This window comes from Stenotrophomonas mori (genome assembly GCF_023556335.1).
Classification (GTDB): Bacteria; Pseudomonadota; Gammaproteobacteria; order Xanthomonadales; family Xanthomonadaceae; genus Stenotrophomonas; species Stenotrophomonas mori.
This window is the reverse complement of the sequence record NZ_JAIKTS010000003.1, coordinates 287,040-344,710: the sequence shown is the minus strand read 5'-3', so window position 1 is coordinate 344,710 and position 57,671 is coordinate 287,040. Positions and strand designations below refer to the sequence as shown.

At 69.3% G+C, this 57,671-nt stretch carries 49 protein-coding genes and 1 riboswitch (1 of these 50 only partly in view); of the genes, 37 read left to right on the top strand and 12 right to left on the bottom strand.

Going from position 1 to position 57,671, the window contains the following annotated elements; all coding sequences use genetic code 11:
• Positions 1-274: 274 nt before the first annotated feature.
• From K5L01_RS11015 to thiC, 4 genes are all read right to left on the bottom strand, one after another.
• Positions 275-3,130: a TonB-dependent receptor gene (locus K5L01_RS11015; protein WP_250064538.1), complete on the bottom strand. Its 2,856-nt coding sequence runs from the start codon at positions 3,128-3,130 to the stop codon at positions 275-277.
• 75 nt (positions 3,131-3,205) lie between these two features.
• On the bottom strand, positions 3,206-4,081 hold the full coding sequence (locus K5L01_RS11010; protein ID WP_250064536.1) for a helix-turn-helix transcriptional regulator: 876 nt from the start codon (positions 4,079-4,081) through the stop codon (positions 3,206-3,208).
• Between the two features lie 114 nt (positions 4,082-4,195).
• Entirely contained in the window at positions 4,196-6,493 is a 2,298-nt protein-coding gene (locus tag K5L01_RS11005; protein WP_250064534.1) for a winged helix-turn-helix domain-containing protein, read from the bottom strand.
• A 476-nt stretch (positions 6,494-6,969) separates the two neighbouring features.
• Positions 6,970-8,847: a phosphomethylpyrimidine synthase ThiC gene (thiC, locus tag K5L01_RS11000; RefSeq protein ID WP_250064532.1), complete on the bottom strand. Its 1,878-nt coding sequence runs from the start codon at positions 8,845-8,847 to the stop codon at positions 6,970-6,972.
• 100 nt (positions 8,848-8,947) lie between these two features.
• A riboswitch (TPP riboswitch) is annotated at positions 8,948-9,048 on the bottom strand.
• 215 nt (positions 9,049-9,263) lie between these two features.
• Here thiC and K5L01_RS10995 point away from each other — a divergent pair.
• The 16 genes from K5L01_RS10995 to K5L01_RS10920 all read left to right on the top strand — a co-directional run bounded on the left by K5L01_RS10995 (position 9,264) and on the right by K5L01_RS10920 (position 29,300).
• Entirely contained in the window at positions 9,264-10,841 is a 1,578-nt protein-coding gene (locus K5L01_RS10995) for a BCCT family transporter (RefSeq protein ID WP_250064530.1), read from the top strand.
• 366 nt (positions 10,842-11,207) lie between these two features.
• Entirely contained in the window at positions 11,208-12,032 is an 825-nt protein-coding gene (locus K5L01_RS10990; protein WP_250064528.1) for a prepilin-type N-terminal cleavage/methylation domain-containing protein, read from the top strand.
• Between the two features lie 4 nt (positions 12,033-12,036).
• Positions 12,037-12,579 (top strand): hypothetical protein, encoded by a 543-nt coding sequence (locus K5L01_RS10985; protein ID WP_250064526.1) that lies wholly within the window; start codon positions 12,037-12,039, stop codon positions 12,577-12,579.
• On the top strand, positions 12,576-13,967 hold the full coding sequence (locus tag K5L01_RS10980) for a hypothetical protein (RefSeq protein ID WP_250064524.1): 1,392 nt from the start codon (positions 12,576-12,578) through the stop codon (positions 13,965-13,967). The genes K5L01_RS10985 and K5L01_RS10980 overlap by 4 nt, the downstream gene beginning before the upstream one ends.
• On the top strand, positions 13,964-14,482 hold the full coding sequence (locus tag K5L01_RS10975; RefSeq protein WP_250064522.1) for a hypothetical protein: 519 nt from the start codon (positions 13,964-13,966) through the stop codon (positions 14,480-14,482). The genes K5L01_RS10980 and K5L01_RS10975 overlap by 4 nt, the downstream gene beginning before the upstream one ends.
• A complete protein-coding gene (locus K5L01_RS10970; RefSeq protein WP_250064520.1) occupies positions 14,479-15,090 on the top strand; it encodes a hypothetical protein in 612 nt (203 codons plus the stop codon). Before K5L01_RS10975 ends, K5L01_RS10970 begins: the two co-directional genes overlap by 4 nt.
• Before the next feature lies 1 nt (position 15,091).
• A complete protein-coding gene (locus K5L01_RS10965) occupies positions 15,092-15,862 on the top strand; it encodes a prepilin-type N-terminal cleavage/methylation domain-containing protein (RefSeq protein ID WP_250064518.1) in 771 nt (256 codons plus the stop codon).
• 47 nt (positions 15,863-15,909) lie between these two features.
• A complete protein-coding gene (gene mshL, locus K5L01_RS10960; protein ID WP_250064516.1) occupies positions 15,910-17,640 on the top strand; it encodes a pilus (MSHA type) biogenesis protein MshL in 1,731 nt (576 codons plus the stop codon).
• Complete coding sequence (locus K5L01_RS10955) at positions 17,637-18,542, top strand: tetratricopeptide repeat protein (RefSeq protein WP_250064514.1); 906 nt, start codon at positions 17,637-17,639, stop codon at positions 18,540-18,542. Before mshL ends, K5L01_RS10955 begins: the two co-directional genes overlap by 4 nt.
• Positions 18,539-19,942, top strand: a complete 1,404-nt coding sequence (locus K5L01_RS10950; protein ID WP_250064512.1) for an ExeA family protein — start codon at positions 18,539-18,541, stop codon at positions 19,940-19,942. The genes K5L01_RS10955 and K5L01_RS10950 overlap by 4 nt, the downstream gene beginning before the upstream one ends.
• Positions 19,929-21,635 (top strand): GspE/PulE family protein, encoded by a 1,707-nt coding sequence (locus K5L01_RS10945; RefSeq protein WP_250064511.1) that lies wholly within the window; start codon positions 19,929-19,931, stop codon positions 21,633-21,635. The genes K5L01_RS10950 and K5L01_RS10945 overlap by 14 nt, the downstream gene beginning before the upstream one ends.
• A complete protein-coding gene (locus K5L01_RS10940) occupies positions 21,632-22,888 on the top strand; it encodes a type II secretion system F family protein (RefSeq protein WP_250064510.1) in 1,257 nt (418 codons plus the stop codon). Before K5L01_RS10945 ends, K5L01_RS10940 begins: the two co-directional genes overlap by 4 nt.
• Before the next feature lie 10 nt (positions 22,889-22,898).
• Entirely contained in the window at positions 22,899-23,609 is a 711-nt protein-coding gene (locus tag K5L01_RS10935; protein WP_250064508.1) for a type II secretion system protein, read from the top strand.
• A 38-nt stretch (positions 23,610-23,647) separates the two neighbouring features.
• Positions 23,648-26,899, top strand: a complete 3,252-nt coding sequence (locus K5L01_RS10930; RefSeq protein ID WP_250064507.1) for a phage tail tape measure protein — start codon at positions 23,648-23,650, stop codon at positions 26,897-26,899.
• A complete protein-coding gene (locus K5L01_RS10925) occupies positions 26,896-27,984 on the top strand; it encodes a prepilin-type N-terminal cleavage/methylation domain-containing protein (RefSeq protein WP_250064503.1) in 1,089 nt (362 codons plus the stop codon). Before K5L01_RS10930 ends, K5L01_RS10925 begins: the two co-directional genes overlap by 4 nt.
• On the top strand, positions 27,981-29,300 hold the full coding sequence (locus K5L01_RS10920; RefSeq protein ID WP_250064501.1) for a type II secretion system protein: 1,320 nt from the start codon (positions 27,981-27,983) through the stop codon (positions 29,298-29,300). The genes K5L01_RS10925 and K5L01_RS10920 overlap by 4 nt, the downstream gene beginning before the upstream one ends.
• Before the next feature lie 94 nt (positions 29,301-29,394).
• On the opposite strand, the gene K5L01_RS10915 is transcribed toward K5L01_RS10920, so the two are convergent.
• Positions 29,395-30,273, bottom strand: coding sequence for an AfsR/SARP family transcriptional regulator (locus tag K5L01_RS10915; protein ID WP_250064496.1), 879 nt, complete (start codon positions 30,271-30,273; stop codon positions 29,395-29,397).
• A 768-nt stretch (positions 30,274-31,041) separates the two neighbouring features.
• Between K5L01_RS10915 and ilvC the strand changes: the two genes are divergently transcribed.
• From ilvC to K5L01_RS10855, 12 genes are all read left to right on the top strand, one after another.
• Positions 31,042-32,016, top strand: coding sequence for a ketol-acid reductoisomerase (ilvC, locus tag K5L01_RS10910; RefSeq protein ID WP_250064491.1), 975 nt, complete (start codon positions 31,042-31,044; stop codon positions 32,014-32,016).
• Between the two features lie 177 nt (positions 32,017-32,193).
• Positions 32,194-33,921 carry an acetolactate synthase 2 catalytic subunit gene (ilvG, locus tag K5L01_RS10905; RefSeq protein ID WP_250064486.1) on the top strand — a complete coding sequence of 576 codons (1,728 nt, stop codon included), beginning with the start codon at positions 32,194-32,196 and terminating at the stop codon, positions 33,919-33,921.
• Complete coding sequence (locus tag K5L01_RS10900) at positions 33,905-34,156, top strand: ACT domain-containing protein (RefSeq protein ID WP_250064476.1); 252 nt, start codon at positions 33,905-33,907, stop codon at positions 34,154-34,156. Before ilvG ends, K5L01_RS10900 begins: the two co-directional genes overlap by 17 nt.
• 159 nt (positions 34,157-34,315) lie before the next feature.
• A complete protein-coding gene (locus tag K5L01_RS10895) occupies positions 34,316-35,413 on the top strand; it encodes a threonine dehydratase (protein ID WP_272494172.1) in 1,098 nt (365 codons plus the stop codon).
• Entirely contained in the window at positions 35,410-36,990 is a 1,581-nt protein-coding gene (locus K5L01_RS10890) for a 2-isopropylmalate synthase (protein WP_425603881.1), read from the top strand. The genes K5L01_RS10895 and K5L01_RS10890 overlap by 4 nt, the downstream gene beginning before the upstream one ends.
• On the top strand, positions 36,987-37,748 hold the full coding sequence (locus K5L01_RS10885) for a class I SAM-dependent methyltransferase (RefSeq protein WP_250064472.1): 762 nt from the start codon (positions 36,987-36,989) through the stop codon (positions 37,746-37,748). Before K5L01_RS10890 ends, K5L01_RS10885 begins: the two co-directional genes overlap by 4 nt.
• Positions 37,749-37,789: 41 nt before the next feature.
• The gene (gene leuC / locus K5L01_RS10880; protein ID WP_250064463.1) at positions 37,790-39,208 is read left to right on the top strand and encodes a 3-isopropylmalate dehydratase large subunit; all 1,419 of its coding nucleotides are present in this window, start codon (positions 37,790-37,792) and stop codon (positions 39,206-39,208) included.
• A complete protein-coding gene (gene leuD, locus K5L01_RS10875; RefSeq protein ID WP_250064459.1) occupies positions 39,208-39,786 on the top strand; it encodes a 3-isopropylmalate dehydratase small subunit in 579 nt (192 codons plus the stop codon). The genes leuC and leuD overlap by 1 nt, the downstream gene beginning before the upstream one ends.
• Positions 39,787-40,023: 237 nt before the next feature.
• Entirely contained in the window at positions 40,024-41,085 is a 1,062-nt protein-coding gene (leuB, locus tag K5L01_RS10870; RefSeq protein WP_250064457.1) for a 3-isopropylmalate dehydrogenase, read from the top strand.
• 81 nt (positions 41,086-41,166) lie between these two features.
• Positions 41,167-42,510 carry an NADP-specific glutamate dehydrogenase gene (gene gdhA, locus K5L01_RS10865; RefSeq protein ID WP_250064454.1) on the top strand — a complete coding sequence of 448 codons (1,344 nt, stop codon included), beginning with the start codon at positions 41,167-41,169 and terminating at the stop codon, positions 42,508-42,510.
• A 631-nt stretch (positions 42,511-43,141) separates the two neighbouring features.
• A complete protein-coding gene (locus K5L01_RS10860; RefSeq protein ID WP_250064448.1) occupies positions 43,142-43,510 on the top strand; it encodes a hypothetical protein in 369 nt (122 codons plus the stop codon).
• A 131-nt stretch (positions 43,511-43,641) separates the two neighbouring features.
• Positions 43,642-44,229 carry an invasion associated locus B family protein gene (locus K5L01_RS10855; protein ID WP_250064445.1) on the top strand — a complete coding sequence of 196 codons (588 nt, stop codon included), beginning with the start codon at positions 43,642-43,644 and terminating at the stop codon, positions 44,227-44,229.
• A 125-nt stretch (positions 44,230-44,354) separates the two neighbouring features.
• Here K5L01_RS10855 and K5L01_RS14950 read toward each other — a convergent pair whose 3' ends face one another.
• Complete coding sequence (locus K5L01_RS14950) at positions 44,355-44,453, bottom strand: SymE family type I addiction module toxin (protein ID WP_425603884.1); 99 nt, start codon at positions 44,451-44,453, stop codon at positions 44,355-44,357.
• Between the two features lie 498 nt (positions 44,454-44,951).
• On the opposite strand from K5L01_RS14950, the gene K5L01_RS10850 reads away from it, so the two are divergent.
• Complete coding sequence (locus K5L01_RS10850) at positions 44,952-45,401, top strand: hypothetical protein (RefSeq protein WP_250064442.1); 450 nt, start codon at positions 44,952-44,954, stop codon at positions 45,399-45,401.
• 455 nt (positions 45,402-45,856) lie between these two features.
• Positions 45,857-46,291 (top strand): gamma-glutamylcyclotransferase, encoded by a 435-nt coding sequence (locus tag K5L01_RS10845; protein ID WP_250064435.1) that lies wholly within the window; start codon positions 45,857-45,859, stop codon positions 46,289-46,291.
• 132 nt (positions 46,292-46,423) lie between these two features.
• On the opposite strand, the gene K5L01_RS10840 is transcribed toward K5L01_RS10845, so the two are convergent.
• Positions 46,424-46,504, bottom strand: a complete 81-nt coding sequence (locus tag K5L01_RS10840; RefSeq protein WP_250064611.1) for a hypothetical protein — start codon at positions 46,502-46,504, stop codon at positions 46,424-46,426.
• Positions 46,505-46,742: 238 nt separating this feature from the next.
• Positions 46,743-47,591, bottom strand: a complete 849-nt coding sequence (gene prmC, locus K5L01_RS10835) for a peptide chain release factor N(5)-glutamine methyltransferase (protein WP_250064434.1) — start codon at positions 47,589-47,591, stop codon at positions 46,743-46,745.
• A 293-nt stretch (positions 47,592-47,884) separates the two neighbouring features.
• On the opposite strand from prmC, the gene ahpC reads away from it, so the two are divergent.
• From ahpC to K5L01_RS10810, 5 genes are all read left to right on the top strand, one after another.
• A complete protein-coding gene (ahpC, locus tag K5L01_RS10830) occupies positions 47,885-48,448 on the top strand; it encodes an alkyl hydroperoxide reductase subunit C (protein ID WP_250064430.1) in 564 nt (187 codons plus the stop codon).
• A 255-nt stretch (positions 48,449-48,703) separates the two neighbouring features.
• Positions 48,704-50,296: an alkyl hydroperoxide reductase subunit F gene (ahpF, locus tag K5L01_RS10825; protein ID WP_250064425.1), complete on the top strand. Its 1,593-nt coding sequence runs from the start codon at positions 48,704-48,706 to the stop codon at positions 50,294-50,296.
• A 352-nt stretch (positions 50,297-50,648) separates the two neighbouring features.
• Positions 50,649-51,554 carry a LysR substrate-binding domain-containing protein gene (locus tag K5L01_RS10820; protein ID WP_250064422.1) on the top strand — a complete coding sequence of 302 codons (906 nt, stop codon included), beginning with the start codon at positions 50,649-50,651 and terminating at the stop codon, positions 51,552-51,554.
• Positions 51,555-52,027: 473 nt separating this feature from the next.
• Positions 52,028-52,453 carry a nucleoside diphosphate kinase regulator gene (gene rnk / locus K5L01_RS10815; protein ID WP_250064417.1) on the top strand — a complete coding sequence of 142 codons (426 nt, stop codon included), beginning with the start codon at positions 52,028-52,030 and terminating at the stop codon, positions 52,451-52,453.
• A gap of 36 nt (positions 52,454-52,489) precedes the next feature.
• Positions 52,490-53,452, top strand: coding sequence for a transaldolase (locus K5L01_RS10810; protein ID WP_250064411.1), 963 nt, complete (start codon positions 52,490-52,492; stop codon positions 53,450-53,452).
• A 387-nt stretch (positions 53,453-53,839) separates the two neighbouring features.
• Here K5L01_RS10810 and K5L01_RS10805 read toward each other — a convergent pair whose 3' ends face one another.
• Genes K5L01_RS10805 through K5L01_RS10790 form a run of 4 tightly spaced genes read right to left on the bottom strand, consistent with a single transcriptional unit; the run spans position 53,840 to position 55,611 of the window.
• Complete coding sequence (locus K5L01_RS10805) at positions 53,840-54,361, bottom strand: flavodoxin family protein (protein WP_250064404.1); 522 nt, start codon at positions 54,359-54,361, stop codon at positions 53,840-53,842.
• The gene (gene msrA, locus K5L01_RS10800; protein WP_250064610.1) at positions 54,354-55,004 is read right to left on the bottom strand and encodes a peptide-methionine (S)-S-oxide reductase MsrA; all 651 of its coding nucleotides are present in this window, start codon (positions 55,002-55,004) and stop codon (positions 54,354-54,356) included. Before msrA ends, K5L01_RS10805 begins: the two co-directional genes overlap by 8 nt.
• 31 nt (positions 55,005-55,035) lie before the next feature.
• Entirely contained in the window at positions 55,036-55,302 is a 267-nt protein-coding gene (locus K5L01_RS10795) for a putative signal transducing protein (RefSeq protein WP_250064399.1), read from the bottom strand.
• 27 nt (positions 55,303-55,329) lie between these two features.
• A complete protein-coding gene (locus K5L01_RS10790) occupies positions 55,330-55,611 on the bottom strand; it encodes a thioredoxin domain-containing protein (protein WP_250064398.1) in 282 nt (93 codons plus the stop codon).
• 66 nt (positions 55,612-55,677) lie between these two features.
• Between K5L01_RS10790 and K5L01_RS10785 the strand changes: the two genes are divergently transcribed.
• A complete protein-coding gene (locus K5L01_RS10785) occupies positions 55,678-57,432 on the top strand; it encodes a glutamine--tRNA ligase/YqeY domain fusion protein (RefSeq protein WP_250064397.1) in 1,755 nt (584 codons plus the stop codon).
• A gap of 42 nt (positions 57,433-57,474) precedes the next feature.
• Positions 57,475-57,671, top strand: partial view of a nucleoside deaminase gene (locus K5L01_RS10780; protein WP_250064396.1) — the 5' end (the start) only. It continues 364 nt past the right edge of the window; the window shows 197 of its 561 coding nt (coding positions 1-197); the start codon lies at positions 57,475-57,477; the stop codon falls past the right edge of the window.

Genomic DNA, 57,671 nt, shown 5'->3' with positions numbered 1-57,671 from the left:
ATCACCGCACTGGCGGCCTGCACTCCGGCACTGTCCGCCCCCGAGCACGGCGCCGGGGCCGCGTCCCACTCCGTCGGGCCCACTGGCCCCCAGCTCGCCCGCTTGCCGCGGGCTGCGCGGGCCACGGACACCTGCCCCGCGGCCGGCGCCCGCGCCTTCCGATGGGTGTCGTGACGCCGGACACCGCATGCCTCAACGCCGGGAAACGCGGCGCAAAGAAAAGGGGTGGGCCTTGCGGCCCACCCCTCGTCATGCAGCACAGTGCTTCGATGGATCAGAAGCGCTGGGTGTACTTCAGGTACACGTAGCGACCGATGTCGAACCCGCCGTAGTAGGCGAAGCTGCTGTTCGGTGCCGAGTACTGCAGTGCGCCGCGGTGGTTGAACACGTTGTTCGCGCCGATGGCGACGGTCGCGTTCCACGGAGCCTTGTAGCTGACCTGCAGGTCGTGGAAGGTGTTCGAACCGGTGCTGCGCAGCGGCGCCCACTCGCCATTGGCGTAGCGGTCGGGCAGGTCGCACCAGCCGTCGCCCAGGGCGACGCAGTCTTCCTTCATCCCCGAGTAGTAGCGGGCGGTGTAGTTCACACCCCACTCGCCCTTCTCCCAGTTCAGGCCCAGGTTGGAGCGCACGCGGAAGATGCCCGGGCTGCCGACGTAGCCGATGGTGATGTTCTCACCCTTGGCGTTCTGGCCCTGCTCGTCGTACTTGGCGGTGTAGGTGGTCTGCCAATCGAGGCTGAACTGGCCGATGGCCAACTCCGGCAGGCGGTACTTCACCCCCAGGTCGTAGCCTTCGGTCTCCATCTCGCCGAGGTTGGCCAGGCCGTAGAACAGCTGGCTGATGTGGCCGTCCGCCGCACGCACGATGCCTTCGCAGCGCGCGCTGTTGCCGAGCACGTAGCAGTCGCGCAGGATGCGGTCGACGCTGTCCTCGATGATCATGTCCTTGATCTTGTAGTTGAACCAGTCCAGCGAGATGTCCAGGCCCTGGACCCAGCGCGGGCTCCAGACCAGGCCGATGGTCGTGCTCTTCGAGGTTTCCGGGAGCAGTTCGGCGTTGGAGCCGGAGATGAACTGGTCCGGGGTCGCGCACGGCCAGGTGCCGCACGGGGTCAGGCCCTGGCCCAGCTGCACGTAGCTCGGGGACACCCCGGCCGCGGTGCAGGCGGCATTGCCGGCGACGCTGCCGGACACGCCGACCGAGCACGGATCGGTGTACTTCTCGAAGCTCGAGCCCAGGCCGCCGTACAGGTTGTCCACCGACGGAGCGCGGAAGCCCTCGGCGTAGGTGCCGCGGACCAGCAGCTCGTCCAGCGGACGCCAGGTGATGCCGAACTTGCCGTTCACGGTATCGCCGAAGTTGCTGTAGTCGGAGTAGCGGCCGGCCATGTTGACCGTCAGCTCCTTGGCGAAGGCCATGTCGGCCAGCACCGGGATGTTCAGCTCGAGGTAGACCTCGTCCAGCTTGTACTTGCCGTTGGTCGTGGTCTGCGCCAGGCCGGTGTACTCGCCCGACTGCATGAACGCGTCCGGCACGTAGCGGCCTTCCTCTTCACGGTGCTCCACACCGATGGCGAAGCCCAGGTCACCCGCCGGCAGGGTCACGATCGAACCCGCCAGGTCGGCGTTGAACGAGGTGGTCTTGGTCACGCCGGTGGTGGTGAAGGTCGGGAACAGGAAGTTCTGCAGGTCCTTGTCCGCGAGCGAGCCCGGGCCGTTGACGCCGGCCGGCAGCAGCGGGTTCCATGCGTAGCAGCCGTCGATCGGGCTGGCGGCGGTGCCGCAACGGGCAACGCCGTTGGCGTCGATGAACGACGGGCCGAGCGCCTGGCGCGCGGCGATCAGGCTCATGTCACCGTAGTTGCTCTTGGTCGACTCGTTGCGGTTGAACAGCGCACCGACGCTCCAGTCGAAGGACTTGTCGGCGAACTCGAAGAAGCCGCTGATGGTCGGCGCGAAGCGCAGGGTCTTCAGCTTGCTCTCGGTGGCGCGCGGCACTTCCCACAGACGGCGGCGGAACTCGACGTCCTGGCCGATCGGGTTGAAGGCGCTGTCGGCCGACAGCGGGGTGCCGAAGGCCTGCGACTGGTACGGGTAGCCGGCGATCAGCTGATCGGTGGTGCGCTCGTTGTAGAGGATGTCGGCATTGAACGTCACGCGATCGGTGAAGTCGTAGTTGCCGTTGACATACAGCGACTTACGCTCGACGCCGGTCTGCAGCATCATCTGCTGGTTGGCGTTGGCGAACTCGTCCGGGGTCAGCTCGTGGTAGTCGTTCGGGTTGGTCGGATCGCCACCCTGGTTCACGGTCTGCCAGATCGGATCCGGCTTGCCCTTGGCCGGCAGGCAGTCGCCGAACACGCGCGGATCGCACCACACGCCGTTCGGGCCGATCGGGCTCATGTCATCGACCGTGGAGTTCGGGCCCTTGGCGCCGTCCCGCGAGAACCAGCGGTTCTTGGCCATCACCGGGTCCTGCTTGGAATACTCCGCGGACAGGGTGATGCCGCCGCGCTCGCCTTCCGTGCCCAGGGTGAAGGAGTACTGCTTGGTCTCGCCGTCGCCTTCGCCGTACTGGCCGAGGTAGACCTGCGCCTCGGCGCCGTCGAAGCGCTTGCGGGTGATCACGTTGACCACGCCGGCGATGGCGTCGGAGCCGTAGATCGCCGATGCGCCGTCCTTCAGCACCTCGATGCGCTCGATCGCCGACATCGGGATCTGGCTCAGGTCCTGGTAGCCGCCGGAGGTGGCGCCCAGACGCTTGCCGTTGAGCAGCACCAGGGTGCGGGTGGCGCCCAGGTTGCGGATGTCGATGTAGTAGCCGCCGACGTTCTCGCCGGAGGACAGGGCATCGGCACGGGAAATCGCCGGCGAACCGGCCGAGGTCATGTTCTGCAGCACGTCGGCGACCGAGGTGAAGCCCTGCTTTTCCAGGTTCTCACGGCTCAGGGTCAGGATCGGCTGCTGGGTTTCCATGTTGGCGCCGCGGATGCGCGAACCGGTCACTTCCAGGCGGTCCAGCGTGGTGGCGCCAGCGGTGTCCTGGGCGGAAGCAAAAGCGGGCGTCAACGCGACCGCGATGCCGGCCGGGAGCAGGCCCAGCCGCATTGCGGGAGTACGAAATTTCATCAATCTCTCCGATTACGTTAGTGGCGTGTTAAACACCCCTGAACGTTACGTTTGTACCGAACCGATGGGTTTGCACTAACCCATCGCAGGCTTTGCCGATTCTGGCGGAAGGTGTGCGGACGCTTCGCGGTAGCGGGTGGCCGACTGGCCGAAACGCGCGCGGAACGCACGCGCGAAGCTGCAACAGTTGTCGAAGCCGCTGGCCTCGGCGACCTCGCCGATCATCATGTCGGTGTCGCGCAGCAGCGTCGCCGCCCGCTCCAGCCGCAACCGTGCGGAGAGCGACTGCGGGCTCTCCTGGTAGAGACTGTGGAAGGTCTTGGACAGGTACCAGCTGGAGAAGTTGGTCAGTTCGGCCAGCTCGCCGATGCGCACCACCCGGTGGCTGTTGCCCTCCAGGAACATCCGCGCGCGCTGCATGCGCCCGAACACCTGGCGCTTGCGCTGGCGCGAACGCCCCGGGCAGCGCTGCACGCCCTCGGCGAACCCGCGCTGCAGCGCGGCCACGTGCAGCAGCAGCGGACGCAGCGCCAGCGGATTGTCGGCACCGCTGGCCTGCGCTTCGCGCCACAGGCGCAGGGCCATCCGCGCCTCGGTCCAGCTCATCCGCCCGTGGCCGCTGTAGAGCCCGGCGTCGGCCAGCATGCCCAGCATGCGCAGGGCCTGGGCGTCCACCGCCACGCCGACGCACAGGCCGTCGCGGCTGGCCTGCACCATGGGCCGCGACTCCTTTTCGAACGCCAGCCACTCCCGCGGGCGCAGCCGGAACTGGCCCTCCTTGGACTCGACCCAGGCGCTGCCGCGCATCTGCATCCACACCGTGAACACGCTGCCCGAGGTCTGCAGGCTGCCCAGCCGCGATACCCCGATGCAGTCCGGGCGCGCCTCGTCCTCGGCGAGCTTCTCGAACGTGACCGACTGACCGCGGTCGACCCAGGCCAATTGCTGCATGACATGCCACCGTTTTGCCTTGACTGGCCGATGGTTTTGCCAATCCTGTCCGCAGCTGTCAGGAAGTTATTCCTATAAGTGTCCGAATTCCCCCGGAAAGCCCGGACGAAAGAATCACGAACGCACTTTTCCCAGCCATGGCAACCACTTGGAGGCGCCGAGCAGGGGGCGCGAGGCGGGTTCCGGGACCGGCATGACGCCGATGTCGTTGCCCTCGTTCAGCATCAACGCCACATAGACGGCGGTGCCGTCGGGCGCGATGCTGAATCCGTTGGTGGTGCTGGCGGCGGTGGCGTCCAGGCACCGCGAGGCGCTGGGACGGTCGAGCCGGCTCAGCTGCACCGGGCAGTCGGGCCGCTGGTGCAGGTAGCCCACCGCGCCGTCGCCGCCCACGGCCCAGGCACGGAAGCGCCAGCGGCTGGGCACGTCACCGCGGAGTTCGGCGATGCTCGCGGGCGACAAGGCGGCATCGGCCGACCAAAGCCCGCCTTCGGCCAGGCGTGTGAACAGCACCCGCGCGGAGTGCCGTTCGTAGCGCACCTGCGAGACCCCGTGCACCTGCCCTTGCCGCCGCCATCGTCCGCCCGAACGGTCGAACAGCACCAGCTCGACGGTGCCGCCGCGGTCCTGGGCGATGACGAACAGCGTGTCCCGCGACGGGCCATAGACCGCCTGCAGCGGTTCATCCACCGGAATCGGCAGCCGCTTCCACTGGCCCTGCTCGGGCGTCACTTCGTAGATGCCCGGACGCCCGCTCGGGTCGCGCCCGCTGACCAGCACCTGCTGGCTGTCCGCCGACCAGTCCGGCGACTGCCGGGTCTCCGGACGCAACCCCTCCACCGGGTGCAGCGAATCGGGGTGTTCCGGCCGCCCCCACCACAGGGCGGAGGCCCCGGACCGGTTGGAGGTGAAGACCACCTGCCGGCCATCGGGCGCGATCATCGGCTGCGCATCGCGGCCGGACGACGCGAACAGCTGCTCCCGGCGCCCGGGATCGTCCAGCGGCACCCGGAACAGGCCGAACTGCGGCGTGCTGTGGACGAAGACCAGCACCTTGCCAAGCCGGGCCACGCTGGGGCTCTGCGCATCGTCCACGCCCAGGTCGCTGAGCCGGCCCGAGCGCAGGTCCACGCGGTACAGGCGCGATTCGCTGTCCACCCGCCGGCCGAACACGATGCCGTCGTCATCGAGCCAGCCCCACCCGCGCATCTCCGCGCTGCCGGCGGTGATCCGCCGCACCCGCCCGCCCGCGGCCGGCATCGCCCATAGCGCGCCCATCTGCGGGTTGCGCACGAAAGCGAGCTGGTGGCCATCGGGCGAATACCGCGGCGCGTAGTCGAAATCGTCGTCGGCGCGGGCGTAGTCCAGCGTCCGCCAGTGGCCGGTCGCCAGGTCCAGGGTGCGGATCCCGGCGGCCCCCAGGGCCCCGGTCATCGAGCCGAACACCAGACCGCGGCCGTCCGGCATCCAGCTGAAGCTGAGCATGTCGGCACCGTCGCAGCGGGTGGCGCGGCGGGCGCTGCCGCCGGTGGCGCCGATCACCAGCACCTCGCAGCCACCGTCCGGGTGGAAGCGTGCGAAGGCGATCTCGCGGCCGTCCGGCGACCAGGCCGGGAACCGGTCCAGTGCGCCCTGCGGCGTGTCCAGCAACGGGGCCGAGGTGGTGCTGCCGGTGCTCTGCACCCGCAGGGTCGAGCCGCCCTCGCTCTCGTCGGCATAGACCACCAGCGCGCCGTCGGGCGACAGCGCCGGGAACGCGGCCATTCCCCGGGTCGCGGTGATCAGCCGATAGGGCCGCTCGGGGCTGCCCACCACGTCGACACCGTCGGCGGTCGCCGCCTCCAGCGCGTTGCCGGCCGGCGCGGCCCGCCACAGCATCATCGCCAGCAGTCCCGCGCTGCACAGCAGCAGCGCCGCCGAGGCCAGCACCGCCAGCGTCCACCGGCCACGGCCGCGCGTGCCGCCGGCCACCGGCGGCGGGTCCCCCGCTCCGGACACGGCCGGCGCCCCGCTGGCGTCCGCCGCGTGACCCGTGGCGGTGGCGACCGGCTCCGCCTCCCAGGCGACCGGCACCACCAGGCGGTAGCCGCTCTTGGCGATCGTCTCGATGTAGTCCTGCCCCTGGCGCACGCCGGTACCGGCCGAGAGTGCCTTGCGCAGCAGGGTGACCGCCTGGGTCAGCACATCGTTGGTCGGCAGCGTGTCCGGCCAGACCTGGGCGAACAGCTCGTCGCGGGTCACCACCTCGCCGGCCCGCCGCGCCAGCACCTGCAGCACGCCACTGGCCTTGGGCGTCAACCGGGATGCACGACGGGCGCCAGGCGCATGCACTTCGCGCGAGGACAGGATCACCAGGCAATCGCCGATGCGCAGGCGATCAGAGGGCGGCAGGCCGCTTTCGATGGGTTCCATGACGGTGGGGGAGATCGATCGTTGGAGGCCGCTCCTGTGCCCGTCCGCTGCCGGCACCGCCGCCAGTGAACCGCCAGAATCCGCAAATGGCGCCAACGTAAAGAGCAAATGATTCGAGGCCGGCGGATCTTAGCCTATGGCGGTTGCCCGTGTACCTGCATGGGTCGACATCAGGCTCTCTCTCTCGCCGACGTACTCCATAAACCGCTTCAAGATTCGCGCCCCAGGGCGCGTTTTTTTTTGCCTGCGGCCGCCCCGCGTGCGCCACCCGGGAGGCGCTGCGGCCCCGGAAAACAAGGGGTGCCATGCCTTCCGCCGACGGCGTCCCGCGGCGTGCCGCGCGACACCTGCCGCCTCCGTCTTCAGCAAACTGAAGACAACCTAAAGCGCAGGTGCCGGCCTACCGCGTCCATCGACGGCGACGGCACGGAACGGCGATCCTGCCGCCGCCCCGTGCCGCCCGCGCCACGCCACACCTACTCGGCGCGGTAGACCTCGGCGCCCTGCGCACGGAACTGCGCCGACTTCTCAGCCATGCCCGCCTCCAGCGCCGCGCCCGTATCCACGCCATGTTCGGCGGCGTAGTCGCGCACATCCTGGGTGATCTTCATCGAGCAGAAGTGCGGGCCGCACATCGAGCAGAAGTGCGCGAGCTTGTGCGCGTCCTTGGGCAGGGTCTCGTCATGGAACTCGCGGGCCTTCTCCGGATCCAGCCCGAGGTGGAACTGGTCCTCCCAGCGGAACTCGAAGCGCGCCTTGGACAGCGCGTTGTCGCGCAGCTGCGCGCCGGGATGGCCCTTGGCCAGGTCGGCGGCGTGCGCGGCGATCTTGTAGGCCATGATGCCGTCGCGCACGTCCTGGCGGTTGGGCAGGCCCAGGTGCTCCTTGGGCGTCACGTAGCAGAGCATGGCGGTGCCGTACCAGCCGATCATCGCCGCACCGATCGCGCTGGTGATGTGGTCGTAGCCCGGCGCGATGTCGGTGGTCAGCGGCCCGAGCGTATAGAACGGCGCCTCCCCGCATTCGCGCAGCTGCTTGTCCATGTTCTCCTTGATCAGCTGCATCGGCACGTGGCCCGGCCCCTCGATCATCGCCTGGACGTCGTGCTTCCACGCGATCCGGGTCAGCTCGCCCAGCGCCTCCAGCTCGCCGAACTGGGCCGCGTCGTTGGCGTCGGCGATGCAGCCCGGGCGCAGGCCGTCGCCCAGGCTGAAGGCCACGTCGTAGGCCTTCATGATGTCGCAGATGTCCTCGAAATGCGTGTAGAGGAAATTCTCCTTGTGATGCGCCAGGCACCACTTGGCCATGATGCTGCCGCCGCGCGAGACGATGCCGGTCACGCGCCGCGCGGTCAGCGGCACATGCCGCAGCAGGACCCCGGCGTGGATGGTGAAGTAGTCCACGCCCTGCTCGGCCTGCTCGACCAGGGTGTCGCGGAAGATCTCCCAGGTCAGCTCCTCGGCGCGGCCGTCGACCTTCTCCAGCGCCTGGTAGATCGGCACCGTGCCGATCGGCACCGGCGAGTTGCGCACGATCCATTCGCGGGTCTCGTGGATGTGCTTGCCGGTGGACAGGTCCATCACCGTGTCGCCGCCCCAGCGGATCGCCCACACCAGCTTCTCCACTTCCTCGGCGATGCCCGAGGACACCGCGCTGTTGCCGATGTTGGCGTTGACCTTGGTGAGGAAGTTGCGGCCGATGATCATCGGCTCGCTTTCGGGATGGTTGATGTTGCAGGGCAGGATCGCGCGCCCGCGCGCGATCTCCTCGCGCACGAACTCCGGGGTGATGACCCGCTGGATGCTGGCGCCGAAGTCCTGCCCGGGGTGCTGCGCCAGCAGGTGCGCCTCGCGTACCGCCTCCAGCCGCTGGTTCTCGCGGATGGCCACGTATTCCATCTCCGGCGTGACGATGCCGCGCCGCGCATAGTGCATCTGGGTCACGTTGGCGCCGGCCACGGCGCGGCGCGGCAGCGTGCGGCCCGGGAACCGCACCGCATCGAGGCGGCCATCGTCCTGGCGCGTGCGGCCGAAGGCCGAGCTCAGCGCATCCAGCCGCTCGGTGTCGCCCCGCTCCTCGATCCAGCGCGCACGCAGGGCCGGCAGCCCGGCGGACAGGTCGATGCATGCCTGCGGGTCGGTGTAGGGGCCGGACGTGTCGTAGACGGTGACCGGGGGGTTGTCCTCGCCGCCGAACAGGGTCGGCGTGCGGGTCAGCGCGATCTCGCGCATCGGCACCTGCAGGTCCGGCCGCGAACCGGGCACGTGGATCTTGCGCGAACCGGGAATCGGCTCGGTGACCGAAGCGGAAAGTTGCTGGGCCTGCTGCTGCAGGGAGGAAGGCAGTGCATTCATCGGGCGTCGTCCTGTTGGCGTCCGCACGGGGGTGCGGGCTGAACGAAGCGAAGGCGCACTGACGCATGCGCCGGGCCGCCCCTCGGACGGGGCCTCTGCGCGCGCGTACTGCAAAGCTTCCCTACGCCGGTATCAACCGGATCAGGTTCCAAGGGACTGTCTCAACCGTGGCCGATGGCCGCGGTACCCCCGCTTCGGGCCGCATTAGACCACAAACCTTCCGCCGCGGCCGCCCTGCGGCGAGCGCCGCGTTTCTAACACAATCGTGACGCGGCGACCGCTAGCATGCCCCGCAGCGATCTCCATGCCGTCCTTTCCGCGCTGTTCGCTCCTTCTTTTGCCGTGCCGTTCGTTGCCGGATCCGCCGCACGCCCTGGCGCGCTGCCCTCATGTTTCCAGATCGGAGAAAACCCTCCATGGTGTTCCGTGTTTCCGTCGCCCTGGTCGCCGCCCTCGTGCTGCTGGCCGGCATTGCCCCCGGCCCCTTCAACGACGTCGTGCAGGGCGTGCTGGTCGAGGTGGTCCGCAATGTCGGCTGGCTGTACCTGCTGGTCGTGTTCCTGACCCTGACCTTCCTGCTGTACCTGGCCATCGGCCGCTTCGGCAACCTGCGCCTCGGCGGCGAGGATGCCGAGCCGGACTTCTCCCGCGCCAGCTGGCTCGCGATGCTGTTCGCCACCGGCATGGGCATCGGCCTGGTGTTCTGGGGCGCGGCCGAGCCGATATCGCATTTCACCAAGCCGCCGGAGGGCCTGGACCCGGAAAGCGCGGGCGCGGCCCGCGCGGCCATGCGCTACGCCTTCTTCCACTGGGGCCTGCACCCCTGGGCCATCTACGCACTGATCGGCCTGGCGATGGCCTGGTTCCAGTACAACCGCAACGGCCGCGGCCTGATCAGCGACATGCTGCAGCCGCTGATCGGACCGCATCACCGCGGCGTGCTCGGCCATGTGGTGAACATCGCCGCGGTGGTGGCCACCGCGATCGGCGTGGCCACCACGCTGGGCTTCGGCACCATCCAGATCGGCGCCGGCCTGCAGCGCGTGTTCGGCATCCCCGCGTCGGTGCCGATCCAGCTGACCATCATCGCCGTGGCCTTCGTGCTGTACATGGCCTCGACCATCAGCGGCGTGGACCGCGGCATCAAGTGGCTGTCCAACTTCAACCTGCTGCTGGCGGCCCTGCTGCTGGCCGCCTTGCTGGTGCTGGGGCCGACCGGTTTCATCTTCGACACCTTCACCACCACGCTCGGCACCTACCTCAACCAGCTGGTGACCATGAGCCTGCGCATGTCGCCCTTCTCCGGCAGCACCTGGGTGGCGGACTGGACGATCTTCTACTGGGCCTGGTGGATCGCCTGGGCGCCGTTCGTCGGCGCCTTCATCGCGCGGGTGTCGCGCGGCCGCAGCGTGCGCGAATTCGTGGTCGGCGTGGTGCTGGCCCCCACCCTGCTCGGCTTCCTGTGGTTCTCGGTATTCGGCGGCACCGCCCTGTGGGCGCAGATCAGCGGCCATGTCGACCTGCTGCAGGCGCTGTCCAACGGCTATGAAACCGTGCTGTTCGCGCTGTTCGACAGCCTGCCCGGCTCGCTGCTGCTGTCCATCGTCGCGCTGGTACTGCTGATCATCTTCTTCGTGACCTCGGCCGATTCGGCGGTGCTGGTCCTGGCCAGCATGTCCACCGACGAATCCGGCGACCCGCCGCTGTCGCGCAAGGTGGTCTGGGGCGTGGCGGTGGCACTGATCGCCGCGACCCTGCTGCTGGCCGGCGGCCTGGAGGCGCTGCAGGGCATGATCACCATCGCCGCACTGCCCTTCGCCCTGCTGATGGTGCTGGTGATGTTCTGCCTGTACCGGGTGCTGGACGCCGAGTACAACCGCCAGCGGCGCATGGCACAGCGCGCACGGCACATGGTCGAAGCCTGGATCGAACGCGAGATGGCCTCGCAGGAGGCCGCCGACGCCGCCGCGCAGCGGCCGGCGACCGATGCCTGACCCGAGCTGACCCGCGCCGCCGCGGTCCTGCGCCGGGAGGGGCGCAGCCGCGGCGCGCTCCGGCCCCGCGGCCCGTGCCGCGACGGCCCCGTGCACCCTCCCTCCGGGCGCCGCATGGCGCCCGGCCGCCGGCGGACCCCGCCCCGCGCTCCTTCCCATGGCCACGGCGGCTGCCCGCCGCCGGCGCCCCCGGCATGCCCCGTCCCCGCCCGCGCCGGCACCCGTCCATACGCAGGTCCCTGCGCGGCGCTTCTTACGCTCCTCTTACGCCCGCCCCTTATCAAGGCACCCCAGACGACAACACGCGCTTGGCGGAGCCTCCATGCCCCGCCGGGCGGTGCCGGTTTCCACCAAAGGGGCAACTCCATGCAAATCCGTTCCCAGCGCCGCCAGGGCGGCTTCACCCTTGTCGAGATGGCCGTGGTCCTGGTCATCATCGGCGTGATCATCGGCGCCGTGATGATCGGCCGCGACGTGCAGCGCAACGCCGAATACACCCGGATCAAGCAGAAGTTCATCGACCAGTGGGTGGTCACCTACAACAGCTACCACCAGCGCTATGGCGCTCCGATCGGCGACAACCAGTCGGCACCGCAGCTGATGGTCAATGGCGCGCATTTCGACGGCGGCTTCTCCGGCGGCGACATGAGCAATGCCCAGGAACCCGCGCTGATCTGCTCGGGCAACGACGACCTGCCGAGCAACAGCGGCCTGAGCCGCACCCGTGAAACCGCCAACAACTACGACCTGCGCGACCTGGTGCGCAAGGCCGGCATCACCCTGCCTCCGGGCCGCGGCGAGGGCAAGGAAGACCGCTACGCCTACCTGGACACCAACGGCAATCCGCAGGAGATCCGCGTCTGCTTCGGCTGGAACAAGCCCGGCAGCGCCCACGGTTCGGGCAACGCGATGATCATCACCGGCCTGACCCCGGACCTGGCCCGTGCCCTGGACCAGATGATCGACGGCAAGCCGGACGCCGGCAACGGCGCGTTCCGCCAGTACGTCGACGGTCTCGTGCGCCAGGCCACCAATGCCGGCGGCGCCACCGACGCCACCACCATCGGCACCGAATGGGGCGGCAACAACACCGGCTCCATGAGTTCCACCACCGATGGCAGCCAGTTCGGCACCGCCACCGACGACGACCAGGTGATGACGGTCGTCGCCAACTACAAGATGAACCAGTAAGCCGATGCGCCCCTCGCTCCTGCTCGCGCGCCTGCGCGACTCCCGACGGGTCTCGCTGCTGCTGTTCGCCGCGACCCTGGCGACCCTGGTGATCGCGGCGGTCTGGTTCGTCAACGCCCGTTCGTCCCTGGCCAACGCCTACCAACGGCTGGGCGACCGCAACCAGACGCTGTCCGACGCCCGGGTGCGCGAGCAGGAGACACGGCTGCGCGTGGACTACGCCGATTCGGCGCGGCAGCTGCTGGAAGCGGCGCATGCCCACGGCCTGGCGCCGGACGCCTGGGGCGAACGCCTGATCAACCTCCGCCAGGGCCAGATGAGCCGCGAGGAAGCGCTGCCGCTGCTGGCCACCGTGCAGCGCGCCCCCGAGCGCCTGTTCGGCGCCGAGGCCTTCGAACTGTCGGTCTCGCACCCCGACGAGGGCCTGTTCGATCCGCCCGAAAGCCTCGACCGCAAGCCCGCGCCGCTGTCACTGACGCTGCGCGGCAGCCTGCTGTTCCAGACCGCCGGCGACGCCAGCCCCCACCAGGAACCCCTCTTGCCATGAGCCAGCTCCATCTCATCCAGCAGCAGGGCCGCTGGCTGCTGTTCGACGGCTCCACCGTCACCCGCAGCGACAGCCGGCCCCGCCTGCCGCGCGCGGCGGTGGTGGTCAGCGACTTCGAGAACGCGGTCAGCAACGTGATCTCGCTGGAAGGCAGCCCCGCCCATGCCGTGGCGCTGATCGAAAAGCGGCTGCGCTCGGACGGCCTGATCGACAGCGAAAGCAAGATCCTGATCCACAAGACCCGCAACGTCGGCGCCGGCTACCAGACCCTGTTCACCGCGGTCCCGCTGGACCTGTGGCAGCAGACCTATGCCTGGGCCGAGGCGCAGCCGGACCACTGCCTGCTGATCCCCTTCACCTCGCTGCTGTTCAAGTCGCTGCGGCCCGGCCTGGGCCTGGTGCTGCAGTCCGGGCGCCAGGTCAGCGTGCTGGCGATGCTCAAGCACGACATGGTCTACCGCACGGCGCTGGCCTACAGCGACGACCCCTCGGACCTGGCGATGACCGTCGGCGCGCTGGCCGAGCAGTTCGCCGAGGACCTCGGCAACGGCGAGGACAGTCTGGAACCGCTGTCGATCCAGTGGTGCCCGGTGCTGGTGCCGCAGCCGGACGAGGGCCGCAACTGGGCCGACGACGACCTGCGCGAGATCTTCTCGCTGCGCAGCGGCCTGCCGGTGACCAGCGTCCCGCTGCGCCACGTGAGCGACGAGCAGGGCGCCACCTACCGCACCGGCATCGACTGGATCCGTTCGATGGCCAGCGCGACGATCGCGGTCAACCCGCTGTCCAGCCGCGTCGCCTGGGCCGCGGAATGGGCGCTGCCGCTGGCCAGCGCCGCATCGCTGGTGTTCGCCATCATCCTCGGCGCGCTGGGCGCGCGCTGGGCCCTCGGCGCACGCGAGGCCAATGCCCGCGCCGCGCAGCTGGGCAGCGAGATCGCCGCCATCGAGCAGCGCATCGGCGACCTGCAGGCCCGCGAGACGGTGCCCGACGCCTTCGCCGCGACCCAGGCCTTCATCGAGCGCGCGGCCCACCTGCAGGCCGGCGCCGACCCCAGCGCCAGCCTGGCGCTGGTGCGCGATGCCGCATCCGGCCAGGTGCGCATCCTGCGGGTCCGCCTGGAAGAACCGGCGCAGGCCCCGCGCACCGCGCCCGGCCCGACGCCGCCGGTGGACGGCTACACCCTGCGCGTGGATGGCGTCGCCGATGCCTGGCGCGGCACCCCGGGCATGCAGGTGCCGACCTTCGTCGAGCGCCTGCGCCGGGCCGGCTTCGATCCCCAGCCGGTCGACCCCCAGGGCGGCGGTCTCAACACCCGCGCGGCCGGTGGGTTCTTCTCCTACCTGCTCAAGAGCCCGCAGCCCTCGTCGACGGAGTCGCGCTCATGAAAATGAAGTTCACCGCGGCCTTCGCGCTGGCGATCTGGCTGGCGGTCACCGCCTGGCTGGCGACCATGGTCATCGTCAAGCCGGCCGTCCTGCACCTGGGCAACAACGCCGAGGAAACCGCGGCGATGGCGCAGCTGCGCGGCGCCATCGGCCACAACCACCAGCTGCAGGCGCGCCTGGCCGAGCTGCGGCGCCCCGATGCGCTCGGCGACGGCCAGCCGCTGCTGGCGCTGCCGTCGACCCCGGCGTCCGGCGCCACCGGCCCCGGCCTGCGCGTGGACAGCACCGCCGCCCCGGCCGCGCACTCGGTCTCGATCGTGCTGGACACCGGCGGGCGCCGCAGCGCCGTCATCGACGGCCACCACGTGCGTGCCGGCACCCGCCTCGGCGACGGTGCGCGGGTGGCCGCCATCGGCGCCGACTGGGTCCGCATCGAGAACAGCGACGGCACCCGCAAGGTGCACACCGTGGCCTCGCCCTTCCATCCGGCCGCCGCCAGCGGAGACGAACGATGAGCAGGCTCCGGAACCCCCTGGCCTGGGGAATCGCCGTCATCGCCATCGGTGCGGTGGCCGTGGTCGGGATGCGCTGGCTCGGCGGCGGTGCGACCGGTGCCGCACCGGAGACACCGCCGGACACGGTCGCCACACCCCCGTCCGCGGCGGCTCCGGCCCGTGCCGCCGGCGGCGAGGACACCCCGCCCTGGATGCGCGGCGCCGCCGAAACCGGCACCGCCGCCGGCGCCCTCGCCGCACGTGCGCCGGCACCCGCCGAGGCGACCCCGACCCAAGTCGACATCGACCGCTCGCTGGCCGAGATCCGCCAGAAGTCCGACCACAACATCCGCGCCGCCGACGACATGCTGCTGCAGCTCGATGCGCTGGAGAAAGCGGGCAAGACGCCGCCGGACGTCCACCTGGACGCACTCCGCAACAACCTGGTGATCGCCAAGCGCGCGCAGCTGCTGGCCCGTGAACTGGCCGAGTCGACGCAGCATCCCGACAGCCCGCAGCGCCGCCAGCGCAATGCCGAGATCATCGCCGAGCTGCAGCAGCTGCAGGGCCAGCTGCGCTACGACGTGGGCACCGTGCTGCCGCCGGCGGCCCCGGGGAGGGCGCAATGACATGCGCAGGCTTCCCGCCCGTCCGTCCCGGTCCGCGGCTGGCCCCCAGGCCGGCTTCTCGCTGCTCGAGCTGGCCGTGGTCGTCGCCGTCCTGGGCGTACTGGCCGTGAGTGCGCTGTCCGCGTTCGACAACCTCGGCCAGGCGCGCCAGCACACCGCGGCGCGCGCCCACGCCGAGGCCGCGCGCCAGGCGCTGCACGCCTTCGCCCTGCGCAACAAGCGCCTGCCGTGTCCGGACGGCTCGGCCACCGGCGACTACGGCCGCGAGGCCGCCGGCGGCACCTGCGCCGCCGGCGCCAATGTCGGCTGGCTGCCCTACGAAAGCCTGGGCCTTGCCACGCCGGTGCGCGGCGAGCGCCTGCGCTACGGCGTGCACCGCGGCACCGGCGCCGACCTGGTCGCGCCGCCGCGCGCGTCCGCCGACCAGCCCGACCTGGAGGGCAGCGGCGGATTCGCGGCCGCGCTCGCCCGCGCCGCCACCGCCGCCCCCTCCACCACCCAGCCCCACTACCGGATGGGCGGCAGCCCGGACTGCAGTGCCACCGCCACCGGCAGCGTCGTCAACCCGGCCTTCGTGCTGGTCGCGCCGGTCAGCGCGCGCGACGGCGACAGCGCCGGTGGCTTCGACGGCAGCGCGAACCGCGCTTTCGCCACGGGCAGCGGCACCTGCGTGACGCCGCCGGACTATCCGGGCGAGGCGCGCTACGACGACGTGGTCGTGGCCGAGAGCGCCGCGAGCCTGCTCGGCTGGCTGACGGCCGCGACCCGCTGATGCCGCGTCCCCTTCCTTCAACGCATCCTCTTCAAGGCACAGAACCGATGAACTCCAACGCCACCACCGTCCGCCCGCCCACCGGCCGCCCCGCGGCACGCGTGCTCGCCAGCGCGATGGGCGCCTTGGTCCTGGGCGCCTGCAGCAACATGCCGCCACGCAGCGCCCAGGAACTCCCGCCCACCGAATACACGGCGCTGGAACGCACCGGCGGGGCGATCGCCGAGGAATCGGCCAAGCTCGCCAGCGAGCAGGACCGCCTGCGCGAGAAGGTCGAGCGCTCGCTGCAGCGCGCCGCCGAGGCCGCACCGCCGGTCGCCCCGGCCTACGATCCGCTGGAAAACACCGTGGTCAGCATCAGCATGTTCAACGCCGACGTCGGCCAGCTGCTGTGGGCGCTGGCCGACGAGCTGAAGATGAACCTGATCGTCGACCCGCGGGTGCTCGAACAGCGCCAGCACACCAGCCTGCACCTGCGCAACGTCAGCGCGCGCGAGGTGTACAACCACATCCTCGACGCCTTCGACCTGCATGGCGAGATCCGCGGCGGTGCGCTGGTGGTCGGGCAGATGCGCGAGCGCATCTTCAACGTCGACCTGCTCAACTCCAACACCTCCTTCGACCTGTCCACCGGCGGCGACGTGTTCGGCGCCGGGATCCAGAGCGCCGGCGGCGGCGGCCAGTCGCTGCGCGGCACCCTGACCATGACCGGCACGGTCGGCAAGGACAACGATCCCTACAAGCAGCTCGACGCCGCGATCAAGGTCATCCTCGGCGGCGAGCAGGCCGCGGCGGCGGCCGGCCCGGACGCCCCGCCACCACCGGAAGCGGGACGCTACAGCCTCGACCCCGGCACCGGCACGCTGTTCGTGCGCGCACGGCCCTCGCAGATCCGTGCCGTGGAGGAGCTGATCGCCGCCACCACCCAGAAGATGCGCCGCCAGGTGCTGGTGGAGGCGCAGATCCTGGACGTGTCGCTCAACGACGACTTCCAGTACGGCGTGGACTGGAACCTGCTGCGCAACCGCGTGGCCGGCATCTACGGCGACAGCCCGGCGACCATCGCCCCGGTCGCCGGCACCGACACCCAGCCCAACCTGCTGCCCTACCAGCGCTACGGCCGCTATGGCGACCAGGCGCGCAACATCGTGTTCCCCAACCAGACCCTGGGCTCGGTCGCCGGCCGCGGCTTCGGCATCAGCTACCTGTCCGACACGTTCTCGGCCGCGCTGAACGCGCTGCGCACCTTCGGCAACGTCAAGGTGCTGTCCAACCCCAGCGTGCGCGTGCGCAACGGCAGCCCCGCCTACCTCAGCGTCGGCTCCAACATCCGCTACGTCACCAAGTCCACCAGCAACTTCTCCAACACCGGCGGTGGCAGCGCCTACAACCAGTCCACCGACATCCAGACCGATTCGCTGTTCTCCGGCGTGGTCATCGGCGTCGCCCCGATCATCCACGAGAACGGCAGCGTCGAACTGCTGGTGCACCCGATGCAGACCGAAGTGGAGCCGGGCAGCCTGACCCTGCGCGAGTTCCCCAACGGCAACGCGGTCACCCTGCCGGTGATCAACGTCAAGGGCATCACCACCACCCTCAACCTGCGCGACGGCGACACCGTGCTGCTGGGCGGCCTGATCGACCAGAAGGCCAGCCTCAACGACAGCGGCATTCCCGGCCTGTCCGACGTGCCCGCGTTCGGGCGCCTGTTCGGCTCCCGCGGCAAGCAGAACACCACCCGCGAGCTGGTGCTGGTGCTCAGGGTCAAGGTGATATGAGCCTGATCTACGACGCGCTCAAGGAACCGGCCGGCCCTGCCGCGCCGGCGCCGGCGCGTTCCCCGGCGTCCTGGTGGCGGCAGCGCTCCCAGCGCGCCCGCACCGGCATCGTGCTGGGCACGGCGGCACTCGCGGTGGCCGGCGCGCTGGCCTATGCCACCGCGCCGCGCGCGGACCGCGCCGCGCCCGTGCCTGCAGCTGCAGCTGCGCCCTCCGTGCCCCTGCCCGACGCCCCCGCTCCGGCGGCACCGGCCCTGCTGGCCCCGGTCCCCGAGGCCGCGCCTGAGGCTGCGGCCGTGATGCAGCCGTCCCCTTCCGCGGACGTCATGCCCGCCGCTCCAGCCGCCCCGGCGCCGCTGCAGGCCGAGGCAGGCCCGGCACCGGCCGTGACGATGCCGCCACCGGCGGTGGCCTCCACGGAGGCGCCGGACACGGCGCCGCCGGCCGTCGCCGCACCGGCCCCCGCCCAGGCCGCGGCACCGATCAGCATCAAGGTGGAGCGCCATGGCGGCGGCCCCGCGCCCACCGCCGGCGACGACCGTGCGGTGACCCTGGCCGTGGGCGAGATCGAGGCGGCGATGGCCGCCGAGGACCTGGCCGGTGCCCGCCAGTCGCTGGCGCGGCTGCAGGCGCTGCTGCCCGACGAAAGCCTCACCCTGCTGCGCATGCAGGCCTGGATCGCCCACGCCGGCAACGAGACGGCCAGCGCCGAGCGGCTCTACCGCGCCATCGCCGAGCGCGTCCCCGACGACGCCACCGCCGGCGTGAACATCGCCCTGCTCGATGCCCGCCGCGGTGACCTGGAAGCGGCCCGCCGGCGGCTGACGCAGCTGTCCGGCCGCCACCCGCGCTCGTCGCAGATCGCCCACGCCCTGGCCGAACTGGACCGCCAGCCGCAATGAACGCCACCCTGGCCCGTCACCTGCGGACCCTCGGGCTGGAGCGCTCGCCGTTCCCGCCCACTCCCGATGCGGTCGCCTGGTTCCAGACCGCGCAGCGGGATGCCGAGCTGGTCGAGGCCGCGCACGCGCTGCGCACCCGCGCCGGCTTCGTCCTGCTGACCGGCGAGATCGGTACCGGCAAGAGCACCTTCCTGCGCCGCCTGCTGCTCGCGCTGGAAGGCGAGGACGTGGTCACCTCGATGGTGTTCAACACCTTCCTGCAGGGCCCGGACCTGCTGGCCGCGGTACTGCGCGACTTCGGGCTGGAGGCGCAGGGCAGTCCCGCCGCCGACCTCGAAACGCTCAACCGCTTCCTGGTGCGGCAGTGGCGTGCCCAGGTCACCTGCGTGCTGATGATCGACGACGCCCAGAACCTGTCCATCGCCAGCCTGGAGCTGCTGCGCCTGCTGACCAACCTGGAGACCGGCCAGGAAAAGCTGCTGCAGATCGTCCTCGCCGGCCAGCCGGAGCTGCGCCGCAACCTCGAGCAACCCGGCATACGCCAGCTCACCAGCCGCATCTGCACGCACGTCCAGCTCGATGCACTGGCCGCCGACGAAGTGCAGCGCTATGTGCACTACCGGCTGGCCGCGGCCGGCAACCCCGGCACCGGCATCCACCTGCCGGCCGCCGCCGCCCGCACCCTGCACCGTGCCAGCGGCGGCAACCCGCGCCGGATCCACCAGATCATGGACCGCTGCCTGTACGGCCTCTACCGGCAGCCCGCCGGCGACCGCCGGATCGGCCCGTCGCTGGTGCGCACCGCCGCCGCCCAGGCCGGAGCACGACCGCTGCGGCGGCGTTGGCCGCTGGCGCTGACCGCCGCGCTGCTGGGCGTGTCGAGCATCGCCGGCGCGGCCCTGCTGCTGGTGCGCCCCGGTGGCGACGTCGCGGCCCGCGTCCCGGCGGCCGCGACGGCACCGGCCGCGCCGCAGGCCGGGCCCTCCGACTGGGAGCGCTGCCTGCGCGCCCTGGGCACCGCCTCGCCGGCACTGCAGCCGGTCGATCCGGCCTGGCTGGAACGCCTGCCCTCGCGCGACGGCGTGTGCCTGCGGCAGCAGACCGATGGCTGGCAGGCCGCGTGGCGGCCGCAGCTGCGGGCCGCGGACTTCCTCACCGTCGGCGGCGACCGCGCGCGGCTCGCGGCGGTCCAGGCGCTGCTCCAGGCACAGGGCCACTACCACGGCGCGCTCGATGGCCTGTACGGCGCACGCACCCGTGCGGCGCTCGCCGGGTTCCAGCAGGCCCATGCCCTGGCCGCCAGCGGCGCGCCCGACCCGGCCACCCTGCTGCTGCTGGACCAGCTGCTGGCGGCGCACACCCCCTCTTCCCCGGAAACGCACCACCATGGCAACGGTTGATCCCTCCACCTCCCGCTCCGCTCCGCAGTCGTCCGTGCAGAAGGACGCCGCGCGGCTGGGCGAACGCCTGCTCGAGCGCGGCCTGATCGATGCCACCCAGCTGCAGTACGCGCTGCAGAAGAACGAAGTCGAGAAGCAGCGCCTTGGCCGGGTGCTGATCCGCCACGGCCTGGCCAACGAATCGGACATCGTGCGCGCGCTGGCCGAGATGAACGGCATCGAGTACGTGCAGGTCGACACCCTGCCGCATGCCGAGCCGCAGGTGCTGGCGATGTTCAACCGCGAACTGTGCCAGCTGCGCCAGTTCCTGCCGCTGCGGCGTGTCGGCGATGCGCTGGAGGTGCTGCTCGGCGACGCCGACACCGCCGCGGTCGAACAGCTGGTGCTGCAGCGCTGCGGCCTGCGCTGCCGGTTCCTGCAGGGCGAGTACGGCAAGGTCGCGCGGCTGATCCGGCATACCTACTACTTCGCGCAGAACCCGGTGGAAAGCCTGCTGGAGCGCGAGATCAAGCGCCTGTCGGCGGACAACGACCACGCCTACAGCCCGGAGAAGCTGCTCGACTACCTGCTGCACTACGCGGTGCGCGAGCGCACCACCGACATCCACCTGTCGCCGTCGGACGGCAGCCTGCACGTACTGTTCCGCGTCGACGGCGTGCTGCGCCCGATGTTCGCGATGCCGACCACGCTCAACCGCCTGCTCGGCTACATCAAGCTCGCCGCGGACATGGACATCTCCGAACAGCGGCGGCCGCAGGACGGCAGCTTCCGCGCCACGGTGCTGGACTCGGCCCTGACCGTGCGCGTGTCGACCATCATCACCGACGCCGGCGAGCGCACGGTGATGCGCCTGCTGCCCGAGCACAGCGACCTGGCCGGGCTGGAGGAGCTGGGCTTCTTCGCCGAGGACGTGGCGGTGCTCGAGCGGCTGTTCGCGCGCCCCGCCGGGCTGGTGCTGATCACCGGGCCGACCGGTTCCGGCAAGAGCTCCTCGCTGCATGCGGCCCTGCGCATGCAGTCGCTGATCGAGCGCAACGTGCTCACCGTCGAGGACCCGATCGAGTACCGCGTGCCCGGCGCCGGCCAGACCGAGGTCAACCGCCGTGCCGGCTACGAGTTCGGTTCGGCGCTGCGCCACTTCCTGCGCCATGACCCGGACGTCATCCTGCTGGGCGAGATGCGCGATGCGGAAACCGCGCAGGCGGCCCTGGAGGCCGCCGCCACCGGCCACCTGGTGCTGTCCACCCTGCACGTGACCACGGTGTTCGGCGTGGTCCCGCGGCTGCGTCCGCTGGGCCTGGAGGCGCAGGTCATCGCCGACAACCTGCTGGCCGTCGTCAACCAGCGCCTGGTGCGGCAGAACTGCCCGTTCTGCACCCAGGAAGCCGCCTTCAGCGACCGCGAGCGCGAATGGCTGGGGCTGCCGCCGGGCACTACCGGACAGCGCGGCAGCGGCTGCGAGCGCTGCCGCGGCAGCGGTTTCTACGGGCGCCTGCCGATCTACGACATCATGCTGGTGGACGAGGCGCTGGCCAACGGCATCGCCGACGACGTCGGCCGCGAGGCCCTGCGCAACCTGGCCATGGGTGCCGGCTTCCGCGGCATCGAGGACGTGGCGCGGGCCCGGGTGATCGCCGGCCAGACCACCAGCGAGGAGGTCATGCGCGTGGCCGGCGTGGGGCCGGCGCCATGAACGTCTACTACTACCGGCTGCTGCTCTCCAGCGGCCGCGTGCGCACCGGCGTCACCCAGCTGGCGGTGGAGCACGACGCATCGGCGCGCATGTGGCTGGAGAAGAACTTCGACGCGGTGGTGCTGACGCTCTACCGCTTCCCCGGCTGGCTGGCCGAGACCCAGCGTTCGGTCTCGCAGCTGATCAAGCCCAGCATCCGCCCGGTCGAGCTGGCCGGCATGCTGCGCGACCTCGGGGTGATGACCTCCAGCGGCATCCCGATCATGGAGGCCCTGCGCGCGGTGGCCAACGAGGTCGGCGGCGGGCGCACCTCCAACCCGGCCAAGCTCGCGCGCCGGCTGCTGGACGAGCTCGACGCCGGCGCCTCGCTCAGCGACGCGGTGGCGCGCTATCCCGACGCCTTCCCCGAGACCGTCCGCAACCTGGTGATGATCGGCGACGAGACCGGCACCATGGACCGGATGCTGATGGAGTCGGCCGACCACGTCGAGCGCATCGCCAAGATGACCGCCGACACCCGCCAGGCGCTGATCTACCCGGCCTTCGTGTTCTCGGCGATCTTCGCCGCCGGCGGGTTCTGGATCTATTACGTGATCCCCAACCTAGCCGACCTGTTCAAGCAGATGAACGCCAAGCTGCCGCCGCTGACCATCGCGGTGATGAAGGGCTCGGAATGGCTGATCGGGCACTTCGGGCTGATCCTCGGCATCCTCGCGCTGTCCGCCTTCGTGCTGTGGGTGGCGTGGCGCTACAGCCGAGCCTTCCGCCGGACCGCGCACTACACCCTGCACCGGCTGCCGATCGCCCGGACCATCATGTATTCGTCCGGCCTGGCCTTCTTCACCGAATACATGTCGCTGCTGATCCGCGCCGGCGTGGACATGGTCAGCAGCCTGCAGGTGATGGAGCGGGCGATGCGCGACGAGTACTACCGCGACCGCATCATCGCCATCCGCCAGGTGCTCGAGCGCGGCGACCGCGTGTCCGCGGCGATGCGCCAGGTCGGCGGCTTCCCCTCGATGATGGTGCGCATGATCGGCGTGGGCGAGGAGACCGGCACCCTGGACTCGCAGTTCGCACGCCTGTCCGCCGAATACAGCCTGCGCCTGCAGCGGCTGATCACCAACCTGTCCGAGGTCATCAAGCCGGTGGTGGTGCTGCTCGGCGGCGGCCTGTTCGTGTTCCTGATCGTCGCGCTGCTGTTGCCGGTCTACGACCTGGTGCGGCAGGCGATCGCATCCCCGCAGTTCTGAGGAGTCCGCAATGCCTTCCTACTACCGTTCCCCTGCGCGGACCACCGGCTTCACCCTCCTGGAGATGTCGGTGGTGCTGGTGGTGATCGCGCTGATCATCGGCGCGGTCAGCGTCGGCCGCGACGTCTACCGCAGCGCCGAGGCCGAGCGCATCGGCAGCGAGTTCGTGCAGGGCTGGATGATCGCCTACGATCGCTACGTGCAGGGCAGCGGCGTGGTCCCCGGCGACGACCCCGCCAACCCCAGCGGACGGGTCTACAACCAGGCCGAGCGCGAGCTGTGCCGCGACGAGCTGCGCAACGAGATGCTCCGCCGCGGGGTCGCGCTGCCGCAGGGCCGCGCGGAGGGCGCTGAGAGCCGCTACGTCTACCGCGACAGCCAGGGCAACCCGCAGGAGCTGGAGGTGTGCTTCCTCAACCTCAACAACTGGGCCGAACCCTCCACCGGGCTCGGCTACACGACCCGCAGCCGCAACGTCATGCGCCTCACCGGGCTGACCCCGGAGCTGGCCAACCAGCTCGATGCGCGCATCGACGGCCGCGTCGACGCCCGCTTCGGGCGCATGCGCGAGATCAACGCGCACAGCCGCACCGATGCCATCAGCAGCACCAATCCCGTCACCAACCCCTGGAGCCGCGACGACCGCCACGACTACAACGGCGGCTACCGGCCCGATGCCCAGGTCGCGGTGATGACCGGCTACGTGCGGATGAACCAGTGATGCACCGTTCCCCTTCACGACACGTCAGGACGAGGGTCATGAATCTGTCCACCTTTCCGCGTTCCCTTCCCGCCCGCCGCCGTGCGCTCCAGTCCGGCATCGGCCTGCTCCAGGTCATGCTGGTCCTGCTGCTGGTCGCCACCGCGCTGGCCGCCGCTGCGGTGCTCGTGCAGTCCAAGCGGGCACCGTCCCAGGCCGTCACCCAGGAACGGACCCTGCGCTGGGCCGACGAGGCCATCGCCGCGTTCGCCGCGGCCAATGCGCGGCTGCCCTGCCCGGCGGACACCGCGAACGGCGAGGAGAACTGCGCCCCCGGCCACGCCAAGGGCTGGCTGCCCGCGCGCACCCTGCTCGGCGCCTCCGGCAGCGACCTGCCCCCCGGCCCGGTGGCCTACATGGTCTACCGCGGCGACGAGACCCTGCACCTGGACCTCACCGCGCCCGGCAACGCCTACCAGCCGCCACTGATCGACGGCAGCCCGCGCCAGATCGTCGACCAGGACGGTGTCGAGGACGAGGACGGCAAGCTGCCCAGCCGCGCGTTCGCCTCGATCAACGGCCTCGACCTGTGCCGTTCGCTGGAACTGGCGCAGCGCGACCCGTACGACGCCACGCGGGCGCATGCCGACGGCGTGCCCGCCAACATGGCCTACGGGATCGCCGCGGCCGGTCCGCTCGCCGGCGCCACGCGCCTGGACGGCGCCAACAGCGGCCCCGCCGCGCAGCTGGCCTCCCCGTGGCAGCAATGGGACAGCGGCTACGACGACCGCGTGCGCGTGCGCACCTTCGACGCGGCCGGACAGATGCTCGGCTGCCGGCTGCTCGGCGACCTCGCCGGCTCTGCGGCGGCGGCGCACTCGGCGCTGGCCCCGTTCTCCGCCACGGCACTGGCCGCGGTTCCCTCCGGCAACGAGCCGTTCAACGTCTCCATCGCCGGCATGGACGTGCTGGCCGCCGCGGTCACCCTGCACGATGCGCTGGCAGCCCTCCAGGCCAACAACATCGACGCCACCGAGTCGGCGGTCAGCAGCGCCACCAAGGCGCAGATCTCGCTGGTCTTCAAGCTGGTCACCACCGCGGCCAGCCTGTCCGACCAGATCACCACCCTGGTGACCTCCGCCGCCAACCTGACCCGCTCCATCGCCACCTGCATCGCATCGCTGGGCGCGATGTGCTGGGAAGTCCCGCTCAAGACCGCCGCCGTGGTGACCTCCATCATCGGCCTGGGCGAGAAGGGCGTGACCCTGGCCGCCAAGGCGGCGGCGCTGCCGTTCGTCGCGCTGGCGCTGGACGCCTCGCTCAAGGCCCGCGACCTGGCGAGGAAAGCCGGCCCCGTCGCTCCCCCGAAGAACATCGAAGAGGCCCGCAAACAGCTGGAGTGCACGCTCTACGCGCGCAACTGCGAGGATCCGACCGAATGGGAGGTCGTCTACAAGCGCGACAAGAACGGCAACCCCATTCCCCGCAGGGACGCGGCCGGCAATCCCCTGTACGACGAGCATGGCAACCCCCTGTACGAGGAGGAATCCCGCAGCGAGGTACCCCGGGTCGGCCTGGACACGCAGGTGGAGATCGCCAAGGCCGAATGGCAGAAGCTGCAGTACCAGGTGGACATGCTGGAACAGTGGCGGCTGGCTCCCTGGGGTGTGGCGGTACAGCCCCGCACCGACGCCCTCGGCGCACCGGTACTCGACGGCAACGGCCTGCCCACCCACGAAACCGTGGAGATCACCAGCCGCGGAGTGGACGGCGCGTACCGCTCACAGGCGCAGCAGCGCATCCATCCGCAGCGGACCTGCAACCTCGGCAGCACCAGCACCGACTGGAAGAACTGCACCCCGCAACGCTACCGCAAGACCGTGGAGACCTGGGTCTGCAAGCACGTCGGCGCCAACCAGGGCGAGTACGACGAGCAGGGCGAGGCCTGCGTGCATGTCGGCACCGAGACGTTGACCGTCGACGGCGAGGAGACCACCCGTCCCGCCGGTGCCTATGACCGGGTGAAGGAAATCAGCTACGCGTTCGACTGGGACGTCGCCACCAACGACCTCATCGCCCGCCGCCGGGCGGCCGAGCACTGGACCGACCTGAACATGCGCGAACAGGAGCTCAAGAAGGAGATCGAGCAGTTCCAGGACAACCTCGACACCTGGTTCAAAGGCGGCGACGCCATCTACAGGAAGATGCTGAACCAGCTCGACGACGAGCATCACTGCGACGGCAAGGGCCTGGGCAGCTACACCACCAGCGGCTGGCCGAACGTGAACCTGCCCGCCAAGGACATGCAGAAGCAGCAGTGCATCAATGCCCGCAGCGCCGTCCGCTACATCGACACCTGCGAGAAACCGATCACCGTCAACGAATGCCGGTACGTGGGCAGCGATGCGGGCCGCTACTCGGACAGCGCCTGCACCGACCGCAACGGTACGCCGAAGGATTACGGCTGGCAGGAAACCAGTAGCGGCGACTACGCAAAGGACGACAACTCACTGGCGACCTGCAGGCCCAACATGCTGGCGCGGCTGGCGGGCATGCAGGAAGAGTACGCCCTGCTCGACGGCAAGCGGAACGAGGCCAGGGCCGCATACCAGGCGCTGCCGTCCCCCTGGGTGGCCTACCCGTCGCGGACCCAGCCCTATGCCGCGGACGGCAACTACGACTGGTTCGAATGGGCCATCGAGACCACCGAGGACAAGCACGGCAATCCCCTCACGTACGACTGGGTGCGCACCCGCTTCAGCGACAACTACACCTACACCTACACCTACACCTGGGACTGCTCGACCGAGACCGAGACCAAGAGCTGCTCCGAACAGCGCTCGGAGGTCAGGACCCGCAGCCTGCCGTGGTATGCCCGCGAGCCCTACAACGCCGCCACGAGCCAGTCCTCGCCGGTGCTGGTCACCGGCAACCTGGAACTGATGAACAAGGACCTGTGCCGGTTCTTCGCCGGCCGGGTATGGCAGGGAACCTTCTGGGGATGGCCCGGCAGCGGCAACGCGGACTGGTGGGGCAACACCTACCCGATGGGCCTGTACTGCCAGCGCTACCCCTACAACCGTGCCTTCGAGGACTGGCGGCGCGCCAAGCTCGGTGCCGAGAACGCCCGCAAGAACCACGACGACACCCGCAAGCGCTTCGAAGAGCTCGAAGAGGAACTGGAGAACATGCGCGACGGCGCGGCGCCCGGCGGCGGCCCCACCACCCAGATGAGCTTCGGCGCCGAAGCCGCCCTGGAGCATGCCGACAGCCGTGGATCCACCGGCCCGCAGGCGGTGGTGCAGCCATGAACCGTGCGGCCCGCTCCGCCCGGGGCTTCTCGCTGGTCGAGCTGGCGGTGGCGCTGGCCATCGCCGCCCTGCTCACCGTGCTGGTGTTCAGCCTGTTGCCGCTCGGCAACCAGGTGCTGGATGCCGAGCGCCAGCAGCAGGAGCTGGCGCAGGCCGAACAGGCCCTGCTCGGCTACATGCGCAGCCAGGGCCGCCTGCCGGCCGCGGACGGCGATGGCGACGGCCGCGCCGACGGCGCCACCGACGGCTGGCTGCCGGTGGACGACCTCGGCCTGCCCTCGCGCATGCGGCTGTACTACCAGGTCGAACGCGGCCTGACCGGGACCCTGCCCGCCGACCTGTTCGACCCGGTCCTGCCGGCCAGCGACCAGCCCGCCGCCGAGCGCAACGGACTGGACCTGTGCATGCGCCTGCTGCTGAACCAGCGGGCCACCATCGGCCTGGGCGGCCTGGACCTGCCGGTGGCGTACTACCTGGGCCATTCCGGCATCGCCGGGCACGGCCGCATCGAGGCCGCCGCACAGTGGCAGCCGAGCGCACAGGCCATGCCGGGCACCGCCGCCGGGCAGCTGGCCACCGTGGCCGCCGGCCCCGGCGAACTGGCCACCCGGCTGTCGTGCCCGGACCGCCTGGCGCGCGCCCAGGGCAGTGCGCAGACGGCCTATGCCGCGTACAGCGCGCTGCGCATGACCGCCTTCAACCTCGAGTTCCGCGAATTCGACATCCTCATCGCCGAGACCATCCGCGAGCAGGCCCGGGTCGCCCGCGACCTGGCCGCCTATGCCCTGGCCGAGGCCATCACCAACGAGGCCATCGCTCTGGTGATGGTCGCCTCGGGCTGGCCGCCGGACGGCATCACCATGTCGGCCGGCGCCAAGAAGCTTGCCGAGGCAATCATGTCGATCAAGAACGCCAGCGAGGAGCTCGCCGGGGCGCTGGAAACCTACGACGACGCCGTGGCCGGCGTGCACGACGCCGAACACCGGCGCACGCTGGTCGAGACGTTCCGCCTGCGGATCGAGCAACTGTACGAAGACGCCCGCGACACCGCCATCGGCCTGGACCGGGCAGGACTGAACCCATGAACCGTTCCCGACATGCCCGCCACACCGCGCGCGGCTTCTCCCTGATCGAGCTGACCGTCGCCCTGGTCATCCTGGGCATCATCGGCATCCTGGTCGCGCGGTGGCTCGGCGTCCTTTCCGAAGAGCGCGGCCAGGCCGTGCAGCGCGACCTGCTGCAGCGCGCGGACGACGCGGTGATGGGCTTCGCCGCGATCCAGTCGCGCCTGCCCTGCCCCGACATCGACCGCGATGGCCGCGAGGACTGCGGCGGCGGCGAGGTCGGCACGCTGCCCTACCTCACCCTGGGCCTGCCGGACAGCCGCGCCGGCCGCCTGCGCTACGGCGTCCTGCGGCGCACCGGCGACAGCACCCTGGTGGAGCGCTGGAACACCGACGACCAGGGCCTGCTCGCCCAGCCCACCGTCCTGGACGCCGACCTGGCCGCGCTGACGGACCAGGCACTGCCCCTGCAGGTGACCCTCAACGCCCCGGGTACGGCCGTGGTCAGCCGCATCCGCGAATGGAACAACTGCGCCTCCGTGGACTGCGCCGCGCTGCCGCAGCTGACCCGCAACAGCATGGATTTCTGCGACGCCCTCCGCAACGCCGCGCTGCTGCCGGTCAGCGGCAGCCACGTCCATACCCGGCGCGCCCAGCAGCCCACCGAGGTGGCCGGCAACGTGGCCTACGCGTTGGCCGTCACCGATCCGCTGGCGCCGTCGCACACGCCCGGTTCACCGGTCTTCCATTCACCGCGGCGGCCGGCCGGTGGCAGCGACGACTACCGCGACAAGGTGCTGGCGGTGGGCATCGACCAGCTGTGGACACGGCTGCGCTGCGGCGAACACTACAGCCCCGCGCTGTACGCCCATGCCAACGTCGCCATGGCCGCGCGCCTGACCACCCCGACCATGCACGACCACAAGACCCAGCTCGATATCATGGTCGAGCTCGGCAAGGCCGAGGAAATGAATGCCGCGGTGGCGCTCATCGACGCCACCGCCGAACTGATCAACACCACCGCCGACACCCTGGACACCATCGCCGAGATCTTCGACACCTATGGCGGCTGGAACTGGCGTGCCGCCATCGCCGCCGGTTCCATCGGCACCGCGGTGGGCAGCACCATCGCCGCCGGCGTAGCGGTCAGCTCCGCCGGCACCTACCTGATGACGGCACAGACCCACCGCGACACCTTCGCCGCCCGCTTCCCGGCGGAAGCGCAGCGCGTGGAAGACGAGATCGTCGGCAACGCGCGGCGCGCCGACATGCTCGGCGGCTTCACCGATCCGGACGCCCGCGAAGCCGCCCGCGCGTTCCGCCATCCCGCGCCCTGACGGCCGCCGCGTGCAATGCCGGCCGCCGTTCAACCACGACAAGGCCCGTCCCGGCTGCCACGCGGGCCCATTGCCCTGCGCGGCGACGGCGCGGCTAGCTCTCGCGCCGCGCCTGCATCGCGCCGACGGTGCGCCGCAGGACGAGCGGACGGTGCCGCAGGCGCCCCGCATGCGTCGAGCGTGCCTGGCGCCGGGCGATGTCCTGGGCCAGGGTGCGCGTGGCCGCCTGGGGCTCCAGCGCCAGCTCGCGCGCCAGCCCGCGTTCCAGCAGGCGGTAGCAGTCCAGGGCGCGGTCCGGCTCGCCCAGCCGCGCATGCAGCCGCATGAGGTGCCGCTGGCGGGTCTCGTCCCAGGGATCGAGCGCCACCTGGCGGCGTGCGATGCGCAGCGCGGCATCCAGCCCGCCGGACGCCTCCGCCTGGTCACGCGCCGCATCCAGCGCGCGCAGCAGGTGCTGCCACGCCCACATGCGTGCGCCGGGCAGCCACTCGCAGAACGCCTCGCACTCTTCCAGTGCAATGCCGTCGAGCAGCTCGCCGGCGTCCTCCAGCCAGGCCTGGCCGGTGCAGGCCGGCGGCCCCGCCTCCAGGCGATCGATGTCGAACACCCCCTGCGAGGCCGCCGGACAGAGCCGCAGCGTGTCGCGGTCCACCACCAGCAGGCGGCGGCCGGTGGCCGCCGTCAGTGTCCGGTTCAGGTCGGCCAGTACCTGCCGCAGGTTGGTCAGTGCCGCGGCCTGCGGCAGATCGGGCCAGAGCATCGCGGCGACCGTTCCCCGGCGATGGGTCCGCGAACGCTCCACCGCCAGGTAGGCCAGCAGCGCCCATCCCTTGCGGTAGGCCAGGCGCAAGCGCTGGCCGGTGGTACCGGTGATCCGGCACTCGCCCAGCAGGTGGATCGTCACGCCGCACTGGCCGTCCGCCACACGCTTTCCGCGCCGGTGATCGGCGACGGTCGAGATCGACTGGTTCATGGTTCCCCTACGCTCAAGGCCGGCGGCGCAGTGAGATGAGGCCGCCCTTACTCAGCAACACCGTGGAAAGCGGCACAAGCCCATCATCCGGAACACGATTCCTTGATGGACGTCACATAAACACCCGTCCGGCTGTCACCCGCCACTCACTGCCATCGGGGTGCAGCTCCCGGGTAACCGTGTCCCCGGGAGCCCGTCGCTGGCGCCGCGCCCCGACGGCGGCCGCCGGCCCGGATCCGCGCAGACCGCCACGGACCGCACCGGGGCATGGCCATCGGCGGCAATGCTTTCACTGGCAACCATGTACTGATGACAGGCGTTTCGACGGCCTGCGGACGAAACCCCCGGGCTTTTCCGGGCCCGCGCTTGACAGCCCTGAAAGCGGCATGCTTATCTCGACCACATGTTGCAGCGCCACACCGCCACCGCCCCTGTGAATTCGACCCCGGCTTCCGCCGCGGCGTCGCTTCTCGTACTCGTGCTTATTACCGAGCCAACAGGTGCGGGACGAACTGGCGCGTAGTCGAAAAATAGCCAGCTTCGATAAAAAACCCCGCACCGGCCCCGGTGCGGGGTTTTTCGTTTCCAGCATCCATTTCAACTGAAACCATGTACGCCTTCGACACCGCCAAGCCCCGACCGACCGCCTGCGATGCCCTCCGCACCGTGCCGGGACGCATGGCGGCGGCCCCGATCCCGATGGCCACCCTGTCCTGACGCACGGCCATCGCGCACTTCCCCCCTTTCCACTGCAAGGAACCACGCCCCATGAGCTCCAACGAACTGCCCCAGACCAAGATCGCCGTCATCGGCTACGGCAGCCAGGGCCGCGCCCACGCCCTGAACCTGCGCGAGTCCGGCTTTGAAGTGACGGTCGGCCTGCGCCCGGGCGGCCCCACCGAAGCCAAGGCCCAGGCCGACGGCTTCACCGTCAAGACGCCCGCCGACGCGGTCAAGGACGCCGACCTGGTCGCCGTGCTGACCCCGGACATGGTGCAGAAGAAGCTCTACGAAGACGTGCTCGCGCCGAACATGAAGCAGGGTGCCTGCCTGCTGTTCGCCCACGGCCTGAACGTGCACTACGGCATGATCGCCCCGCGCGAGGACCTGGACGTGGTGCTGGTCGCGCCGAAGGGCCCGGGCGCGCTGGTGCGCCGCGAGTACGAGATCGGCCGCGGCGTCCCGTGCATCTACGCCGTCTACCAGGACAAGAGCGGCAAGGCCGAGCAGCTGGCGCTGGCCTATGCCGGCGGCCTGGGCGGCGCCCGCGCCAACCTGATCAAGACCACCTTCAAGGAAGAGACCGAGACCGACCTGTTCGGCGAGCAGGCCGTGCTGTGCGGCGGCGCCTCCGCGCTGGTGCAGGCCGGCTTCGAGACCCTGGTGGAAGCCGGCTACCAGCCCGAGATCGCCTACTACGAGGTGCTGCACGAGCTGAAGCTGATCGTCGACCTGTTCTACGAAGGCGGCATCACCCGCATGCTCGAGTTCATCTCCGAGACCGCGCAGTACGGCGACTACGTCTCGGGTCCGCGGGTGATCGACGCCGGCACCAAGGAGCGCATGAAGACGGTGCTCAAGGAGATCCAGGACGGCACCTTCACCAAGAACTGGGTGGCCGAGTACGACGCCGGCCTGCCGAACTACACCAAGTTCAAGCAGGCCGACCTGGAGCACCCGATCGAGAAGGTGGGCAAGGAGCTGCGCGCCAAGATGGTCTGGCTGCAAGCCCAGGACGCGTAAGAACGTGTCCGCGGACCGTCCAGCGCGCGTTTCCGCAGGCCGTCGCGGGACGGGGCCGGTGCAATGCGGGGTCACCCGCCTGCGCCGGACACCCGCCGCGCGCGCGGCGCGCCACCGCCGGTCCGCGGACAGGTTCCACCGCGCGGTCCCCCACCCGCAAAAGGCAAAGGTCGCTGCATGAACACACCCACCCACGGCGCGCCACGCAACGGTGCACGCTGGTTGACGCAGGCCCTGGAGGCCGAAGGCGTGCAGACGCTGTTCGGCTACCCGGGCGGCACCATCATGCCGTTCTACGACGCATTGGTGGATTCCACCCTCAAGCACATCCTGGTCCGCCATGAGCAGGGCGCGGCGCTCGCCGCCAACGGCTACGCCCGCGCCAGCGGCAGGGTCGGCGTCTGCGTGGCCACCTCCGGCCCCGGCGCCTCCAACCTGGTCACCGGCATCGCCGACGCCATGCTCGATTCGGTACCGATGGTCTGCCTGACCGGGCAGGTCGGCACCCCGCTGCTGGGCACCGACGCGTTCCAGGAACTGGACGTGTTCGGCATGACCCTGCCGATCGTCAAGCACAGCTGGCTGGTGCGCAGCGTCGACGAGCTGCCGCAGGTGGTCGCCGAGGCCTTCCGCATCGCCCGCGAAGGGCGCCCCGGCCCGGTGCTGATCGACCTGCCCAAGGACGTGCAGCTGGCCGACGCCAGCCACCTGCCCGACCATGTCCCGGCCGCGGTGGCGCCGGTCCCCGCGCCGCAGGCACAGCGCCTGGCCGACGCCGTGGAGATGATCGCCGCCGCCGAGAAGCCGGTCATCTACGGCGGCGGCGGCATCGCCCTGGCCGAGGCCGTCGAGGACTTCCGGCAGTTCGTCGAAGCCTCCGGCATCCCCACCGTGCTGACCCTGCGCGGCCTGGGCGCGCTGCCGGCCAACCACCCGCAGTACCTGGGCATGCTGGGCATGCACGGCACCCGCGCCGCCAACATGGCGGTGCAGGAAGCGGACCTGCTGATCGTGGTCGGCGCGCGTTTCGACGACCGCGCCACCGGCAAGCTGGCCGAGTTCGCGCCGTTCGCCCGCGTCGTCCACCTGGACGCCGACGCCTACGAGATCTCCAAGCTGCGCCAGGCCGACCTGGCCGTTCCCGGCAACCTGCAGGCCAGCCTGCGGACGCTGACCGGGATCCGCGGCAACTGCAACGGCTGGCGCGCACGCTGCGCCGCCAACCGCGAGAAGTTCACCGCGCGCTATGACGCCCCGGGCCAGGACATCTATGCCCCGGCGCTGCTCAAGCGCCTGAGCGAAGTGGCGCCGCCGGACACCGTCATCGCCTGCGATGTCGGCCAGCACCAGATGTGGGTGGCGCAGCACTGCCGCTTCAACCACCCGCGCAACCACCTGACCTCCGGCGCTCTGGGCACCATGGGCTTCGGCCTGCCGGCGGCGATGGGCGCGCAGTTCGCCTGCCCCGACCGCACCGTGGTGCTGGTCTCCGGCGACGGCAGTTTCATGATGAACGTGCAGGAGCTGGTCACCATCGCCCGCTGCCGGCTGCCGGTGAAGATCGTGCTGCTGGACAACGCCTCGCTGGGCATGGTCCGGCAATGGCAGGAACTGTTCTTCTCCGAGCGCTACAGCGAGATCGACCTGTCCGACAACCCGGACTTCAGCGCACTGGCGCAGGTGTTCGGCATCCCCGCCACCCGCATCACCCAGCGCGACGACGTCGAGGACGCCCTGGCCGCGCTGCTCGACACCCCGGGGCCGGCGCTGCTGCACGTGGCCATCGACGCCCGCGCCAACGTCTGGCCGCTGGTGCCGCCGAACTACGCCAACAGCACCATGCTCGACAGCAACCCCGCCCACGCCCAGGCGCCCCAGGAGAGTTCCAATGCATTACCGGCTTGATCTGGTGCTGAAGCCCGCCGAAGGCGCGCTGGTGCGCGTGATCGGCATGGTCGAGCGCCGCGGCTTCTCGCCCAGCAACATCTCCGGGAACCGCAACCCCGACGATGCCGGGCGCTGGCACGTGCAGATGGACGTCCGTGGCCAACGGCCGCCGGAGACCCTGCGCCACCAGCTGGAAAAGGTCTACGACTGCGAGTCCGTGCAGGTCGTGGCCGTCACGGACACGTCCGCATGAGCAGCGACGTAGCCGGCGACGTAGACGTAGGACCGGGCCGCCGCGCCCGGCGCGCCGCGGCGGCGCGCTCGTCCCGGAGGCGTCTTCTTCGACGCTCCCCGAGCCGCCCGCCGTCCCGCCTCCCCGGCGTACGCCACGGCGGGCGCCATGGCCACGCCGATGCCTGACAGCGGACGTCCCCTGGCCCCTCCCGGCACCGCCGCCGAAGCGTCCGTCAGCGTGGCCGACGTGCTGGCCGCGCAGGCGCGCCTGCGGCGCTTCCTGCCGCCCACCCCGCTGCACTACGCCGAGCGTTTCGGTACCTGGCTCAAGCTCGAGAACCTGCAGCGCACCGGCTCCTACAAGGTGCGCGGCGCGCTCAACGCGATGCTGGCCGCGCTGGAGCGCGGCGACGAACGCCCCGTGATCTGCGCCTCGGCCGGCAACCACGCCCAGGGCGTGGCCTGGGCCGCCTACCGCCTGGGCGTGCAGGCCATCACGGTGATGCCGCACGGCGCGCCGGCCACCAAGATCGCCGGCGTCCAGCACTGGGGCGCCACGGTGCGCCAGCACGGCGCCAGCTACGACGAGGCCTACGCCTTCGCCCGCGAACTGGCGGAGCAAAACGGCTACCGTTTCCTGTCCGCGTTCGACGACCCGGACGTGATCGCCGGCCAGGGCACGCTGGGCATCGAGATCGCCCCGCATGCCCCGGACGTGGTCATCGTGCCGATCGGCGGCGGCGGCCTGGCCTCCGGCGTCGCCCTGGCGCTGAAGTCGCAGGGCGTGCGGGTGATCGGCGCGCAGGTGGAAGGCGTGGACTCGATGGCCCGCGCGATCAAGGGCGACACCCGCGAGATTGAGCCGGTGCCGACCCTGGCCGATGGCGTCAAGGTCAAGATTCCCGGCTTCATCACCCGGCGGCTGTGCACCAGCCTGCTCGACGACGTGGTCATCGTGCGCGAGGCCGAACTGCGCGAGACCCTGGTGCGGCTGGCGCTGGAGGAGCATGTCATCGCCGAGGGCGCCGGCGCCCTGGCGCTGGCCGCCGGCCGCCGCGTGGCCGGCAAGCGCAAGTGCGCGGTGGTCTCCGGCGGCAACATCGATGCCGCGGTACTCTCCACCCTGCTGTCGGAAGTGCGCCCCAGCCCGCCGCGCAAGCCGCGACGGCGCAACGCCGAACGACTTAGAAGCCGTGCCGTGCTACCGGCGCTGCGCACCGCAACCCCCGAACCGACCCCCATGCCCGTTACCGCTGTCGAGGAGACCCTCTGGTGAATACTCCAACCAACAACACCCCGCGAATTACCATCTTCGACACCACCCTGCGCGACGGCGAGCAGTCCCCCGGCTGCAGCATGACGCCTCCGCAGAAGCTGGTCATGGCCCGTGCCCTGGCCGAACTGGGCGCGGACGTGATCGAAACCGGTTTCCCGGCCAGCTCGCAGTCCGACCGCGAGGCCATGGCGCTGATCGGCCGCGACGTGCGCGACCCGGTGCTGGCGGTTCTCTCGCGCTGCCTGCCCGGCGACATCGAGACCTCGGTGAAGGCCCTGGAGGCCGCCGCCCGTCCGCGCCTGCACGTGTTCCTCTCCACCAGCCCGCTGCACCGCGAGCACAAGCTGCGCATGAGCAAGGAGCAGGTGCTGGAATCGGTGCACAAGCACGTGAGCATGGCGCGCGGCTACATCGACGATGTCGAGTTCTCCGCCGAGGACGCCACCCGCACCGAGCTGGAGTTCCTGACCGAAGTGGCGCAGGTGGCCATCGCCGCCGGTGCCCGCACCATCAACCTGCCCGACACCGTGGGCTTCACCACCCCGGAAGAGATCCGCGCGATGTTCCAGCACGTGATCGCCCACGCCGCCGGCAGCGCCGACGTGGTGTTCAGCGCCCACTGCCACAACGACCTGGGGCTGGCGGTGGCCAACTCGCTGGCCGCCATCGAGGGCGGCGCGCGCCAAGTGGAGGGCTCGATCAACGGCATCGGCGAGCGCGCCGGCAACTGCGCGCTGGAAGAGATCGCCATGGCGCTGAAGGTACGCAACGCCTTCTACGCCTTCGACACCGGCTTCGACACCCGCCGCATCGTGCCGACCTCGCAGCTGCTGCAGCGGCTGGTCGGCATGCCGGTCCAGCGCAACAAGGCGATCGTCGGCGCCAACGCCTTCGCCCACGAATCGGGCATCCACCAGCACGGCATGCTGCGCAACCGCAACACCTACGAGATCATGCGCCCGGAAGACGTGGGCTGGGAATCCTCGCAGATGGTGCTGGGCCGGCACAGCGGCCGCGCCGCGGTGGAAGCGCGTCTGCGCGCGCTCGGCTACTGGCTGGAGGAGGACGAACTGAAGCTGGTGTTCGACCGCTTCAAGGCCATGTGCGAGCAGCAGCGCGTGGTCACCGACAGCGACCTGCAGACCCTGATGCAGGGCAACTCCGGCAGCAACGGCTACCGCCTGGCCTCGATGACCATCAGCGACGTCGGCAGCGGCGCCAACGCGCTGGTCGAACTGTCCGACCCGGACGGCAACCGCGTGGCCGAGACCGCGCAGGGCGACGGCCCGGTCGATGCGCTGTTCTCGGCGCTGTCGGCCGCCACCGGCGTGCAGCTGTCGCTGGACAGCTACCACGTGCACAGTGTCGGCATCGGCGCCGATGCGCGCGGCGAGGCCAACCTCGGCGTCCGCCACGAAGGCGAGATCTACGAGGGCACCGGCACCAGCCGCGACATCATCGAGGCCAGCGCCCTGGCGTGGCTGGACGTGACCAACCGCCTGCTGCGCCGGCGCGAGGCCGATGCCGCCCCGACGCCGGCGGCCGCCACCGACACCGCGGAGCCGGCACTGCGATGAGCGCGCTGCCGGCCGCCAGCCAGCGCTGGGACGCGGCGGACTACGCCGCCCACGCCGGTTTCGTGCCGGCGCTGGGCCAGGACGTGGCCGCGCTGCTGGCACCCCTGGCCGGCGAGCGCATCCTCGACCTGGGCTGCGGCGACGGCGTGCTCAGCGTCCGCCTGGCCGCCACCGGCGCCCACGTGGTCGGCATCGACGCGTCCCCGGAGCTGGTGGCCGCGGCCCGTGCCCGCGGCCTCGATGCGCGGGTCGGCGACGGCCATGCCCTGGCGACCGACGGCGGCTTCGACGCGGTGTTCTCCAATGCCGCGCTGCACTGGATGCGCCAGCCCGAGGCGGTGGTCCGCGGCGTACGCCGCGCGCTGCGTGACGGTGGCCGGTTCGTCGCCGAGATGGGCGGGCACGGCAACGTCGCCGCGATCACCACCGCCCTGCGTGCCGCGCTGCGCCTGCACGGGCAGGCCGCACCGGCGTTCGCCTGGTATTTCCCCAGCGCCGACGAATACGCCCGGCTGCTCGAGCGCAACGGCTTCCAGGTCGACTGCATGGCCCTGCTGCCGCGCCCGACGCCGCTGCCGACCGGCATCGACGGCTGGCTGCGCACGTTCGCCGCGCCCTGGCTGGCCGGGGTCGCGCCGCAGCACCATGCCGACGTGCTGGCCACCACGGCCGAGCTGCTGGCACCGGCGCTGCGCGACAGCGACGGCCGCTGGAGCGCCGACTACATGCGGCTGCGTTTCCGCGCGATTGCGGCATGATTCCCCTTTCCACCCCCGCTTCAACGCAAGGCATTGACTCCATGACCCCAGCGCCCCGCACCCTGTACGACAAACTGTGGGATGCCCACGTCGTCGTCCCCGAAAGCGACAGCGCCCCCGCGGTGCTGTACATCGACCTGCACCTGATCCACGAAGTGACCTCGCCGCAGGCCTTCACCGAGCTGCGCGGGCGCGGCCTGGCCCCCCGCCGCCCGGACCGCACCAAGGCGACGATGGACCACTCCACCCCGACCCTGCCGGCCGACGCCGACGGCAAGCTGCCGTACGCCAGCAAGGCCTCCGAGGCGCAGGTGGAGATGCTGGCGAAGAACTGCGCCGAGTACGGCATCGAGCTGTTCGACATGGCCTCGGACAACCGCGGCATCGTCCACGTCATCGCCCCCGAGCAGGGCTTCACCCAGCCGGGCATGACCATCGTCTGCGGCGACAGCCACACCTCCACCCATGGCGCCTTCGGTTCGCTGGCCTTCGGCATCGGCACCAGCGAGGTCGGCCACGTGCTGGCCACCCAGTGCCTGCTGCAGCGCAAGGCCCGGACCATGGCGATCACCGTCGACGGCGAGCTCGCCCCGGGCGTCGGCGCCAAGGACGTGGTGCTGCACATCATCGGCGTGATCGGCGTCAACGGCGGCACCGGCCACGTGCTGGAATTCCGCGGTTCCACCATCGCGGCGATGGACATGGAACAGCGCATGACCCTGTGCAACATGTCCATCGAGGCCGGCGCGCGCGCCGGCATGGTGGCGCCGGACCAGGTCACCTTCGACTGGGTGGCCAGGACCCCGCGCGGTCCCAAGGGCGCCGATTTCGACACGGCCGTGGCGTACTGGAAGACCTTGAACACCGACGAGGGCGCGCGCTTCGATGTGGAGGTGCATATCGACGCCGCCGACATCCGCCCCACCCTGACCTGGGGCACCCACCCGGGCACCGCGATCGCGGTGGACGCGCCGATCCCGTCCGCGGCCGACGCCGCCGCGCAGAAGGGCCTGGCCTACATGAAGTTCGAGGCCGGCCACGCGCTGGCCGGGACGCCGGTGGACGTGGTGTTCGTCGGCTCCTGCACCAACGGCCGCCTCAGCGACCTGCGCGACGTGGCCCGGGTGCTGCGCGGCCGCCGCGTCGCCGACGGCGTGCGCATGCTGGTGGTGCCCGGCTCGGAGATCGTCAAGCGCGAGGCCGAAGCCGAAGGCATCCACGAGGTGGTGCGCGCGGCCGGTGCCGAATGGCGTGAACCCGGCTGCTCGATGTGCATCGCCATGAACGGCGACCTGGTGGCGCCGGGCCAGCTGGCGGTGAGCACCAGCAACCGCAACTTCGAAGGCCGCCAGGGACCGGGCTCGCGCACCCTGCTCGCCTCGCCGCTGAGCGCCGCCTGGGCCGCGGTGAACGGCAAGGTCGCCGACCCGCGCGAACTGTTCAACAAGGAGGTGGCCTGATGGCCGGTTTCCGTACCCTGACCTCGCGCAGCGTGGTGCTGCGCCAGACCAACATCGACACCGACCAGATCATCCCGGCGCGGTTCCTGTCCACCACCGAGCGCGCCGGCCTGGGCAAGAACGCCTTCAACGACTGGCGCTGGCAGGCCGACGGCGCGCCGAACCCGGAATTCGCCTTCAACCAGCCGCACAACGCCGGCCGTTCGATCCTGCTGGCCGGCCGCAACTTCGGCTGCGGCTCCTCGCGCGAGCATGCGCCCTGGGCCCTGACCGACCTGGGGCTGCGGGCCATCGTCAGCAGCGAGATCGCCGACATCTTCCGCGGCAACTCGCTGAAGAACGGCCTGCTGCCGATCGTGCTGGACGAAGCCGACGTGCAGGCGCTGATGCAGGCCCCGGACGACGAGCTGACCATCGACGTGGCCGCACGCGAGCTGCGCACCTCCGCCGGCAAGGTGTATGCCTTCCCGCTGGACGGCTTCTCGCAGACCTGCCTGCTGGAAGGCGTGGACCAGCTGGGCTGGCTGCTGGGCCAGGTGCCGGAGATCGAACGCTACGAGGCGGCGCGCGCGGCGTGACCCTCGCCCCCCCTCTCCCTCCGGGAGACAGCCTGGCAGGATCGCCAGGCTGCGCGGCGACGCCGCCCGGAGGGCGAGGTACAGGGATGTGCCGAACGCAGATGGCTGAGGGGCGGATGAGGGTACGGGTGAAGCTTCTTGTACCCGGACACCGCAGGCGCCCGCCCCTTATCCTCATCCCACCCCTCTCCCGCAGGGAAGGGGCTAAACGACAGAATCAAGACAACCGGAACTCCCATGCAAGCCAACATCGTCGTACTGCCGGGTGACGGCATCGGTCCCGAGATCACCGTCGCCGCCGTGGACGTATTGAAGGCCATCGCCGCCCGCTTCGGCCATGACTTCACCTTCAGCGAACACGACATCGGCGGCATCGCCATCGACAACCACGGCACCCCGCTGCCGGACGCCACGCTGCAGGCCTGCAGCCAGGCCGACGCGATACTGCTCGGCGCGGTCGGCGGGCCGAAGTGGTCCGATCCCAACGCCAAGGTGCGCCCCGAGCAGGGCCTGCTGGCGATCCGCAAGGCCCTGGGCCTGTTCGCCAACCTGCGCCCGGTGCGCACCCACCCCGCCGCCCTGCACGCCTCGCCGATCAAGGCCGAGCTGCTGGAAGGCGTGGACTTCGTGGTCGTGCGCGAACTGACCGGCGGCATCTACTTCGGCGACAAGACCCGCGACGCCGGCAGCGCCAGCGACCTGTGCCGCTATACCGCGGTGGAGATCGAGCGCGTGCTGCGCAGCGCCTTCAAGCTGGCGCAGCAGCGCCGCGGCAAGCTGACCTCGGTGGACAAGGCCAACGTGCTGGAGACCTCGCGGCTGTGGCGCGACATCGCCGCACGCATCGGCCGCGAGGAATTCCCGGACGTGGAGCTGGAGCACCAGCTGGTCGACTCCATGGCCATGCACCTGATCGCCAAGCCGCGCGCCTACGACGTGATCGTCACCGAAAACATGTTCGGCGACATCCTCACCGATGAAGCCTCGATGCTGGCCGGCTCGCTGGGCCTGCTGCCGTCGGCCTCGCTCGGCGAAGAAGGCAAGGTGGGCATCTACGAGCCGATCCATGGCTCGGCCCCGGACATCGCCGGCAAGGGCCTGGCCAACCCCTACGCCACCATCCTCAGCGCGGCGATGCTGCTGCGCCACTCGCTGGGCCTGGCCGAGGAGGCCGCCGCCGTCGAGCAGGCGGTCGCCGCCGCCCTGGACGCGGGGCTGTTCACCACCGACCTGGCCACACAGGGGCAGGCGCTCTCCACGCCCCAGGCGGCGCAGGCGGTGCTCTCCCGCCTCGAATGACTCCATGACGCGGCCTACGGGCCGCGTTTTTGTTTTGGCTGTCCCTTTCCTGTCCTTTCCCCTCTTCCTGGAGAAACGCCTTTGAACCATCGCAGCCCTGACGACTTCCTGGCCTACGTGGCCGACCGCGACCCGTACCAGCCCGAGTTCCTGCAGGCCGTCAAAGAGGTCACCCTCAGTCTCTGGCCGTTCCTGCAGCAGCACCCGCAGTACACGCGCCATGGCCTGCTCGAGCGCCTGGTGGAACCGGAACGGGTCATCCAGTTCCGCGTGGCCTGGGCCGACGACAATGGCCGCACCCACGTCAACCGCGCCTTCCGCGTGCAGCACAGCTCGGCGATCGGGCCGTTCAAGGGCGGCATGCGCTTCCACCCCTCGGTGAACCTGTCGATCCTGAAGTTCCTGGCCTTCGAGCAGACCTTCAAGAACGCCCTGACCACCTTGCCCATGGGCGGCGGCAAGGGCGGCTCGGACTTCGACCCCAAGGGCAAGAGCGAAGGCGAAGTGATGCGCTTCTGCCAGGCGCTGATGCTGGAACTGCACCGCCACCTCGGCCCGGACACCGACGTGCCGGCCGGCGACATCGGCGTCGGCGCCCGCGAGGTCGGCTACATGGCCGGCATGATGAAGAAGCTCAGCAACGACGCCGCCTGCGTATTCACCGGCAAGGGCCTGGCCTACGGCGGCAGCCTGATGCGCCCGGAAGCCACCGGCTACGGCACCGTGTACTTCGTCGAACAGATGCTGCACCACGCCCGCCGCGAAACCCATGGCGCCAGGGTGCTGATCTCCGGCTCCGGCAACGTCGCCCAGTTCGCCGCGCTCAAGGCCGCCGAACTCGGCGGCAAGGTACTCACCTTCTCCGACTCCGGCGGCACCCTCTACGCCCGCGACGGCTTCGACGAACAGGCCATGCAGGACGTGATGGCGCTGAAGAACGAACGCCGCGGCCGCCTGTCCGAACTGGCCGGCGACAAACGCTTCGAATTCCTCGAAGGCCGCCGCCCCTGGCACATCCCCGCCGACATCGCCCTGCCCTGCGCCACCCAGAACGAACTGGACGAAAGCGACGCCCGCACCCTCGTGCACAACGGCACCCTGTGCGTGGCCGAAGGCGCCAACATGCCCTCCACCCTGGAAGCGGTGGACGTCTTCCTGCAGGCCGGCACCCTGTACGCCCCCGGCAAGGCCAGCAACGCCGGCGGCGTTGCCACCTCGGGCCTGGAAATGAGCCAGAACGCCGCCCGCCTTTCCTGGCGCCACGCCGACGTCGACGAGCGCCTGCACGTGATCATGAAGGAGATCCACGCCAACTGCGTGCAGCACGGCAAGCGCGCGGACGGCAGCGTCAACTATGTCGATGGCGCGAATATCGCGGGGTTCGTCAAGGTGGCGGATGCGATGTTGGCGCAGGGGTTGTATTGAGGGTTGCTGGTCCCTTCTTCTGATCGGAGGAAGGGACACCGCTGTACCTGATCCAAGCAACACACTCTTTCATGGGCTTGGGCGCCTGCGTTATGCCGAGCAATTCGGGGTCTAATCGATGTGGCCACAAACGCGCGGTGTTTGCCGTTGGCCTCGGGACCGGACCACACCCCTCACCCCTTCCAAGCCACTGATATTTTTGGCATCACCGCATCTTCACATTAGCGCCAGAAAGCGGGACACTTAGGCAACGCCGCGATTAGGCGGCCGAATAGGCGTTAGGCCGCTAATGAGCACTTGCCGCTCCTGTGATTACTGGACAAGCCCTCGCGGATTTCAGCGTCCCGGCGACTACTATTGGGTGCAGCTAAAGCTTCTAGAGTGGATCGAGCAAGGCAAGCTTGTCGTCTTATCGAGCCAGGGATTCCCGGCAAATGACGCAACACCAGACAATCGGCCTGCTCAATCGCTCTCTGCGTTCTTCGAGTGCAAAGACTGCCGTCGAAAACTTGACTTGGTCTTGGACATCGACGCCTGTCGGGGCGGGCTGTTCGCGGCCTAACAATTCATTCAAGCCGACGCCGCTTCGCGGCGCGGATTAATTCAGGCGTTAGGCCCTTAGGAGCAGCAAATGAAATCATTTAACCCTACGTCCAATCATCCAGATCGCGCTTTGCAAGCTTGGCAAATCCTGGTCGCCGCTGCAATGAATCGCCAGACGCTCACTTACTTAGGACTTTCGCGGCTCATGTACAAAAAAGATGCTGCGGGAGTCCTCGATAAAGTATTGGGCCACGTAGCTTTCTTTTGTAATGACAACAAACTTCCCGCTCTGACTGCAATAGTTGTTGGCAAGAGTCGCGGCACACCTGGATCGGATATTCCTATCGATCCGAAGAGCATGGACCGAGAGCGTGAGAGGGTCTATGCATGGGACTGGTACAACGTGTATCCGCCAACACCAGCCCAGCTTGCCCAGTCTTTCGCAAGCAATAGCTAGACCTAATAGCTCATGCAAGCCGATATCACTTCGCGGCACATTTTAACTCAGGCGTCCGACCCGATCAGTATCGGCTTAATTTGGCGCCGGGTTTCAATCCAACCATAAAGCTCCAACCATAAAGGAACGCTATGATAAACAGATTTTTAGCGCTAGCTGCACTGTTAGTCGCCTGCATCCCTGCAAGTTCATTTGCTCAAGGCTTGAAGGACGCAGATATCGCTCTCATAGTCGGAAACTGGAAAGTTCTGAGGTCAATAGACCCGATGGATGATTCGGTGAGATGCACCGCGGTACATAACAACGATTATTCGACTCAATTGTCATACGACACTCTTTTCCTCGGCATTCAAGGTGGCGTTCGAGGTGTGACACTTAGGTTTGATGACAATCCACCTGGCCGTCTTCGCATCGCCACGGAGATAGAGAAAAGGATCCGATCAGTTGTAATTTCAGGAAGGGACTTCTCCCAACTCTCAAACAGCAATAGACTTCGCTACCAAATTTCAACTTTTATGGATGGCATAATAACTGGCGATCTCGATCTTGACGGATTTAGCGCGGCGCTGGATAGCATTAGGAGACATTGCCCAATAGAATACTCTCCCGTAGATTCAGCCATCCCAACACCGACCTTAACTACATGCACTGCTGACATGATCTCCAAGATGAAAGAGCAAGGACTTACCGATGAGCAAACTTCATCTATTTGCAAATAACTCAAATTGAACATCAACAATTCACTCAAGCCGAACCCGCGTCGCGGGTCGGCTTAATTGTGGCGCTGGACTTATATCGGCAGATGCCATGTACGGGCTTGCTCCGCCCATAGCATCAATCAAGACTACTCCTCAGCAGCAATCACGATGCCCCGCCGGGTCACTATCACCCGCGCGTTCTGGCCGACCTTGAGGCCTGCGGCCTCCAACCAGTCGCCGCACAGCTACGACGATCCCCTTCCTTGGCTCGGCTTTCGCAATACTGGCAGCCGACTCTCGGGACGCGCGACGTAAACGGGTTTCGACCTGCTCGGTCATGACGGTCTCCTACGATTCGCCCTGTCTGTTTCGATTCCTGTTCAGAGCGGCGGCCGGGTGCTTGAACACGGTCGTAGGGCCGCCCGCAGCTTTTCCCTTTCGGGTCTTGCATGACTGCGCGCCACCCGGCCATAGAAAGCGCGGGGTACAAAAAAGCCACTGGACTGTCAGGAGTGGCTTCCGCCTACGAAGGTGTGTTCAGCACCTGCGTAGGATCTAAGCACTGCCTTTCGGCAGGGTCACCGTCAGACAACCGGCCCAGAGTTACCCGATCCCGCTGCTCCAGGTCCTGCACGGCTTCCACCCGGCATCACCCTATCTTCACATCAGCGCCAGAAAGCGGGACACTTGGGCAACGCCGCGCTTAGGCGGCCGATAGGCGTTAGCCATCAGGGGATGGTTCCGTGGACAAGGAAACATGGTCACTGGTGATTAGTGTCATCGGCTTGGCTCTTGGTGTCCTCGCCGCACACGCTCAACTGAAGGCAATCGCAAAGAAAGCGCTCAAAGCCAGCGGAGACAAAGCCAGGACATGGATTGCCCGGATGGAGACCGACGCAGATTTGTACTCAGCAAACCCTAGTGTCCTCATCTCTTTCTTGGCTAAAGAGTTCCTGATGCTCCTAAAATTCTTTTTCCTCACAGTAGCGATGCTCGCAGTACTAAAAGCGATAGCTTCTCTGTGCCTCTATGGAGCCGCCAAGCACTCATGCTTGTCTATGCAATGTGGGTTGGCAATAAGCTGGCGGGTGTTTCACACATTGTTGGAATTACCTTGCGCAAGGCAAGAAAGAGTCACAACAATGACGGCTAACAGTTCATTCAAGCCGACGCCGCTTCGCGGCGCGGCTTAATTCAGGCGTTAGGCACCAAATCAGCGTATTGAAACCGTTGAGGGAGTCATGGGGGAACGGATCGGGCATCGCTTAAATGAGGCTTGGCAAGTCAACGCCAAGCATGCTCTGTATCGTGAGGATGGCCGTTGGTACAACCATCTCAACAAGTTTCCGGGCGCGTACTTTGACGCTAACGGCTACGTCAGCTTCCGGACGGAGCATGCATATCTCAACTGCTCCTATCTGTCACTTGGCAAGCGCGTCAATGTGAGTCACCCGCAAGGTATAGCGGCATTGCCAGGCTACGTTCGCGTAGTCCCGGCTGGCTCCTAACAACTCATTCAAGCCCAACTGGCTTCGCCAGTCGGCTTAATTCAAGCGTTAGAACTCATACGACCCGTATGCACTACTTGGCGTATGGATCAAACCTGCATCCGCTTCGCATCCTTGAGCGCGTACCCTCGGCAATATTCTTGGGTGTTGTACCCATCCCTCGCCGCAGTATCAGGTTCCACAATAAGAGTACGGACCATTCTGGAAATTGCGACCTAATTGACTCAAATCCAGAAGCCATTGCTTATGGCGCGCTCTACGAGTTCAACTTAGCCGACAAGCCCGGGCTTGATGCTGCAGAAGGGCTTGGTCATGGATATCGCCAGGCTACGGTTGCCTTTCCGTTCAACAACGTCACCTACCGGGCCTTTGTCTATGTTGCGTCCGTTTCGCACATCGACAAATCGCTCAATCCCTACCACTGGTACAAACAGCTAATTTTGTGTGGAGCACGCTACCATCGCTTTCCGGATGAGTACATTGCAGAGCTGGAGTCCGTTCCATCTATCACGGATCCGGACACTGGTCGCTCGGCCAAAAACGGGGCGCTGCTAGCTCGCATGGCTGAGTTCTAACAATTCATTCAAGCCAACGCCGCTTCGCTGCGCGGCTTAACTCAGGCGTTAGGCTTTGAGCTTATATCCAACAGATGCTGTGGGCGGGCATTGCCCGCCCACAGCATGAAGCAAGCTATTCCTCAGCAGCAATCACGATGCCACAGCGGTCACTATCACCCGCGCGTTCTGGCCGACTTTGAGGCCTGCGGCCTCCAGCCAGTCGCCGCACAGTCGCAGGTAGGGCAGCTGCCGGGGCTTGAAGCGGCGGTCCTTTTCCTTGGCTCGGCTCTCGTAATACTGGCAGCGCGACTTTCAGGATGCGTGGTGTAAACCGGGGTTCGACCTGTTCGGTCATGGCGGTCTCCTAGGCATGGATGGAGCCGCATGGCTTTCGGGCGCGGCGACCGCCTAGTAAAGGTGTGTTGAGCACCTGTGGCGATCTGATCACCGCACCCAGGCGGGACCAACGTCAGGCAATCCCCCGCAGCCGCCCCAGGGTTACCCGATCCCGCTGCTCCAGGTCCTGCACGGTTTCCACTTCGGCAAAGCCGCCCTGCTCCAGCAGCGCGCGGATGGCCGGGCCCTGGTCCCAGCCGTGTTCGAGCAGCAGCCAGCCGCCGGGGACGAGGTGCTCGGGGGCCCCGGCGATGATTTCGCGGATGGCGTCCAGGCCGTCGGCGCCGGAGGCCAGGGCCGGGGGCGGTTCGAAGCGCAGGTCACCTTGCTGCAGGTGCGGGTCGCCGGCGGCGATGTAGGGCGGGTTGCTGACGATCAGGTCGAAGCGGTCCGCGCCCAGCGCGGCGTACCAGTGGCCGCGGCGGAACCAGACGTTGTCCAGGCCGTGGGCCTGGGCGTTCTTCACCGCCACCGCCAGGGTGGGGCCGAGCAGGTCGGTGGCCATCACCGTGGCCAGCGGGCGTTCGCTGGCGATGGACAGGGCGATGGCGCCGCTGCCGGTGCCGAGGTCGGCGACGCGCACGATGTCGTCGGCCGGCAGCCGGGCCAGTGCCTGTTCGACCAGCAGCTCGGTCTCCGGCCGCGGGATCAGGGTGGCGACATTGACCTCCAGGTCCAGGGTCCAGAAACCGCGGCGGCCGGTCAGGTAGGCCAGCGGGTGGCCCTCCGCTCGGCGCTGCAACAGCCGCTCGAAGCGCCGCCGGGCAGCGTCGTCCACCGGGTCGCCGGCGTGGGCGAACAGCCAGGCGCGGTCCACGTCCAGCACATGCAGCAGCAGGTGTTCGGCATCGAAACGGGCGTCCGCGCCCGGCAGCCGGGCGGCCGCCTCCCGCAACAGCTCGGCAACCTTCGGGGTGGACACTGCACTACCTCTTCGCGGGACGCTTCCGGGACCGCGAGGATAGTCACCCCGATGGCCGCTGCCTACCGCCGCCGGGCATCGACCCCGTCTATGGAGAGCGGCACGTCCGCCATGGAACAGCGCCGGTCCCAGGCCACAAGCGCGCCCGAATGCCGGGAGACGGGCGCCCGCAGCGGTTTGCGATAGCCTTTACCTATTGATATAATGCATTCAATTCATTTGTTTTATTAGGCATGGCCTATTAGGCTGTGTTCCGAGGTTCACCACCCGTCCTTCAACCAAGAGGAAGTTCCATGTCCCTTATCAACACCCAGGTCCAGCCGTTCAAGGTCAACGCCTTCCACAACGGCAAGTTCATCGAAGTCACCGAAGAAAGCCTGAAGGGCAAGTGGTCGGTCCTGATCTTCATGCCGGCGGCCTTCACCTTCAACTGCCCGACCGAGATCGAGGACGCGGCCGAGCACTACGCCGAGTTCCAGAAGGCCGGCACCGAGGTCTACATCGTCACCACCGATACCCACTTCTCGCACAAGGTGTGGCACGAGACCTCGCCGGCCGTCGGCAAGGCGAAGTTCCCGCTGATCGGCGACCCGACCCACCAGCTGACCAACGCCTTCGGCGTGCACATTCCGGAAGAAGGCCTGGCCCTGCGCGGCACCTTCGTGATCAACCCGGAAGGCGTGATCAAGACCCTGGAGATCCACTCCAACGAGATCGCTCGCGACGTGTCGGAGACCCTGCGCAAGCTGAAGGCCGCCCAGTTCACCGCCGCGAACCCGAACGAAGTGTGCCCGGCCAAGTGGAAGGAAGGCGAGAAGACCCTGACCCCATCGCTGGACCTGGTCGGCAAGATCTGACCGCCGCCCCGTGGAGCGGGGCCGGCCTGCCGGCTCCACTCCCCGCCCCTGCCCCGCCGCTGCGGCGGGCGTGGGGGTGAACCGAAGCCGTGCCCAGCCAGCCGCCGGGCGCTGCCCGCGCCGGAGCCTTCCGCACCGAGCGGAACCGGCACAGCCCGTCAGGCGCGGCTTCGGTTCACCCCTACTTTCCCGGTGCGCTGCCTCTTCCGGCACGCGCGCCCTCCCCCCGCTTTGCCTCGACGAAGGAGTTGCGCCGTGCTCGACGACACCCTCAAGACCCAACTGCAGCAGTACATGGGCCTGCTGCGCCAGCCCCTGCACCTGGTCGCCTCGCTCGACGACAGCGCCGCCAGCCAGGACATGCGTGGCCTGCTCGACGACATCGTCGCCGCCGGCAACGGCAAGATCACCCTGGATGCCGCCGGCACCGATGCGCGCAGGCCGTCGTTCGTCATCGCCCGCGAAGGCGAGGCGCACGGTGTGCGCTTCGCCGGCCTGCCGCTGGGCCACGAATTCGAATCACTGGTGCTGGCGCTGCTGTGGAGCGGCGGCCATCCGCCGAAGGTGGCCCAGGACGTGATCGACAGCATCAAGGCCATCGACGGCGAGTTCGCCTTCGAGGTCTACATGTCGCTGAGCTGCCACAACTGCCCGGACGTGGTGCAGGCGCTGTCGCTGATGGCGATCCTCAACCCGAAGATCCGTACCACGGTGATCGAGGGCGGCGCGTTCCAGCAGGAGGTGGAGCAGCGCCAGGTGATGGCGGTGCCGATGGTGTTCCAGGGCGGGGAGATGTTCGACTCCGGCCGCATGACCCTGGAGCAGATCGTCGCCAAGCTCGATACCGGCGCCGCCAAGCGCGATGCCGAGCGCATCAATGCCAAGCAGGCCTTCGACGTACTGGTGGTCGGCGGCGGCCCGGCCGGCGCGGCGGCGGCGGTCTACGCTGCGCGGAAGGGCATCCGCACCGGCGTGGCGGCCGAACGCTTCGGCGGCCAGGTGCTGGATACGCTGGCGATCGAGAACTTCATCTCGGTGCAGCGCACCGAGGGGCCCAAGCTGGCCGCGGCGCTGGAACAGCACGTGCGCGAGTACGAGGTGGACATCATGAACCTGCAGCGGGCCACCCGGCTGCTGCCGGCCGGGGCCGATGGCCTGGTGGAGGTGCAGCTGGAGAACGGCGCCTCGCTGAAGTCCAGGAGCGTGGTCCTGTCCACCGGTGCGCGCTGGCGGCAGATGGACGTGCCAGGCGAGAACGAGTACCGCAACAAGGGCGTGGCCTACTGCCCGCACTGCGACGGCCCGCTGTTCAAGGGCAAGCACGTGGCGGTGATCGGCGGCGGCAACTCCGGTGTCGAGGCGGCCATCGACCTGGCCGGCATCGTCCGCAAGGTGACCGTGCTGGAGTTCGACAGCGCGCTGCGCGCCGACCAGGTGCTGCAGGCCAAGCTGGCCAGCCTGCCCAACGTGGAGGTGATCCTCAACGCGAAGACCACCGAGGTGCTGGGCGACGGCCAGAAGGTCACCGGCCTGGTCTACACCGACCGTGCCGGCGGCGATTCGCACCGCGTCGAGCTGGAGGGCATCTTCGTGCAGATCGGCCTGCTGCCGAACACCGAGTGGCTGCGCGGCACGCTGGAGCTGAGCGGGCGCGGCGAGATCGTCATCGACGAACGCGGCCAGACCAGCGTGCCGGGGGTGTTCGCCGCCGGCGACTGCACCACGGTGCCGTACAAGCAGATCGTCATCGCCATGGGCGCCGGCTCGACCGCCGCGCTGAGTGCGTTCGACCACCTGATCCGCACCCCGGCACCGCAGCCGGTTGCGGCGGTGGCCGAGACGGCCTGAGGTTCCGCAGGCCCCTTTCCCTCCGGAGTGGGAGGGGCCGTTTGCGGACCGCCGGTTCGCACGCGGGGCTGGAGCGGGGCAGCGCAGCGGACGCCCACCCTGACGAACGCGCCGCCACGCGCCGGGAAGCGCGTTCGATGAACCGCCCCGGCGTGCGCATGGCGACGCGTCCGCCAAGACAGCGGCCGCAGGAGTCCTGCGACCTCCCTTTACCCGCCCCTCCGGGGCACCTGCATGCGGCACACTCCCGTGCCGCACCCTTCGGGCGGCGTCGCCGTGCAGCCTGGCTATCCTGCCAACCTGTCTCCCGGTGGGAGCAGGGAAACACTCCGATGTCCGAGCGGAGCCCGCTATGAACCTGCGTGATCTCAAGTACCTGGTGGCGCTGGCCGAGCACAAGCATTTCGGCCGCGCCGCAGCTGCCTGCTTCGTCAGCCAGCCCACCCTGTCCACCCAGATCCGCAAGCTGGAGGAGGAGCTGGGCGTGCCCCTGGTCGAACGCGCACCGCGCAAGGTCATGCTGACGCCGGCCGGCCGCGAGGCCGCCGCGCGCGCGCGCAGCATCGTCGCCGAGGCCGAACAGCTCAAGGAGGCCGCGCGCCGCAGCCGCGACCCCGAGGCCGGCACGGTACGCCTGGGCATCTTCCCCACGCTGGGCCCGTACCTGCTGCCGCACATGGTGCCGGACATCCGCGCGCGCTTCCCGCAGCTGGAACTGCTGCTGATCGAGGAAAAAAGCGACGTGCTGCTGGCGCAGCTGCGCAACGGTCAGCTCGATGCCGCGATACTGGCCCTGCCCCTGGGCGACGACCAGCTGCAGACCGAGTTCCTGTTCGAAGAACCCTTCGTGCTGGCCGCCCCCGAGGGCCACCCGCTCGCCGCGCACCGGACGCTGCGGCTGGACGAGCTTGCCGAGCAGCGCCTGCTGTTGCTGCAGGACGGCCACTGCCTGCGCGACCAGGCGCTGGATGTCTGCCACCTGGCCGGCGCCCTGGAGAAGGCCGAATTCCAGGCCACCAGCCTGGAGACCCTGCGGCAGATGGTCGCCGCCAACGTCGGCGTGACCCTGCTGCCGATGCTCGCGGTGAAACCGCCGGTCGCACGGTCGCCCGACATCCGCCTGATCGGCTTCGATGGCGACGACGCCCCCAGCCGGCGCATCGCCATGGTCTGGCGGCGCAGTTCGGCCATGGGCGATTTCCTGCAGCAGCTGGCGGGCATCTTCCAGAGCCTGCCGCCGGACCTGCTGGCCCTGTAGCGCGGAGCAGCGCCCGCCGCACGTTACCGCGCAAGCCCCCGCCGGGCACGGCCCGGCGCTACAAGGCCACAGCACCCCGTTCGGTGTAGCGCGGGGCAACGTCCCGCCGGGGCATCACCGCGCAAGACCCGCCGGGCATGGCCCGGCGCTACAGGGCCATAGCGCCCCGTTCGGTGTAGCGCGGGACAACGCTCCGCCGGGGCTTCACCACGCATGCCCCGCCGGCCATTGTCCGGTGTTACAACGCCGCTGTGGTCCGTCATCGCCGGGACGGTCCGACACCGTCCATCCGCCCGTCCCACCTCGCTCCCGCTCACGCCTTGACCACCGTCGCCAACGCATTGCATCCCCGGCGTCCCGCCCTCATGATCGGAGTGGGTCGCTTCCGTTCCACAATCCCCGCACAATAGGCCCGGGCGGTGCCGGCTTGGCGCCGCCTTTTGTATGTCTCTCAACAATTGCAGGAGTTTCCCATGCCGACCAACAGCGGCCTGCCCCCGTCGATCATCGTGTCCAACCGTGACATGGCCCGCCTCGAGGCCATGCTCGATTCGCCGGCGCTGAGCCGGCACCCGGCCGCCGTCGCCCTGTCCCAGGAACTGGAGCGCGCGCAGGTGGTGGCGCCGGAAGAAGTGCCGGCCGGAATCGTCACCATGCATTCGCGCGTGGACTGCGTGGACGAACTGCACGACGAACAGCATTCGCTGACCCTGGTCTATCCGCACGAGGCGGATTTCGACAAAGGCCACGTCTCGGTGCTGGCGCCGGTCGGCAGTGCCCTGCTCGGCCTGTCCGTCGGCCAGACCATCGACTGGACCGCACCCGGCGGCCGCCAGCTGCGCCTGCGCGTGACCGCGGTCCATTACCAGCCCGAAGCCGCCGGCGACTTCCACCGCTGAGCGCTCCCCGCCGGCCCGCATCCAGGAAACACCGCAATGACCCCCTCCAAGCTCGCCCGACTGCGTGAACTGTCCGTGGTGGTCGCCGACACCGGCGACTACGAGGCCATCCAGCGCCTGCGCCCGGTGGACTGCACCACCAACCCGACGCTGGTGAAGAAGGCCCTCGACCTGCCGGTCTATGCCGGCCTGATCGAGCGCGAGCTGCAGTGGGGCCGGGCCCAGCCCGGCGACCGCGACGATGTCGCCCGGGCCGTGGTCGACCGCCTGACCATCGGCGTGGGCGCGATGCTGGCCGGGCTGGTCCCGGGACGCGTCTCCACCGAGGTCGATGCCGACCAGGCCCACGACAGCGCCGCGACCATCGCCAAGGCCCGCCAGTTCATCGCCCTGTACGAGGCGGCCGGCGTGCCGCGCGACAAGGTGCTGATCAAGATCGCCGCCACCTGGGCCGGCGTGCAGGCCACCCGCGTGCTGCAGGCCGAGGGCATCGACTGCAACCTGACCCTGATCTTCAACCCGACCCAGGCCCTGGCCTGCTCGGAAGCCGGCGCGTTCCTGATCTCGCCGTTCGTCGGCCGCATCCTCGACTGGTACGTGGCCAACGGCCAGGCGCCAGCCAGCATCGACGCCGACCCGGGCGTGGTGTTCGTGCGTGGCGTGTATGCCGAGTTCAAGCGCCGCGGCTCGGCCACGGTGGTGATGGGCGCCTCGTTCCGCTCCACCGCGCAGATCGAGGCGCTGGCCGGCTGCGACCGCCTGACCATCTCCCCGGACCTGCTGGAGAAGCTCGATGCCGACTTCGGCGAGCTGCCGCGCAAGCTGGTGCCCGGCGCCGCCGAAGCGGTGAGCGTGGCGCCCATCGACCAAGCCCGCTTCGATGCCGACCTGGCCGCCGACCCGATGGCCACCGAGAAGCTGGCCGCCGGCATCGACGCCTTCGCCAAGGACCTGCAGGCCCTGCGCCAACGCATCGCCGACGAACTGGCGGCGGCCTGACCCTCGCCCGGGAAGCGCCCCAGCAGGGCGCTCCTGCGGCAACGCCGGAAAGGCGGCCTGCCCGTTCCGAACGCGCGTATCGGCGCACTCTCCCGGTCTGCCTGCCGCCCCCTGCCTGCCGACTCCCTTGCGGTGGCTTTGTAACGCCGGGCCACGCCCGGCAGCGTTTCCCGGCAAGGCCTCAGCGGGGCATGGCCCCGCTCTACAGGGAAACGGCACTGCAGCTCTGTAGCGCCGGGCCGCGCCCGGCGGGGCTTTACCGGCAAGGCCAACAGCGGGGCATGGCCCCGCTCTACAGGGAAACGGGTGCTGCAGCTCTGTAGCGCCGGGCCGCGCCCGGCGGGGCTTTACCGGCAAGGCTCCACCCGCCTTACGGCGCGGTCGGGATCAGAAGATCCCGAGTTCCAATCCCGCGGCCAGCAGCGCGCCCAGTTCGTGGCCGCGTGCGAGGTCGGCTGCCGGTACCGTCTTCTGCGCGACGATCGACTCCGGTGTCTGGGCATGGGTGCAGACCAGCACCGGCTCGGCGACTTCGCGCAGGCGCAGGCCGGTGGCGATGCGCCGCAGCTGGGCGATGGTCGGGTGTCCGTCCGACCCGGCGCAGACCACCAGGGCGTACGGCTTGCCGTCGCAGCGCCCCAGCAGCGGGTAGTAGCTGCGGTCGAAGAAGTCCTTCATCGCGCCGCTGATCGAGGCCAGCGTCTCCGGCGTGGCGAACACCACCGCGTCGGCGGCCAAGACATCATCGGCGCCGGCGTCGGCCGCCTGCAGCACGCGCACGTCCAGTGCGTCGCCGGCGTTTCCGCGCGCCGCGGATGCGACCGCTCCGGCCATCGCCCGGGTGGCGCCGGTGAAACCGTGCCACACCACCAGCAAGCGGCATGGCGCGGCATCCGCCACCTCAGACATCCAGCCCGATCGGGCAGCTCACGCCGGTGCCGCCGAGGCCGCAGTAGCCGTCCGGGTTCTTGGCCAGGTATTGCTGGTGGTAGTCCTCGGCGTAGAAGAACGGCGCCGCCGGGAACACGATCTCGGTGGTGATGCCGCCATAACCGGCGGCGCTCAACTGCTGCTGGAAGGCCTCGCGGCTGGCGATGGCCGCATCGAACTGCGCCTGCGAATGGCAATGGATCGCCGAGCGGTACTGGGTGCCGTTGTCGTTGCCCTGGCGCATGCCCTGGGTGGGATCGTGGCTTTCCCAGAAGGTGCGCAGCACCGTGTCCAGCGCGACCTGCGCCGGGTCGAACACCACACGCACCACCTCGGTGTGGCCGGTAAGCCCGGAGCAGACCTCCTCGTAGGTCGGGTTGGGGGTGACGCCCCCCTGGTAGCCCACCGCCGTGCTCACCACGCCCGGCAGCTGCCAGAACCTGCGTTCGGCCCCCCAGAAACAGCCCAGCCCCACGTCCAGCACCTGCAGGCCGGCGAACGCGCCGCGCAGCGGCTGGCCGTTGACGTAGTGCACGTTGTGCAGCGGCAACGGCGCCTCGCGCCCCGGCAGTGCTTCCTCCGGCCGTGGCAGGCGCTGCTTGAACGCGCCGATGCCCAGCAGCCCTTGTCCGATACCCAGCATGGTCCACTCCTCAGGCCAGGACGCTTCCCGGCACTTCGTCATCGTCACAGATGGGGTCGGCCGTGGCGTCGTCCAAGCCCAGCGCCGCCACGACCTGGTCGGCCTCCGGCCTGGCCGGATCCGGCACGCAGACCCGCAGCAGGCCGAACAGCGGCAGTTCGCCGCCGGCACCCAGCAGCGATTCGCCGAACACGAAGGCCGGGATGCCGGCGTCCTCCAGCGCATGCTTGACCAGGTGCGCGTCGAACAGGTTGCTTGTCTGGTACACCAGTTGCATCGGGTTTCTCCCTGGAAACGACTGTCCTCAGGCCGGCCGCCACAGGACGCCGGTGGCGGCCACGTGCCCGTCCTCCGGTTCCGCCGCCTGGCGCCACTCGCGCAGCGCCGGCAGCTGGCCGGTGAACGACTGGCGACTGGCCTGGCCGGCGACGTCCGGCGCCTCCAGCACCGGCCGCATCCCCTCGAACGCGGCCCCGGAAGCACGCGGCGGCAGCCAGGGCCGCAGGGGCCGGGAGCTGCCGTTCCTGCTGCCGATCACCAGGGCGGGCGGTTCATGGACGCGACCTGCGGACGGGGCGTCCAGCATAGCGCCGCTCCGGCAACCGGCGCCCGGCTCGGCTAGACTTGCGTTCTTTCAATACGCTGCGCCCCCATGTCCGAGAACACGCCTGCCGCTGCCGCCACGCCGGAGACCGCGCCCGCCGAGAAGCGCGATTTCATCCGCCAGATCGTCCGCGAGGACCTGGCCAGCGGCAAGCACACCGCGATCAAGACCCGCTTCCCGCCCGAGCCCAACGGCTACCTGCACATCGGCCATGCCAAGTCGATCTGCCTGAACTTCGGCATCGCCGGCGAGTTCGATGGCGTGTGCAACCTGCGCTTCGACGACACCAACCCGGCCAGGGAAGACCCGGAGTACGTCGCCGCCATCCAGGACGACGTGCGCTGGCTGGGCTTCGGCTGGAACGAACTGCGCCACGCCTCGGACTACTTCGAGGCCTACTACCTGGGTGCGCAGAAGCTGATCCGCGACGGCAAGGCCTATGTCTGCGACCTGTCCGCCGACGAGGTGCGCGCCTACCGCGGCACCCTGACCGAGCCGGGCCGCGACTCGCCCTGGCGCAACCGCAGCGTCGAGGAGAACCTGGACCTGTTCGCGCGCATGCGCGCCGGCGAGTTCCCGGACGGCGCCCGCACCCTGCGCGCGAAGATCGACATGGCCAGCGGCAACATCAACCTGCGCGATCCCGCCATCTACCGGATCAAGCATGTCGAGCACCAGAACACCGGCAACGCCTGGCCGATCTACCCGATGTACGACTATGCGCACGCGCTGGGCGATGCCCTGGAAGGCATCACCCACTCGCTGTGCACGCTGGAGTTCGAGGACCACCGCCCGCTGTACGACTGGTGCGTGGACAACGTCGACTACGCCAGCGATCCGCAGCTGACCCAGCCGCTGGTGGACAAGGGCCTGCCGCGCGAAGCCGCCAAGCCGCGGCAGATCGAGTTTTCGCGGCTGAACATCAACTACACGGTGATGAGCAAGCGCAAGCTGATGGCGCTGGTCACCGAACGGCTGGTGGACGGCTGGGACGACCCGCGCATGCCGACCCTGCAGGGCCTGCGCCGCCGCGGCTACACGCCGGCGGCGATGCGCCTGTTCGCCGAGCGCGTGGGCATTTCCAAGCAGAACTCGCTGATCGACTTCAGCGTGCTCGAAGGCGCCCTGCGCGAGGATCTGGACGCGGCCGCGCCGCGGCGCATGGCGGTGGTCGAGCCGTTGAAGCTGGTGCTGGCCAACCTGCCCGAAGGCCATGAGGAAACGCTGACCTTCAGCAACCACCCCAAGGACGAAGCCTTCGGCGAGCGCCAGGTGCCGTTCGCGCGCGAGCTGTGGATCGAGCGCGCGGACTTCGCCGAGGTCCCGCCCAAGGGCTGGAAGCGGCTGGTGCCGGGCGGCGAAGTGCGCCTGCGCGGCGCCGGCATCGCCCGCGTCGATGAGGTGGTCAAGAACGACGCCGGCGAGATCGTCGAACTGCGCGGCTGGCTGGACCCGGAGTCGCGCCCGGGCATGGACGGGGCGAACCGCAAGGTCAAGGGCACCATCCACTGGGTCAGCGCGGTGCATGGCGTGCCGGCCGAGATCCGCCTGTACGACCGCCTGTTCTCGGTGCCGGACCCGGACGAGGAATCCGAGGGCAAGACCTACCGCGACCACCTGAACCCGGCATCGCGCACCGTCGTCACCGGCTACGTCGAACCGGCCGCGGCCGACGCCGCGCCGGAGCAGAGTTTCCAGTTCGAGCGTACCGGCTACTTCGTCGCCGACCGCCGCGACCACGGCACGGGCACTCCCGTGTTCAACCGCAGCGTGACCCTGCGCGACACCTGGTCGGCGCGCTGAGGCCGGCGCGCCGCCCGTGTTCCCCGAAAGAGGTATCCACGCATGCTGTATGCACAAGTCCACCTGACGCTTCCCGCGTGGATCCACGACGCGGTCGACACCGGCCGCACCTATCCGGACGATGCGGCCAAGGTCGCGCTGGCGATCGAACTGTCGCGGCTCAACGTGGACGCTCAGACCGGCGGGCCGTTCGGCGCGGTGGTGTTCGGCCCGGACGACCGCGTCATCGCCGCCGCGGT

Coding starts and splice junctions, on each gene's coding strand:
- K5L01_RS10900 (WP_250064476.1), top strand. CDS start 33,905: ATGCATTACCGGCTTGATCTGGTGCTGAAGCCCGCCGAAGGCGCGCTG.
- K5L01_RS11015 (WP_250064538.1), bottom strand. CDS start 3,130: ATGAAATTTCGTACTCCCGCAATGCGGCTGGGCCTGCTCCCGGCCGGC.
- mshL (WP_250064516.1), top strand. CDS start 15,910: ATGAACTCCAACGCCACCACCGTCCGCCCGCCCACCGGCCGCCCCGCG.
- K5L01_RS10790 (WP_250064398.1), bottom strand. CDS start 55,611: ATGCTGGACGCCCCGTCCGCAGGTCGCGTCCATGAACCGCCCGCCCTG.
- K5L01_RS10810 (WP_250064411.1), top strand. CDS start 52,490: ATGACCCCCTCCAAGCTCGCCCGACTGCGTGAACTGTCCGTGGTGGTC.
- K5L01_RS10995 (WP_250064530.1), top strand. CDS start 9,264: ATGGTGTTCCGTGTTTCCGTCGCCCTGGTCGCCGCCCTCGTGCTGCTG.
- K5L01_RS10915 (WP_250064496.1), bottom strand. CDS start 30,273: ATGAACCAGTCGATCTCGACCGTCGCCGATCACCGGCGCGGAAAGCGT.
- leuC (WP_250064463.1), top strand. CDS start 37,790: ATGACCCCAGCGCCCCGCACCCTGTACGACAAACTGTGGGATGCCCAC.
- thiC (WP_250064532.1), bottom strand. CDS start 8,847: ATGAATGCACTGCCTTCCTCCCTGCAGCAGCAGGCCCAGCAACTTTCC.
- K5L01_RS10805 (WP_250064404.1), bottom strand. CDS start 54,361: ATGTCTGAGGTGGCGGATGCCGCGCCATGCCGCTTGCTGGTGGTGTGG.
- K5L01_RS10950 (WP_250064512.1), top strand. CDS start 18,539: ATGAACGCCACCCTGGCCCGTCACCTGCGGACCCTCGGGCTGGAGCGC.
- K5L01_RS10920 (WP_250064501.1), top strand. CDS start 27,981: ATGAACCGTTCCCGACATGCCCGCCACACCGCGCGCGGCTTCTCCCTG.
- ahpC (WP_250064430.1), top strand. CDS start 47,885: ATGTCCCTTATCAACACCCAGGTCCAGCCGTTCAAGGTCAACGCCTTC.
- leuD (WP_250064459.1), top strand. CDS start 39,208: ATGGCCGGTTTCCGTACCCTGACCTCGCGCAGCGTGGTGCTGCGCCAG.
- K5L01_RS10970 (WP_250064520.1), top strand. CDS start 14,479: ATGAGCAGGCTCCGGAACCCCCTGGCCTGGGGAATCGCCGTCATCGCC.
- K5L01_RS10990 (WP_250064528.1), top strand. CDS start 11,208: ATGCAAATCCGTTCCCAGCGCCGCCAGGGCGGCTTCACCCTTGTCGAG.
- K5L01_RS10820 (WP_250064422.1), top strand. CDS start 50,649: ATGAACCTGCGTGATCTCAAGTACCTGGTGGCGCTGGCCGAGCACAAG.
- K5L01_RS10795 (WP_250064399.1), bottom strand. CDS start 55,302: ATGCAACTGGTGTACCAGACAAGCAACCTGTTCGACGCGCACCTGGTC.
- K5L01_RS10855 (WP_250064445.1), top strand. CDS start 43,642: ATGATAAACAGATTTTTAGCGCTAGCTGCACTGTTAGTCGCCTGCATC.
- leuB (WP_250064457.1), top strand. CDS start 40,024: ATGCAAGCCAACATCGTCGTACTGCCGGGTGACGGCATCGGTCCCGAG.
- K5L01_RS10980 (WP_250064524.1), top strand. CDS start 12,576: ATGAGCCAGCTCCATCTCATCCAGCAGCAGGGCCGCTGGCTGCTGTTC.
- K5L01_RS10945 (WP_250064511.1), top strand. CDS start 19,929: ATGGCAACGGTTGATCCCTCCACCTCCCGCTCCGCTCCGCAGTCGTCC.
- K5L01_RS10940 (WP_250064510.1), top strand. CDS start 21,632: ATGAACGTCTACTACTACCGGCTGCTGCTCTCCAGCGGCCGCGTGCGC.
- K5L01_RS10885 (WP_250064472.1), top strand. CDS start 36,987: ATGAGCGCGCTGCCGGCCGCCAGCCAGCGCTGGGACGCGGCGGACTAC.
- K5L01_RS10860 (WP_250064448.1), top strand. CDS start 43,142: ATGAAATCATTTAACCCTACGTCCAATCATCCAGATCGCGCTTTGCAA.
- K5L01_RS10975 (WP_250064522.1), top strand. CDS start 13,964: ATGAAAATGAAGTTCACCGCGGCCTTCGCGCTGGCGATCTGGCTGGCG.
- K5L01_RS10785 (WP_250064397.1), top strand. CDS start 55,678: ATGTCCGAGAACACGCCTGCCGCTGCCGCCACGCCGGAGACCGCGCCC.
- K5L01_RS10925 (WP_250064503.1), top strand. CDS start 26,896: ATGAACCGTGCGGCCCGCTCCGCCCGGGGCTTCTCGCTGGTCGAGCTG.
- K5L01_RS11010 (WP_250064536.1), bottom strand. CDS start 4,081: ATGCAGCAATTGGCCTGGGTCGACCGCGGTCAGTCGGTCACGTTCGAG.
- ilvG (WP_250064486.1), top strand. CDS start 32,194: ATGAACACACCCACCCACGGCGCGCCACGCAACGGTGCACGCTGGTTG.
- ilvC (WP_250064491.1), top strand. CDS start 31,042: ATGAGCTCCAACGAACTGCCCCAGACCAAGATCGCCGTCATCGGCTAC.
- K5L01_RS10965 (WP_250064518.1), top strand. CDS start 15,092: ATGCGCAGGCTTCCCGCCCGTCCGTCCCGGTCCGCGGCTGGCCCCCAG.
- K5L01_RS10935 (WP_250064508.1), top strand. CDS start 22,899: ATGCCTTCCTACTACCGTTCCCCTGCGCGGACCACCGGCTTCACCCTC.
- K5L01_RS11005 (WP_250064534.1), bottom strand. CDS start 6,493: ATGGAACCCATCGAAAGCGGCCTGCCGCCCTCTGATCGCCTGCGCATC.
- K5L01_RS10930 (WP_250064507.1), top strand. CDS start 23,648: ATGAATCTGTCCACCTTTCCGCGTTCCCTTCCCGCCCGCCGCCGTGCG.
- K5L01_RS10895 (WP_272494172.1), top strand. CDS start 34,316: ATGCCTGACAGCGGACGTCCCCTGGCCCCTCCCGGCACCGCCGCCGAA.
- rnk (WP_250064417.1), top strand. CDS start 52,028: ATGCCGACCAACAGCGGCCTGCCCCCGTCGATCATCGTGTCCAACCGT.
- K5L01_RS10985 (WP_250064526.1), top strand. CDS start 12,037: ATGCGCCCCTCGCTCCTGCTCGCGCGCCTGCGCGACTCCCGACGGGTC.
- K5L01_RS10955 (WP_250064514.1), top strand. CDS start 17,637: ATGAGCCTGATCTACGACGCGCTCAAGGAACCGGCCGGCCCTGCCGCG.